This is a genomic window from Cryobacterium zhongshanensis (genome assembly GCF_022760445.1).
GTDB classification, from domain to species: domain Bacteria; phylum Actinomycetota; class Actinomycetes; order Actinomycetales; family Microbacteriaceae; genus Cryobacterium; species Cryobacterium algoricola.
Map to the genome: position 1 here is coordinate 545447 of NZ_JALGAR010000001.1, position 56624 is coordinate 602070.

Annotated in this window: 53 protein-coding genes (2 of these 53 running past the window's edge); 17 read left to right on the forward strand and 36 right to left on the reverse strand. The window is 66.5% G+C overall.

The features are described from left to right. From MQH31_RS02630 to MQH31_RS02645, 4 genes are all read right to left on the reverse strand, one after another. Positions 1-848, reverse strand: the 5' portion of a protein-coding gene (locus tag MQH31_RS02630) for a fructose bisphosphate aldolase (protein WP_243010800.1). Its footprint begins 37 nt before the window's first position; the window shows 848 of its 885 coding nt (coding positions 1-848); its start codon is at positions 846-848; the stop codon falls past the left edge of the window. 114 nt (positions 849-962) lie between these two features. Continuing rightward, the gene (locus MQH31_RS02635) at positions 963-1364 is read right to left on the reverse strand and encodes a cupin domain-containing protein (protein ID WP_134535356.1); all 402 of its coding nucleotides are present in this window, start codon (positions 1362-1364) and stop codon (positions 963-965) included. 57 nt (positions 1365-1421) lie between these two features. Then, positions 1422-2462 (reverse strand): zinc-binding dehydrogenase, encoded by a 1041-nt coding sequence (locus MQH31_RS02640; RefSeq protein ID WP_243010801.1) that lies wholly within the window; start codon positions 2460-2462, stop codon positions 1422-1424. A gap of 63 nt (positions 2463-2525) precedes the next feature. Further along, positions 2526-3725: an MFS transporter gene (locus MQH31_RS02645; protein ID WP_243010802.1), complete on the reverse strand. Its 1200-nt coding sequence runs from the start codon at positions 3723-3725 to the stop codon at positions 2526-2528. A gap of 181 nt (positions 3726-3906) precedes the next feature. Here MQH31_RS02645 and MQH31_RS02650 point away from each other — a divergent pair, with 181 nt between their 5' ends. Next, entirely contained in the window at positions 3907-4782 is an 876-nt protein-coding gene (locus MQH31_RS02650) for a helix-turn-helix transcriptional regulator (protein ID WP_243010803.1), read from the forward strand. 232 nt (positions 4783-5014) lie between these two features. Further along, a complete protein-coding gene (locus MQH31_RS02655; RefSeq protein ID WP_198415922.1) occupies positions 5015-5581 on the forward strand; it encodes a DoxX family protein in 567 nt (188 codons plus the stop codon). An 81-nt stretch (positions 5582-5662) separates the two neighbouring features. Here the strand turns inward: MQH31_RS02655 and MQH31_RS02660 are convergent, their stop codons facing one another. Further along, positions 5663-6571, reverse strand: coding sequence for an SDR family oxidoreductase (locus MQH31_RS02660; protein WP_243010804.1), 909 nt, complete (start codon positions 6569-6571; stop codon positions 5663-5665). Between the two features lie 157 nt (positions 6572-6728). On the opposite strand from MQH31_RS02660, the gene MQH31_RS02665 reads away from it, so the two are divergent. The 3 genes from MQH31_RS02665 (at position 6729) to MQH31_RS02675 (ending at position 8469) form a co-directional block, all read left to right on the forward strand. Further along, on the forward strand, positions 6729-7307 hold the full coding sequence (locus tag MQH31_RS02665; RefSeq protein WP_134535360.1) for a TetR family transcriptional regulator: 579 nt from the start codon (positions 6729-6731) through the stop codon (positions 7305-7307). Positions 7308-7327: 20 nt separating this feature from the next. Continuing rightward, positions 7328-7930, forward strand: coding sequence for an SOUL family heme-binding protein (locus MQH31_RS02670; protein ID WP_243010805.1), 603 nt, complete (start codon positions 7328-7330; stop codon positions 7928-7930). A gap of 128 nt (positions 7931-8058) precedes the next feature. After that, on the forward strand, positions 8059-8469 hold the full coding sequence (locus MQH31_RS02675) for a hypothetical protein (RefSeq protein WP_243010806.1): 411 nt from the start codon (positions 8059-8061) through the stop codon (positions 8467-8469). Positions 8470-8501: 32 nt separating this feature from the next. On the opposite strand, the gene MQH31_RS02680 is transcribed toward MQH31_RS02675, so the two are convergent. From MQH31_RS02680 to MQH31_RS02710, 7 genes are all read right to left on the reverse strand, one after another. Next, positions 8502-10736: an MMPL family transporter gene (locus MQH31_RS02680; protein ID WP_243010807.1), complete on the reverse strand. Its 2235-nt coding sequence runs from the start codon at positions 10734-10736 to the stop codon at positions 8502-8504. Positions 10737-10918: 182 nt separating this feature from the next. Next, entirely contained in the window at positions 10919-11566 is a 648-nt protein-coding gene (locus MQH31_RS02685) for a response regulator transcription factor (RefSeq protein WP_243010808.1), read from the reverse strand. Positions 11567-11574: 8 nt separating this feature from the next. Further along, positions 11575-12798: a sensor histidine kinase gene (locus tag MQH31_RS02690; protein ID WP_243011654.1), complete on the reverse strand. Its 1224-nt coding sequence runs from the start codon at positions 12796-12798 to the stop codon at positions 11575-11577. A gap of 117 nt (positions 12799-12915) precedes the next feature. Further along, positions 12916-13827 (reverse strand): carbohydrate ABC transporter permease, encoded by a 912-nt coding sequence (locus MQH31_RS02695; RefSeq protein WP_243010809.1) that lies wholly within the window; start codon positions 13825-13827, stop codon positions 12916-12918. After that, positions 13824-14771 (reverse strand): carbohydrate ABC transporter permease, encoded by a 948-nt coding sequence (locus tag MQH31_RS02700; RefSeq protein ID WP_243010810.1) that lies wholly within the window; start codon positions 14769-14771, stop codon positions 13824-13826. The genes MQH31_RS02695 and MQH31_RS02700 overlap by 4 nt, the downstream gene beginning before the upstream one ends. Before the next feature lie 2 nt (positions 14772-14773). Next, positions 14774-16090, reverse strand: a complete 1317-nt coding sequence (locus tag MQH31_RS02705; protein ID WP_243010811.1) for an ABC transporter substrate-binding protein — start codon at positions 16088-16090, stop codon at positions 14774-14776. Positions 16091-16116: 26 nt separating this feature from the next. Further along, on the reverse strand, positions 16117-18246 hold the full coding sequence (locus MQH31_RS02710) for an alpha-galactosidase (protein ID WP_243010812.1): 2130 nt from the start codon (positions 18244-18246) through the stop codon (positions 16117-16119). 252 nt (positions 18247-18498) lie between these two features. Here MQH31_RS02710 and MQH31_RS02715 point away from each other — a divergent pair, with 252 nt between their 5' ends. Beyond that, on the forward strand, positions 18499-19569 hold the full coding sequence (locus MQH31_RS02715; RefSeq protein WP_243010813.1) for an ROK family transcriptional regulator: 1071 nt from the start codon (positions 18499-18501) through the stop codon (positions 19567-19569). A 126-nt stretch (positions 19570-19695) separates the two neighbouring features. On the opposite strand, the gene MQH31_RS02720 is transcribed toward MQH31_RS02715, so the two are convergent. Together MQH31_RS02720 and MQH31_RS02725 are read right to left on the reverse strand one after the other, a co-directional pair. Beyond that, positions 19696-21381 (reverse strand): MDR family MFS transporter, encoded by a 1686-nt coding sequence (locus tag MQH31_RS02720; RefSeq protein ID WP_243010814.1) that lies wholly within the window; start codon positions 21379-21381, stop codon positions 19696-19698. Further along, positions 21378-22022, reverse strand: coding sequence for a TetR/AcrR family transcriptional regulator (locus tag MQH31_RS02725; protein ID WP_134535371.1), 645 nt, complete (start codon positions 22020-22022; stop codon positions 21378-21380). Before MQH31_RS02725 ends, MQH31_RS02720 begins: the two co-directional genes overlap by 4 nt. 244 nt (positions 22023-22266) lie before the next feature. Here MQH31_RS02725 and MQH31_RS02730 point away from each other — a divergent pair, with 244 nt between their 5' ends. Next, entirely contained in the window at positions 22267-22848 is a 582-nt protein-coding gene (locus MQH31_RS02730; protein ID WP_243010815.1) for a TetR/AcrR family transcriptional regulator, read from the forward strand. A gap of 17 nt (positions 22849-22865) precedes the next feature. On the opposite strand, the gene MQH31_RS02735 is transcribed toward MQH31_RS02730, so the two are convergent. Both MQH31_RS02735 and MQH31_RS02740 read right to left on the reverse strand, forming a co-directional pair. Further along, entirely contained in the window at positions 22866-23963 is a 1098-nt protein-coding gene (locus MQH31_RS02735; protein WP_243010816.1) for a type I restriction endonuclease, read from the reverse strand. A gap of 109 nt (positions 23964-24072) precedes the next feature. Continuing rightward, positions 24073-24657 (reverse strand): YdeI/OmpD-associated family protein, encoded by a 585-nt coding sequence (locus MQH31_RS02740; protein WP_243010817.1) that lies wholly within the window; start codon positions 24655-24657, stop codon positions 24073-24075. A gap of 48 nt (positions 24658-24705) precedes the next feature. Between MQH31_RS02740 and MQH31_RS02745 the strand changes: the two genes are divergently transcribed. From MQH31_RS02745 to MQH31_RS02755, 3 genes are all read left to right on the forward strand, one after another. Next, complete coding sequence (locus tag MQH31_RS02745) at positions 24706-25065, forward strand: VOC family protein (protein WP_243010818.1); 360 nt, start codon at positions 24706-24708, stop codon at positions 25063-25065. A gap of 203 nt (positions 25066-25268) precedes the next feature. Next, positions 25269-25589: a nucleotide pyrophosphohydrolase gene (locus MQH31_RS02750; RefSeq protein ID WP_243010819.1), complete on the forward strand. Its 321-nt coding sequence runs from the start codon at positions 25269-25271 to the stop codon at positions 25587-25589. Continuing rightward, positions 25576-27375: a DUF2075 domain-containing protein gene (locus tag MQH31_RS02755; RefSeq protein ID WP_243010820.1), complete on the forward strand. Its 1800-nt coding sequence runs from the start codon at positions 25576-25578 to the stop codon at positions 27373-27375. The genes MQH31_RS02750 and MQH31_RS02755 overlap by 14 nt, the downstream gene beginning before the upstream one ends. 14 nt (positions 27376-27389) lie before the next feature. Here the strand turns inward: MQH31_RS02755 and MQH31_RS02760 are convergent, their stop codons facing one another. After that, positions 27390-28889, reverse strand: a complete 1500-nt coding sequence (locus MQH31_RS02760) for an HNH endonuclease signature motif containing protein (RefSeq protein ID WP_243010821.1) — start codon at positions 28887-28889, stop codon at positions 27390-27392. Positions 28890-29115: 226 nt separating this feature from the next. On the opposite strand from MQH31_RS02760, the gene MQH31_RS02765 reads away from it, so the two are divergent. Further along, positions 29116-30324: a trans-sulfuration enzyme family protein gene (locus tag MQH31_RS02765; RefSeq protein ID WP_243010822.1), complete on the forward strand. Its 1209-nt coding sequence runs from the start codon at positions 29116-29118 to the stop codon at positions 30322-30324. A 41-nt stretch (positions 30325-30365) separates the two neighbouring features. Here the strand turns inward: MQH31_RS02765 and MQH31_RS02770 are convergent, their stop codons facing one another. Continuing rightward, positions 30366-31247, reverse strand: coding sequence for an NYN domain-containing protein (locus MQH31_RS02770; RefSeq protein ID WP_243010823.1), 882 nt, complete (start codon positions 31245-31247; stop codon positions 30366-30368). 24 nt (positions 31248-31271) lie between these two features. Next, positions 31272-31733: a MarR family winged helix-turn-helix transcriptional regulator gene (locus MQH31_RS02775; protein WP_134535378.1), complete on the reverse strand. Its 462-nt coding sequence runs from the start codon at positions 31731-31733 to the stop codon at positions 31272-31274. A 69-nt stretch (positions 31734-31802) separates the two neighbouring features. Here MQH31_RS02775 and MQH31_RS02780 point away from each other — a divergent pair, with 69 nt between their 5' ends. Next, positions 31803-32174 (forward strand): VOC family protein, encoded by a 372-nt coding sequence (locus MQH31_RS02780; protein ID WP_243010824.1) that lies wholly within the window; start codon positions 31803-31805, stop codon positions 32172-32174. 47 nt (positions 32175-32221) lie between these two features. Here MQH31_RS02780 and MQH31_RS02785 read toward each other — a convergent pair whose 3' ends face one another. From MQH31_RS02785 to MQH31_RS02795, 3 genes are all read right to left on the reverse strand, one after another. Beyond that, a complete protein-coding gene (locus MQH31_RS02785; RefSeq protein ID WP_243010825.1) occupies positions 32222-32500 on the reverse strand; it encodes a YciI family protein in 279 nt (92 codons plus the stop codon). A gap of 44 nt (positions 32501-32544) precedes the next feature. Then, positions 32545-33717 (reverse strand): GDSL-type esterase/lipase family protein, encoded by a 1173-nt coding sequence (locus MQH31_RS02790; protein ID WP_243010826.1) that lies wholly within the window; start codon positions 33715-33717, stop codon positions 32545-32547. Positions 33718-33788: 71 nt separating this feature from the next. Further along, positions 33789-34361 (reverse strand): TetR/AcrR family transcriptional regulator, encoded by a 573-nt coding sequence (locus MQH31_RS02795; RefSeq protein ID WP_243010827.1) that lies wholly within the window; start codon positions 34359-34361, stop codon positions 33789-33791. 88 nt (positions 34362-34449) lie between these two features. Between MQH31_RS02795 and MQH31_RS02800 the strand changes: the two genes are divergently transcribed. Genes MQH31_RS02800 through MQH31_RS02810 form a run of 3 tightly spaced genes read left to right on the forward strand, consistent with a single transcriptional unit; the run spans position 34450 to position 37768 of the window. Further along, positions 34450-35433, forward strand: a complete 984-nt coding sequence (locus MQH31_RS02800; RefSeq protein WP_243010828.1) for an alpha/beta hydrolase — start codon at positions 34450-34452, stop codon at positions 35431-35433. 56 nt (positions 35434-35489) lie between these two features. Next, positions 35490-36122, forward strand: a complete 633-nt coding sequence (locus MQH31_RS02805; protein WP_243010829.1) for a TetR/AcrR family transcriptional regulator — start codon at positions 35490-35492, stop codon at positions 36120-36122. Then, entirely contained in the window at positions 36119-37768 is a 1650-nt protein-coding gene (locus MQH31_RS02810; protein WP_243010830.1) for an MDR family MFS transporter, read from the forward strand. Before MQH31_RS02805 ends, MQH31_RS02810 begins: the two co-directional genes overlap by 4 nt. A 94-nt stretch (positions 37769-37862) precedes the next feature. On the opposite strand, the gene MQH31_RS02815 is transcribed toward MQH31_RS02810, so the two are convergent. The 5 genes from MQH31_RS02815 to MQH31_RS02835 all read right to left on the reverse strand — a co-directional run bounded on the left by MQH31_RS02815 (position 37863) and on the right by MQH31_RS02835 (position 43413). Next, a complete protein-coding gene (locus MQH31_RS02815; protein WP_243010831.1) occupies positions 37863-38819 on the reverse strand; it encodes a DMT family transporter in 957 nt (318 codons plus the stop codon). A gap of 100 nt (positions 38820-38919) precedes the next feature. Next, entirely contained in the window at positions 38920-39885 is a 966-nt protein-coding gene (locus MQH31_RS02820) for an N-acetylglucosamine kinase (RefSeq protein ID WP_134535386.1), read from the reverse strand. A gap of 5 nt (positions 39886-39890) precedes the next feature. Then, a complete protein-coding gene (locus MQH31_RS02825) occupies positions 39891-41093 on the reverse strand; it encodes an SIS domain-containing protein (protein ID WP_243010832.1) in 1203 nt (400 codons plus the stop codon). Beyond that, positions 41086-42420 (reverse strand): D-tagatose-bisphosphate aldolase, class II, non-catalytic subunit, encoded by a 1335-nt coding sequence (locus MQH31_RS02830; protein ID WP_243010833.1) that lies wholly within the window; start codon positions 42418-42420, stop codon positions 41086-41088. Before MQH31_RS02830 ends, MQH31_RS02825 begins: the two co-directional genes overlap by 8 nt. A gap of 81 nt (positions 42421-42501) precedes the next feature. Then, positions 42502-43413, reverse strand: coding sequence for a class II fructose-bisphosphate aldolase (locus MQH31_RS02835; RefSeq protein ID WP_243010834.1), 912 nt, complete (start codon positions 43411-43413; stop codon positions 42502-42504). Between the two features lie 178 nt (positions 43414-43591). Between MQH31_RS02835 and MQH31_RS02840 the strand changes: the two genes are divergently transcribed. Both MQH31_RS02840 and MQH31_RS02845 read left to right on the forward strand, forming a co-directional pair. Continuing rightward, positions 43592-44419, forward strand: a complete 828-nt coding sequence (locus tag MQH31_RS02840; RefSeq protein WP_134535390.1) for a DeoR/GlpR family DNA-binding transcription regulator — start codon at positions 43592-43594, stop codon at positions 44417-44419. 200 nt (positions 44420-44619) lie between these two features. After that, positions 44620-46344, forward strand: coding sequence for an HNH endonuclease signature motif containing protein (locus MQH31_RS02845; RefSeq protein ID WP_243010835.1), 1725 nt, complete (start codon positions 44620-44622; stop codon positions 46342-46344). A gap of 155 nt (positions 46345-46499) precedes the next feature. Here MQH31_RS02845 and MQH31_RS02850 read toward each other — a convergent pair whose 3' ends face one another. The 9 genes from MQH31_RS02850 to MQH31_RS02890 form a co-directional block, all read right to left on the reverse strand. Beyond that, positions 46500-47117: a HutD/Ves family protein gene (locus MQH31_RS02850; protein ID WP_243010836.1), complete on the reverse strand. Its 618-nt coding sequence runs from the start codon at positions 47115-47117 to the stop codon at positions 46500-46502. A 4-nt stretch (positions 47118-47121) separates the two neighbouring features. Continuing rightward, entirely contained in the window at positions 47122-48315 is a 1194-nt protein-coding gene (hutI, locus tag MQH31_RS02855; protein ID WP_243010837.1) for an imidazolonepropionase, read from the reverse strand. Further along, positions 48312-49694, reverse strand: coding sequence for a formimidoylglutamate deiminase (locus MQH31_RS02860; RefSeq protein WP_243010838.1), 1383 nt, complete (start codon positions 49692-49694; stop codon positions 48312-48314). Before MQH31_RS02860 ends, hutI begins: the two co-directional genes overlap by 4 nt. Further along, positions 49691-50908, reverse strand: coding sequence for an allantoate amidohydrolase (locus MQH31_RS02865; protein WP_243010839.1), 1218 nt, complete (start codon positions 50906-50908; stop codon positions 49691-49693). The genes MQH31_RS02860 and MQH31_RS02865 overlap by 4 nt, the downstream gene beginning before the upstream one ends. Next, entirely contained in the window at positions 50905-52572 is a 1668-nt protein-coding gene (gene hutU, locus MQH31_RS02870) for a urocanate hydratase (protein ID WP_243010840.1), read from the reverse strand. The genes MQH31_RS02865 and hutU overlap by 4 nt, the downstream gene beginning before the upstream one ends. A gap of 71 nt (positions 52573-52643) precedes the next feature. Continuing rightward, positions 52644-53327, reverse strand: coding sequence for an IclR family transcriptional regulator (locus MQH31_RS02875; protein WP_243010841.1), 684 nt, complete (start codon positions 53325-53327; stop codon positions 52644-52646). Between the two features lie 99 nt (positions 53328-53426). Beyond that, positions 53427-54626 (reverse strand): MFS transporter, encoded by a 1200-nt coding sequence (locus MQH31_RS02880; RefSeq protein ID WP_134535398.1) that lies wholly within the window; start codon positions 54624-54626, stop codon positions 53427-53429. After that, positions 54617-55921 (reverse strand): aminotransferase class III-fold pyridoxal phosphate-dependent enzyme, encoded by a 1305-nt coding sequence (locus MQH31_RS02885; protein ID WP_243010842.1) that lies wholly within the window; start codon positions 55919-55921, stop codon positions 54617-54619. The genes MQH31_RS02880 and MQH31_RS02885 overlap by 10 nt, the downstream gene beginning before the upstream one ends. 6 nt (positions 55922-55927) lie before the next feature. After that, positions 55928-56624: the 3' portion of a hypothetical protein gene (locus MQH31_RS02890; RefSeq protein WP_243010843.1), read on the reverse strand. Its footprint extends 77 nt past the window's final position; 697 of the gene's 774 nt are visible here — the last part of the coding sequence; the start codon falls outside the window, past its right edge — the gene reads right to left on this strand; the stop codon is at positions 55928-55930.

Below are 56624 nucleotides of genomic sequence, written 5' to 3' on the forward strand. Positions count from 1 at the left end.
GTGGCCAGCACGGCGTTGAAGGCTGCGTCCGATTGCTGGACAGCGAGACCCTCGAGGAGTGCTCGGCTGAAACTGGCGCTCAAACCGTGGTTCTCGGCCAGCAATCGGCAGGCCTCACTCTGGCTGTAGCCACCGGAGAGTGCTACTACCCGCAAGACCGACGGATGTGCGATCAGGTCGGTGTAGAAGTCGGGCACCGTTGGGATCGACAGCTTGAGGATCACCGGTTGGTCGGTGGGGAGCCCGTCGAGGGCTGCCAGAACGTCGGCCTTGAGGACGTTTTCGGCCTCGGCCTTGTCGGGGGCGTGTATGTCGATTTCGGGTTCCAGGATCGGCACCAGGCCGTGGGCGAGAATCTGCCTTCCGACGGCAAATTGTTGGTCGACGATCGCCTGGATTCCGGCAAGGTTGGCTGCCTTGATTACGGAACGCATCTTCGTGCCGAACATCGTGCGTTCAACGGCACGGGTGAGGAGGGGTTCCAGCTTGGTGAGGGGTCTCATCAACTGGACGCCGTCCTCCTCAGCGGCCAGGCCCTGGTCGACCTTGACGATCGGCACGATACCTCGGGCCGTGAGGTAATCACCCGTCAACTGGCCGTCAACGGTGCGGTCCATGGTTTGCTCGAAGAGGATCGCCGCGAGGATACGGTCGGAGGTGAAGCATTCAGTCGTCATTACGCGGGCACGCATCTGGTGCATCAGGTCGAACATTCGCTCATCGGAACCGTACGAGGCCGGGTCGATGCCATAGAGCTTCAGAGCACCACCCGTGCTGCCGCCGCTTTGGTCGAGTGCTGCGACGAAGCCGACTCCGGTGTTCATCCGTGCTGCTTGTTCGGTATTCAAAGCCCCTCCAAAGGTCGTGGACTCGACTCAAGTTTAGCGAGCAGCGGCCTTTCTCATCCGCGGACGGCTGGGCGCTCGCAACGGATGCGCCCAGCCTCCCTGCGCTGACGGCCGTCAGCTGCCGTTGTACTCGTCATCGGTGATGTGCTCCAGCCACGTCGTGGTTGTGGCCGGGTCGTCGCCCGACTGGACCATGGCGATGTGCTCCATGAAGACGCCGGGGGCTGCCGCGTGCCAGTGCTGTTCGCCCGGCGGGGTGTAGAGCGTCTGGCCGGGGTGGACCTCGATGATCGAGCCGTCTCGCCCTCCGAAACGAGCGACGCCCTGCGTGACGCGGACGTACTGGCCCAGTTCGTGGGAGTGCCAGGCGGTGCGGGCTCCGGGAGCGAAGCGCACCGTCACGACGACCATCCGCTGGTCGGGCTCGTGGGGCAGTGCGATCGGGTCGAGCCAGACGTCACCGGCGAACTGGGCGGGCGGGTTGAGCGTGGTCGGTACTGCAGGTTCGATGATCACGATGATGTTCCTTTCAGGGGTGGTGGAGGGTGCGGGGGAGCGGCAGGGGCCTGCTGCTCAAAGGGCGATCATGACCTTGAGGGCTTCGCGGTCGTCCATGGCGCGGTACGCCTCGGGGACGGCGTCAAGGGTGACGGTACGGTCGAAGACCTTTCCGGGGTTGACGGTGCCGTCCAGGATCGCCGGCATCAGCTGTTCGATATAGGCGCGCACGGGAGCCGGGCCGCCGGTCAGGGTGATGTTGCCGCCGAAGAGGCTGCCGAACCCGATCGGGGCGTCCTCATACTGGGGGACGCCGACGCGGCTGATGACTCCGCCAGGCCGAACGATGCGATAGGCCTGTTCGTAGGCGGGCAAATGTCCGACCGCTTCGAGCACCTTCCGGACGCCGTGACCGCCGGTGAGTTCCCGCACCTTCTCGATGCCTTCGTCGCCGCGTTCTGCGACGACGTCGGTTGCGCCGAATTTCCGTCCGAGATCGGTGCGCGCCCTGTGGCGCCCCATCAGGATGATGCGCTCGGCGCCGAGCTGCCTGGCGGAGAGAACTGCCATCAGGCCGACCGCTCCATCGCCGATCACCGCGACGGTGTCTCCGGCCGTGACGCCGGCGCGGGTGGCCGCATGCCACCCGGTGCCGTAGACGTCGGAGAGGGTCAGCAGAGAGGTGAGCAGCGGGGACGTCTCGTCGATGCCGGGGACTTTCACGAGGGTCCCATCGGCGAAGGGAACCCGGATGCCTTCGGCCTGGGCGCCGCCCATACCGGGCATGTCCCAGAAACCGCCGTGGATGCAGGAGGTGTAGAGGCCTTCGCGGCAGAACTCGCACGTTCCGTCGGAGAAGGCGAAGGGAGAGATGACGAGGTCGCCGGGCACGAGGGTGCGGACGTCGGATCCGATTTCTTCGACGACGCCGATGAATTCGTGCCCCATCGACACACCGCCCGGGGTGCTCGGCATGCCGTGGTACGGGTGCAGGTCGGAACCGCACACGCAGGCCCGAACGATTCGGACGACGGCGTCGGTCCGGTCTTTCAGGATGGGGTCGGGGGCGTCGACGAGACGAACGTCGCCGGCACCGAACATGTAGATCGCTTTCATTGTTATCTCCAGATGTGTTGCGGTCGAATGGTCGAATGGGTGAGAAATCGTGGGAAATGGTTGCTAGAGGCGGACGGGAAAAGCGGTGCGCCGCCCGTAGACGGTGAGCAGGAGCGCAGCGAGGCCGAACACGATCATCACGACGGTGAGGACGAGGCCGTCGAAGACTGTCAGCAGGGCGGCGCCGAGGATGCCGGCGGTGAAGATGGCGAGATTGAACGCCACCGGCAGGAACGAATTGGCGATATCCGAGTCGTCGCCTCCCGTTGTGGTGAGAGCGGCTTGAACCTGGGCGGATACCCCGCCGAACGCGATTCCCCACAGAACGGATGCGACGACGATCGCCGCGGTCGAGGTGTGCCCGACGAGGAGCACAACACCGGCCACGATGAACAGCGCCGCGCTGCCGTGTAGGAGCGGTCTCGGATAGCGGTCCAGCAGGGCCCCGGTGATGACGATGCCGCCGATCGAGGCGACTCCGAAGATGAAAAGCTGAACGTCGACGGTGAGACTGCTGCCGGTGGACCTCAGATACGGGGAGATATAGGTGTAGATCGTGTTGTGCGCCAGCATCCACGTGAAGATGACGGCCAGAATGATGGCGATCCCGGGGATCCGGAGCACCCGGACCAGGGGCAGTCGCGAGCGTCCCTTCTGCCCGCGGGCGTCGGGCGCGATCGCGGCGATGAGTGCACCGGCGATGACGGCCACTGCGGTGAGGCCGGCAAATGCCCACCGCCAGTCGAATGTCGTTCCGAGCCAGGATCCGAGGGGTGTGCCGAGGGCGAATCCGACCGGTGCCCCGCCGGAGACGATCGCCAGGGACAGCCCGGCGCGGGACGGCGGGCTGATCTTTCGACCGTAGGCTGCGAGCATCCCCCAGATGATTCCCGAGAATGCCCCCGCAACGAACCGAGACAGCAGGGAAAGAGTCACGTCGCTGGAGAGCGCGGTGACGCTGTTCGCGAGGATGAGACCGACAATCGCGCCGAGGAGCAGGGGCTTTCGACGCATCCCCCTGGTCAGGGTGATGGCCGGGATCGTGATGATGACCGTGCCGAGCGCGTACGCACTGACAAACAGCCCGACGGTGCCTTCGCTCGTCCCCATGCCGGTGGCAATGATCGGAAGCAGGCCGGCCGGCATGGTTTCCATCGCAACCAGCACGAAGCCGATGACGGCCAGGGCAATCAGGGTTGCCAATGGCAGGCGCTTCACCGTCTCGACGGCGGTCGGTGGTGACACCGTGATGGTGGTAGTCAAGAATCTCCTCACCGTGGGCGGCTGCTACCCGAAGGAGCATGAGACCCATGCTGTGCCCGTCCGGAGTCCCGGGTCGGGCATGCCCCAGTCAACGCGCCGTGCGCCCCGGAAGGGAGTCTCTGTCGAGGGGTGTACCAGCAGGGCACCCCAGGCGCAGCGCCGGAGACGTAGTCTCGTCGGCATGGACAATCAAGCCGAGGTACGCGAATTCCTCATGTCGCGCCGCGCGAAGATCGCTCCGGAACAGGTGGGGCTGCCCACCGGAGTCAACCGGCGCGTGGCGGGATTGCGTCGCACCGAGGTGGCAACGCTCGCCGGCGTCAGCGTCGAGTACTACGCCAAACTCGAACGTGGCGCGATCGGAGGGGCATCCTCCTCAGTGCTCGACGCCCTGGCCCGTGCGCTCAACCTCGACGACACCGAACGGACCCACCTGTTCGACCTCGCCCGCGCGGCAGACGGTGTCCCGCTGTCGGGACGTCCACGAAGGCGCGCCACGAAGAACGCCGTGAGCCGGCCCAGCCTTCACTGGGTACTCGGCACGATCACCGACGGCGTCGCGTTCGTGCGCGACCAGCACCAGGACCTTCTCGCGACAAACGAATTGGGACGTGCCTTCTACTCGCCACTGATCGGTGACGGTGGGCTCACACCGAATCTGGCCCGGTTCCAATTCCTCGACCCCGCATCCCGCGACTTCTACCCGGACTGGGACCTCTTCGCCGGAATGTGTGTCGCGATCATGCGAGCAGAGGCCGGCCGCGATCCCAACGACAAAGTGCTCCAGGACCTCGTCGGCGAGCTGTCCACCCGCAGCGACACCTTCCGCCGGCTCTGGGGAGCCCACGATGTGCGCACCCACGGCTCCGGCACCAAACGCTTCAACCACCCCGTCGTCGGCGAACTCGCCCTTGCCTATGAAGAGCTCATTATTACCGCCGACCCGGGATTCGTTCTCATGATCTACACCGCGGAACCCGGGTCACCCAGCGCGGAGCGGCTGCGGCTCCTGGCCAGTTGGGCGGCCACGCGAATCGGAGCTGCTGAACCCCGGTGAGGGATTCGCTTTCGGGGAGGCGTCGGTGCAATCGTGGATGTGGGGTGGATCTGGGTTGGCCGGGACGAGTCCCACCGCTTGCGCGGACGAGGACTTTGTCGGCTTTGACCAGTGAATTATGTCGAAGTTGACAGAAGTCCTAGGCTGATGATATGGGCGCGGTTGCCTTCATATCTGTGGTGGCACATCTGCCGTGCCCGATCAGTAGACCTCAGGGTCGAAGGGAAGCGCCATGACAACATTCACGGTCGGTTCAGACCAGGCGAACGCTCTAGCCAAAACGGCTACCTGGGAGACCGACATCGTGCGGTCCAAACCGGCGCGCATCACGCTCGCCGTATTGCGGATCGTGATCGGCTGGTACTTCCTCTGGGCGTTTATCGACAAGATATTCGGTTTCGGATTCCTGACCGCCGCGGGAAAAGGCATGATCGATGGCGGAGCACCCGCCCAGGGCTTCCTGACACACACGGTCGGGCCGTTCGCGGGGATCTTCACTGCGATCGCCGCACCGTGGGTCGACTACGTATTCATGTTCGGTCTTCTGGCCATCGGCCTCGCCCTGATCAGCGGGTGCGGCCTCAAGATCACCGCGGTCGCGGCTGTGCTGTTGCTCGGGCTCATGTATCTGGCGGAGTTTCCCCTCGGCGCGGATGCCGGGGTGTACACCAACCCGTTAGTCGACGATCACTGGTTCCAGGCCCTGGCCATTCTCGTGTTCTGGTTCACGAGGGCCGGCGACACGTTCGGTCTGGGTCGCTGGTGGGGCAGCAAGGTCGGCGATAGCTGGCTTCGCTGAAACAGGATTAGGGCGGATGCGACGGCGGCTTGAACGCCGTCGTCGCATCCGTCACCGATGAGGCACCGACGGACGAAGGGGTTACCGGCTGGGCTGGCTCGAGCCGTAGAAGCCGGACTGGATATCGGCGACAAGACCGGCGTGCGTCGGTGTCCAGCCGAGAAGGTCCTGCGTCCTGGCGCTCGAGGTGGGGACGTCCAGGCCGAAGAACATACCGATCCAGCCGAAGTGCGCGGCGGCATCTTCCGGGGGAATCGACACCAGTGGGAGGCCTCGAGCGTCGCCGATTGCGGCGGCAATCTCGAGCGACGAGATGCCCTCTTCGCCGACGGCGTGCACGCGGGATCCGGCAGGCGCCTTCGCGAGTGCGAGTGCCACCATCCTCGCGGCATCCCGACGATTCACGGCGGGCCAGCGGCTGGAACCGTCACCGACATAGCCGGAGACACCCTTTTCGCCGGCGACCCCTGAGATCACCTGCATGAATCCGTGGTCGCCCTCACCGTGGACTGTCGGGGCGAAACGGAGGGCGACGGAGCGGATTCCGCGGTCGGCGTAGGAAAGCGCGAGCGCCTCGGCGCCCCCGCGCGGCGCCTCGGGTCCGCTGAAGGGAACCGCGTCGTCCTCGCTTGCGAGCCTGCCGGGCGCGATCCCCGCAACACCCGACGCGAACAGGAACGGGCGATCCGAGTCGGCGAGGGTGTCCCCGAACATCTCGATCGTGGCCCGCTCGGTCGCGCCCGCACCTGCCATGTCGGAAAAGTCGTGTTTGTATGCCAGATGGATGACGCCATCCGCTGCCGCGGCCGCCTCGCGCATGCTGTCGAGATCGTCGAGACTCCCGCGATGGGGAGTGATGCCGGCGGCCTGCAGCTTCGCGAACGACTCGTCGTTTCGCGCCAGGCCGACGACCTCGTGTCCGGCAGCGATCAGTTCCTGGGATACGGCAGAGCCGATCCAGCCGGAAGCGCCGGTGATGAAAATACGCATGAGTGACTTCTCCTTCGAGACGAGCGCCCGGTCGGTTGCCAGGCATCGGGTAGTGCTGTGGAGTGCTGACATTCACGGGCAATGTCAGTGACAGACATGAGGCTAGCACAGCATGTCAGTGACAGACATCATGGGGGAGGATCGTAGACTTCTTCTCATGGGACGCTGGCTACCGGATGCGCATGGTCGGCTCGCGCGCGCCGCGCTCGAGCTCTACTCGGAGCGCGGCTTCGAGCAGACGACGGCCCTCGAGATCGCGGAACGAGCGGGGGTGACCGAGCGCACGTTCTTCCGGTACTTCGCCGACAAACGGGAGGTGCTCTTCCAGGGGTCCCAGGAGCTCCAGCGCATCATCCTCGAGGCCATTGCGCAGACGCCCGCAGACGTGCGCCCCGTCGACGCGGTCATTGCGGCCATAGACACAGTCGGCGGACTGGTCTTCGACCGTGCACATTCCGTTCGGCGGGCGACGATCATCGCGGCCAATCCCGCACTCCAGGAGCGAGAACTGCTGAAATTCTCCACCCTGACCGCATCCGTCGCGGGGGCGCTGCGCGAGCGCGGAGTCGCGGAGCCCTCGGCGACTCTTGCCGCCGAGACGGGCGTGACCGTGTTCAAGATCGGTTTTGAGAGGTGGATCACGGGTACGCCTTCCGAGGACTGGGCCGAGTGCATCCGCGATACCGTCCGCCAGCTTCGCGACGTCACCCCGAGCCTCATCGTCAGCCAGGTCTGAACGCGGAGTAGCTTGGGAGCATGACCGAACAACAGCCCTATACGGTCGTGGGAAACTCCGATGGTTTCGAGTTGCGCCGTTACCCGGAGCATCTCGTCGCCGAGGTCATCACGACGGGGTCATTCGAAGATGCCGGCAATCGTGCATTCCGGTACCTGTTCGCCTATATCAGTGGCGAGAATTCCGTTCGCCAGAAGGTCGCAATGACTGCGCCTGTCGTGCAGGCCGGGGTGTCGACGAAGATCGCGATGACCGCCCCCGTCGTCCAGGAGACCCTCGGCGGGAAGCAGGGTGATCGTGAGGTGGAGGGGACGTTCCGCGTTGCCTTCGTGCTCCCCGCAGGCTTCACGATCGAGACGGCTCCGCAACCGACCGGCCGGGAGGTGCGGCTGAGGAGCGTTCCGGGGAGTCTCACCGCGGCGGCGAGGTATCGCGGCCGCTGGGACGAGGCCGGGTACGCGCGCCATCTGGAGATGCTGCGGGAAGCGATACTCGCCGCCGGGTACACGGCCCGGGGAGAGTCCCGTTTCGCCCGTTTCGATCCACCGTTCATGCCCTCGTTCCTGCGTCGTAACGAGGTCCTGCTCGATGTCGAGCCCACCGAGGCAGAAACTCGACCGTGACCTCGTTGTGAGCGGCCAGGGGCGCCCATGAATGGCTTTTAGGATCCACATCACCCACCGAGGCGACGACGGCTTCCGGTGCTTTACTTGATTCGATCTCCGTCAGTGGACCAGTGAATGGGGCAGTCATGAGCAACGCTTTCAGCAAAGAGGAAAAGGCTGCGATGAAGGCCGCGGCTGCCGAGGCGAAGGCCGCACAAGCGGGCGCCGACCTGCAGGCCGCGTGCCTCGCTGCGATCGACGATATGAATGGCACGGACAAGGAGCTGGCCGAGATCCTCCATCGGCTGGTGACGAGCCACACGGCCCTTCAGGCGAAGACCTGGTACGGGATGCCCGCCTACGCAAACGCGGACGGCAAGGTTGTGGTGTTCTTCCAGAGCGCCGCCAAGTTCAAGGTCCGCTACGCGACGATCGGTTTTCAGCCCGATGCTCACCTTGACGAGGGTGACTTCTGGCCGACCTCCTATGCCGTGACCAAGCTGACCGCCGCCGACCAGGAGCGCCTGGTGGCGATGTTGGAGAAGGCGGTCAGCTAGGGCGGCGAGGCCCAATCGCCGGCTCAGTACAGCTATTCGGAGACGAGAAGAGCCTCACGCTTGTCGGCCTCGGACTCGGGGCGCTCGTCGAGTGCATGGCCTTCCATATCGAGGTTCGGGAGCAGGCGATCGAGCCACTTCGGCAGCCACCAGGCGGCCGATCCCAGCAGGGACATCAGTGCGGGCATCAGGATGAGGCGCACGATGAAGGCGTCGGCCATCACCCCGACCACGAGTCCGAAGGCGATGGATGCGGCGATCGGGAAGGTGCTCGTCGCAAAGCCCGCGAAGACGACGGTCATGATCGTCGCCGCGGCCACCAGGACGGGGCCCGAGCGGGAGAATCCTTCGATGATCGCCTGCTTCGGCGACATTCCGGTGTTGTGCATCTCCTGGATCCGGGATACCAGGAACACCTGGTAGTCCATGGCCAGCCCGAAGAGCACGCCGACGAGCAGGATCGGCAGGATGCTCATCATCGGGTCGCCCTGGGGCGCCGGGATCAGGGCATCGAGCCAGTCCCACTGGAAGACGGCGACGCTCGCGCCGAAGGATGCTCCGACGGAGAGCAGGTAACCGAGGGTGGCGATGAGCGGGATGAGCAGCGATCGGAACATGACGATCAACAGCACCAGCGAAATGACGACGATGACGATGAGGTACCGGATCAGCGCGTCCTGCAGGGCCTGGTCCTGGTCGATTCCGATCGCGGTCTCTCCGGTAACCTCGAGGTGGACTCCGGGCACCGAGTCTGCGTCGGTGCGGATCTGCTGGACCAGGTCCTTCGTCTGCTGATCGATAGGGCCTTCTGCGGGGATCACCGTCAGGAGCGCGACGTTTCCGTCGGCGCTGATCGGGCCGGGAACGACCATCTGGACACCGGGAAGGCCGGCGAGTGCGTCCTGGACGGATGTGGTCTGTGCGGTGATGCCGCCGTCGGCTTCGGCGAGCACCACGAGTGGGCTTTGCACCCCGCCGAATTCGTCGATGATGAGGTTGTAAGCCGTCCGTTGCGTCGAGGTCGGGTCGGCGCCGCCGGGGATGCTGAAGGCCGTCTTCATGCTGAGGATGGGTGCGGCGACGATGACGAGCACGACAACGCCGGCGAGGAGCGACCGGACCGGGTGGGCGACGACAAACGTTCCCCAGCTCCGGAGGAAGCCTGTCCGAGTCGATGAGTGCGCGTCCGGCGAGCCATCGGTGTGCGTCTCGACGGCGTTCGTGCGGCGGGTGCGTTCCTTCTTCGGCAGCACCCGGCGTCCGAGGGTGCGCATCAGGACCGGGAGGAGGGTCAGGGCCATCAGGACGGAGACGAGGATGGCGAAGGCTGCGGCGATACCCATTTCCGTGATGAAGCTGATGTTCGCGACGAGGAGGCCGACCAGGGCGATGATGACGGTGAGGCCGGCGAACACGACCGAGCTTCCGGCCGTTCCCGTTGTTCGGGCGACGGAGTCTTCGACGTTCCTGCCGGTGCGGAGCTCGGCGCGGAACCGGGTCAGGATGAACAGGCTGTAGTCGATCCCGACGGCGAGGCCGAGCATCGGCGCGAGGATGATGGTCGTGTCGCCGATCGGGGTGAGCGCCCCATAGGCGAGAACGCCCACCAGGCCGACGCCGACGCCGAAGACGGCGATCAGGAGGTTCGCCCCGGCCGCGAGGAGCGACCCGAAGGTGAGGATCAGTACGAGGAAGGCGACGATCACTCCGACGCCCTCACCGATGCCCGCCGGCGGGGCGCCGAGCGGGACCAGGTTTCCACCGATCTCGACCCGGAGGCCGTCAGGGGCATCCGCTTGCACGGTGAGGGCGGCCTGGTAGGAGGCTTTCTGCTGGTCGGCGGAGAGGTCGCCGAAGCTCAGCGTCGCAACAGCGGTGCTTCCGTCCTGGGAGATGTACGGCTTCTGCGCGTCGAACGGATCGCTGACGAAGGCGATGTCCGGGATGCCCGCTGCGTCGGTCAGTACACCGGCGATCTGAGCGGTGACGGCCGCATCCGTGACGGCGGCGCCCGTGTCGGACTGGAAGACGAGCTGCAGCGAGGCGGGAGTGCTGGTGCCCAGGTCGGGGAATTCCTGGCTCATCCGCTCCAGTGCCTGGGAGGACTGTGTGCTCGGGATGGACGAGGAGGCGGTTCCGGGGGATCCCTGGCCGCTTGCGATGACCAGCGTGCCGATGAGGACGGTGACGATCAGCAGCCAAGCGCCGATCACCACCAGCCGGTGTCGGGCGCTGAAACGCCCGATGAGGGAAAGAAACGTGGCCATGATGCTCCTAGGGCTGGGGAACGAAGGGGTCCGCGCATGCGCCATGGGCCGGTTGAGGACGGCGGATGCTGCCATTCGGCAGGGACAGTTCCTATCGTTCCCGCGGGGCGGTTCGGCCGCCTCGTCCAGGCGCATCGGCCGGTCTACTGCGTGCGCAGTAGACGGATGCGCGAGCGAACCGGTTACGCGGAGAGCCCGGCGCGGTAGGCGAAGGTCACGAGCTGGGCGCGGTCGCGGGCGCCGAGCTTCATCATCGCCCGGTTGGCATGCGTCTTCACCGTGTATGGCGAGACGAACATGTCCTCTGCGATCTGGGCATTGTCGCGTCCGGTCGCGATAGCGATGACGACGTCACGTTCCCGGGGAGTGAGCACGGAGAAGCGGTCGACCATGGCCGCGTCGACAGCCGGGCCATGTTCCTCGGCGACGTGATGGATGAGAGCCGCGGTCGCGGCGGCGGACAGCGCGCCACCACCGGAGGCGACGTCGACGATCCCGGCCACCAGCTCGGTCGGTCCGATTCCCTTGCTGAGGAAGCCGTTCGCTCCGGCGCGAAGGGCCGCAAAGACGTTCTCGTCGTTTTCGAACGTGGTCAGGATGATGATGCGGAGGTCGTCAGGCGGATAGTCGAGGCGCAGGCGCCGGGTGGCTTCGACGCCGTCGATTCCGGGCATCCGGATGTCCATCAGGATCACATCGACGGACAGCCCGACGATCTGCTGGAGGGCGTCGAAACCGTCGGCGGCATCCGCCACGACGTCGATGCCCGGCTCCGGGGCGAGAATGGCCCGCAGTCCGACCCGGATCATTTCCTGGTCGTCGACGATCATGACCCGAATCATCGGATCCTGCCCCCGTCGACGCGGAGGGTCGCGGTGACCTGGAAGTGGTCGTCACGGTCGTCGACAACGAGCTTCCCGCCGGCGGATGCGGCGCGTTCCCGCATTCCGACGAGACCGTAACCGCGGCGCGGGGCCAGGTCTGCCCCCGTCCGTGTCCGCGCAGGTGAGGCGATCTTCGCGGTGCGCACGGTCTTCGGATTGGAGACCGTGATCGTCAGGACGGAGGCGGCCACGGTCGTGCTCAGCGTGACCGGTCCCGAACCGTGGCGCTGGGAATTCGTCAGGGCCTCCTGCACGATCCGGAATGCGGCGGTGCTCACTTCGGGATCGAGCGCGGCGGGTGCCTGGGCGAGGTCAGCCCGGACATCGACCCCGGTGTTCCGGCAGGATTCGATGAGATCGGGTATCCCGGAGAAGTCCGGCGTCGGCCGCAAGCCGGCGCCCGAGTCGCGGGCCTCGATGGTGTCGGAGCGCAGCACGTGCAAAATGCGCTGGGTCTCGAGCAGGACGGATTGGACACTCGTGCGCGCCGAATGCAGGGATTCGCGGGCGACGGCGGCGTCGCTCGGCAGGTTCACTTCGGCGACGCCCAGGTGGATTCCGAGCACGGCCACCTCGTGCCCGATCACGTCGTGCAGGTCGCGGGCGATCCGGAGGCGTTCCTCGGTGACGCGGCCGTTCGCCTCGGTGTCCCGTGCGGCTAGGGCGTCGAGGGTGCGCTGTTGCAGTTCGTTGCGATAGCGGTCGTGGCTGCGCACCGCGCTACCGGCCGCGGCGGCCATGAAGCCGAAGGCGAACGCGGTCAGCGCGGCCGGGCTGCCGAAACCGATTCCGTTGTACATCACGGCGGCGAAATACAGGCTGGGCCCGACGAGCAGGCCGACCCAGATGCCCGGAAGTGCGCGGAGGGTGACGGAGAAGGCGGTGAACACGGCAAGGTTCCAGGTGATCAGCGGATCCCAGCCGACCGCGGCCGCGAACAGCGGAGTCAGGGTGACGATCACGATGCCGGTCCAGGGATACCGTCGGGAGACGAGGACGCCGAGGAGCGAGAGGGTCAGGGGCAGATAGCCGAAGAGGCTCGTTCCGTCGATCAGGGGAACACTGAATTCGGTCGCCGCAGCGACGAGGGTGACCGCGACCGCGGCCAGGTCGAGCGTTCGCGGATTGCGGTACCAGCGGGGTCGATAGGCGGCGAGTTCTCTGGGGGAGGCCGACATCGTCACCTCTCGATCCTCTCATTCCGGGACGCGCGACGGCCGGTGTGGATCTACTGCGTTCGCAGTAGATCCACACCGGCCGCAGGCCACGCCGGGATACCGGCGGATCCTGGCTACTTACTTGACCGAACCGCGGGTGACCCCGCTCACGACCCACTTCTGGGCGATCACATATACGACCAAGAGCGGTGCGAGGGCCATCAGATACGAGGCGAAGGCCACGGGGTAGTTCGTGTTGAACTGGCCCTGGAAGATGAACTGCGCCAGTGGAAGTGTCTGCGCCGAGGGGTCGGACAGCACCACCAGCGGCAACAGGAAGTCGTTCCATGCCCAGACGCAGGTGAGGATGCCGACGGTCGCGTTCATGGGGGAGAGCAACGGGAAGATCACCTTCCAGAACACGGTCCAGGTGCTCGCACCGTCGAGGCGGGCGGCCTCCTCCAGCTCGACCGGAATGGAGTCGATGTACGCGACGAAGATGAAGATGTTGAACGAGAGCCCATACACCGTGTACAGCAGGATCAGGCCGACGGGGGTGTCGATTCCGAGAACCGCGGTCTCCTTGACCACCGGGAGCATGATGATCGGGAACGGCACGAAGATCGCGGCGAGGAAGTAGAAGTACAGTCCCTTGAAGAATTTCTTGTGCATGTTGCGGGCGATCGCGTAGGCCACGAGCGAATTGGTGAGCAAGGTGAGGAACACCGCGCCCACCGTGATCAAGGCGGTGTTGAGCAGGGCGCGGGGAAAGTTCGTGAGCTCGTAGGCATCCGCGAAGTTCTCCCAGCGGATGCTGGTGGGCAGTTCGAACCCGGTGCCGCCGAGCTGGTCCGGCGTCTTGAGTGCAGTGACGACGGTGAAGTACAGCGGGATCAGTACGGTGAGGGAGCACACCGCGATGAGTGCGGTCAGCCACCAGTTAGTGCCGCCGTTTCCGCCGTCGAGGCGTCGGCGGTTGCGGGGCTTCGCGGAGCCCGGATCGGGCACGTTCGACGATGGCGCGGTCGGGGTGATCAGGGTGTCGGTCATGAGAAGCTCGCCTCCCGGCGCTGCAGGAAGCGCAGCTGGACGAATGAAACAATGATGATGACGAAGAGGTAGATGACGGCGTTGGCCATCTGGTACCCGTACTCTCCGCCCTGGAAGCCGCCACGGAAGATGACCAGGGCGATGGATTCTGTGGACGTGCCCGGACCTCCGGCGGTGAGCGCGACGATCTGGTCGAAGACCTGCAGGAACGACTTGAACGACAGCACCATGTTGATGGTGAAGTAGGCGCCGATGAGCGGGAACGTGATCGATCGGAACCGGCGCCACCCGGAAGCGCCGTCGATGGACGCCGCTTCGTAGAGGTCCGCGGAGATGGTCTGCAGGCCTGCCAGATAGAGGATGACATTGAACGCCGCTGCCTGCCACACCGTTGTGATCACGATGCCGACCCAGGCGAAGTCGGGGCTGGCCAGCACGTTCGTGGCCAGGTCCGGCATCCCGAGCGCCGTGAAGATCGCAGGGAAGGAATTCGCGAAGAGGTAGTTGAAGACATACCCGATGATCAGGATGGCCAGCACGTAGGGGATGAAGAAGACCCCGCGGAAGGCCGCCTGGAATTTGATCTTCGAGTTCAGGCCGAGGGCGATGGCCAGGGCGATCACGTTGACCAGAACGGTGGACACGATCGCGAACCCGAAGGTGAACCCGTAGGAATTGAGCACGCGGTCGTCCTGGAACAGGTTGACGTAGTTGGACAGGCCGACGAAATCCCAGGTGCCATAGCCGGCGTAGTTGGTCAGGCTGAAGAACATTCCGGAGAGCACCGGGACGGTGTGCAGGCCGAAGAAGATCACAACGGCCGGCACCACCATCCAGTAGAAGGTGCGCGGGGTGCGGGCGAATGACGACCGGGCGGATGCCGGCGCCGATACTGCGGGTTCCGGCCGGTGTTTCCTGGTCCGGACCGATGTTGGTGACGTCATTGTCATTTCCCCTGTCTCTGAGTGGTCGTGCGAGCGGCGACCTTGCTCCATTCGGAGTCCAGATCGCTCAGGAAGGTTCCGGCATCGCCGCTGATCACCAGCGACTGCAGGAGGTTCACGAGCGGCACCGCTGCGGGAATCTGATGGTCGATGAAGCCGACGATCTTTCCGGCGGTGAAATAGGGTTCGAGTCCCGCCAGGGCGGTGTCCGTATTCGGCGTGGCGTTCGCCAACGGCGAGAACGTGCTCTGTGCCTCGGAGTATCCGGTCACGACCGCGGGTGACATGAGGTAGTCGACGAACTTCTGCGCCTCGGCAGGATGCGCGGTGTTCCGGCCGATGGCGATGCCGACGTCGACGCCGGACACCACGACGCGGGCGTCGGGATCATCGGTGACCGGGTAGGGGAATGACCCGATGCTCGCCTGAGGGTTATTGGCCCGGATGGCGGGAATCGCGTACGAGCCCTGCAGGTACATCGCGGACTCGCCGTTCGCGAAGGCCTTGTTGCCGGCGTTGTAGTCGCGACTGGCAAAATTGTCCTGGCAATACCTGAACAAGTCGACTTCCTTCTGGGCCGCGGTGGCGAAGTCCTTCCGGAACGAGACCGTGCCCGAGGAGACGTTCGCGCCTTCGCCGCGGAGGGCATCGAAGAATCCATCGGGCATCAGCGTTCCGCCGAGGTTGACGAACGCGGGTGACGCTGTCCACGCGTCTTTGAGCGTGCAGAAGAAGGGCGAGACACCGTTGGCCTTGAACTTTTCGGCCGCCGCAACCAGCTCGGTCCACGTGGCGGGTACGGTGACGCCGTTCTGGGCGAAGATGGTCGGGTTGTACAGGATGCCGGAGGCGTTGCTGGCGAAGGGGAGTGCGTTCACTTCCTTCGCGCCGTCGGCTGCGCAGGTTCCGAGGGCCTGGACGATGTTCTGCACGGCGGGATTGACCGTCGCGGCGACGGGAGCGCCGGCCAGGTCGGCGAAGATGCACGCCCGGGCGAGCTCGCCGTAGTTGCCGTTGGCATTGAGCGTGAGCACGTCGGGCACTTTGTCCTTGACGAGCAGGGTGCGGATGGCCGTGTCCGGGTCAGGCACCGAGTTCTGGATGACCCGGATTCCCGGGTTCTCCGCCTCGAAGTCGGCGATGATGGACGCGAATTCCGTGACGGCTTCCGGCTTGAACTGGAAAAAGTTCAGGGTGACGATGCCGGCATCTGGTGCGGAACATCCGGAGAGTCCGACGAGCGTCGCGGCTGCGACCACCACGACGGTTGCCCTGATCCGTCTGCTTGGCCGTAGCCCGGTGCGGTTGGTGATTCTCATTGCGCCTCCTTGCGCTTGGTTCCGCCTCAGGCGGAAGTGATCTCGATGATGACGAGGTGTTCCGGAAAGAGGACCGGTCCTTGCACGCCGATGGTGCGCAGGGCCCGTCCCGTGAGGGTCAGTGGCTGGTGGGACCAGGACAGGGGTGACTGACCCGCGTCCGGGCCGGTCGAAGATTCGGCGAGCATCCTGACCTGATAGCGGGACTCGTCGTCGAGGCCAGCGAAGCGGAGCTGGCCGACCGGGTAGAAGGAGCTCGTGCGCACCTGGGTGAAGACGTAAAGCGCGGTGCGCCGATCTGTGGACACCACTCCCCGGAGGTCGACGGCGGGATCCGGGTGGTCGACGTGCACTGCTGTGCCGGTGTGGAACAGCTGGCGATGAGACTTATACAGGTCGATCCAGACGGCCAGCTCCGCGGACTCCGATTCGGTGAGCGTGGTGATGTCCCACTCGATGCCGAGGTGGCCGAAGAGGGCGACTCCGGCCCGGAGCGAGAGCTCGTGACGGCGACCCGTGGAGTGGGAGACCGGACCGCCGATGTGGGCGCCCATCAATTCGTAGGGCACCAGGAGGCCGGTGTACTTCTGGTTCGTCAGCCGTTCGATCGGGTCGATGCAGTCGCTCGTCCAGATGCGGTCGGTGTGGTCGAGAATGCCGAGGTCGACGCGGGCTCCGCCTGAGGCGCAGCTTTCGATTTCCAACCCGGGATGGCGCGTCTTCAGCTCGTCCAGCAGGCGGTAGAGGGCGAGGACGTTCTCGTGCACCGCGGCCCGGCCGGTGCGGGTGCTTCCCGCGTCGACGAGGTCCCGGTTGTGATCCCATTTCAGGTACCGGATCGGGTATTCGGACAGGAGGGCGTCGAGACGCTCGAGAATGTATCCATAGGCATCCGGGTGGGACAGGTCGAGGACCTGTTGCTGACGCCCCTCGACCGGGAAGCGGCCTCCGGGCTGCAAAATCCACTCGGGGTGCGCTCGCGCGAGTTCGGAATCGGGATTGACCATCTCCGGCTCCACCCACAGCCCGAACTGCATGCCGAGTCCGGTCACCCGTTCGATGAGCGGGGAGAGTCCATCGGGCCATACTCCGTCGTCGACGTACCAGTCACCCAGTCCGCTCGTGTCGTCGCGACGGCCGCGGAACCAGCCATCGTCGAGGACGTACCGTTCCACGCCGACCCGGGCGGCGGCATCCGCGAGCCCGAGCAGGCGATCGAGGTCGTGGTCGAAGTAAACGGCCTCCCACGTGTTGAGAGTGACCGGACGCGCGGTGGCCGGGTGCGTGGGGCGGGCACGGAGCCGGGTGTGGATGCGCGCGCTCAGTTCGTTGAGGCCGTGGCCCCAGGAGGCGATGACCGTGGGCGTGGTGTAGCTCTGTCCTGGCTTCAGCTGAATTTCGCCGGGAGCGAGGAGCTCGCCGGCCTGGAGGAAGACCGACCCGGTGACGAGTTTTTCGGCGGCGAGCCGATGGTTGCCGCTCCACGCGAGATGGACCGCGTGAACAAGCCCGGCTTCGAAGCCGAAGCCGGGGGCTCCTGCGCTCAGCAGCAGGGTCGCATCGGCACCCGGCCTCCCCTTTCGACTTTCACGTTCGTACCGCCCGATGGTGAACGAGTGCCGTTGCGGAGTGCGTTCCCGCAGGTGCCGACCGCTCGTGTCGAGGATTTCCGCTGCCGTGCCCGGCAATGGCACGGTGACGCAGAGGTCCTCGAGCTGGTAGTCATCCAGGCCGGCATTGGTCAGCGTGAGCGTCTGACTCAGCACGCCCGCTGAGTCGATACCCAGTTCGAGACGCATCGTCAGGCCGGCATCGGCGTCGATCGCCAGCAGGACAAGCGTGGACGGGCCGCTTTCCACCCCCGTCACACCGAAGTCCGGCGAGAACGCGCGGCCCTGCCGGCTGCCGCGAAGACCGGGGGTTCCCTGCCAGCCCTCAGACTCTTGCGGCAGTACCGTAAGGCGGGCGGGCTGATCGAGACCGCCGGAAACGCGTTGCGCGAGGGAAGCCACGACGATCGCCTGGACCTCGTTCTCGGAGAGGTCGCCCTGATCCTCGCCCCAGTGCACAACGGCAGGGAACCCGCCTCCGTCGAAATCGAGGATGACGCTCGTGCCGCCATTGCGGAGGTGAAGGACAGTGCTGTCGCGGTGCATGTGTTATTTCTATAGTGGAAATAACGCACTGTCAAGATCGAGTTTCAGACACGACGTGCCCAAGGAAGTCGGGGTCATTCGAGATCGGATCTCTAATTGGGGCCATTTCAAAGAGAAAATGCCGATCATTATGATTCATAATGGAAATAACAAGCCGATTGAGACGGCTGCGTATTCTGAGCGGAGGGTGCGGTGACGGCTGCGCATCGGGGTGACGCCCTCACCGGTCCCGCGCGGGACCTGGCACGGGAAGTGCTTATTCATGGCCCCATCACCCGGAGCGAACTCGGCCGCAGACTCGGGCTCTCGCCGGCCACGCTCACCCGCCTCAGCAAGCCGTTGTTGGATGAGGGGCTCCTGGTTGATGCTCCCGAAACGATCGAACGGTCGATCGGTCGTCCCGTGCGGCCTCTCGATGTGAGTGTCGACTCCCAGCGTTTCATCGGCGTCAAGCTCACCGCCGGAGAGGTCTTCGCCGTGACCACCGATCTCCGGGCGAACCTCGGAGCCGAATGCGTGATCGAGCTCACCGGCCATGAGCCGGTCCAGGTCGTTGCGGACATTGTGCGGGCCACGGTGGAGCTCGGTGGCATGGACGGCGTGACGGCCATTGGCGTGACAGTCGGAGGCCAGGTGGGCCGTTCGCGTTGGGTGGAGCGGGCGCCCTTCCTCGGTTGGAAGGGTGTCGACCTGGGCGGAATGCTCCACGCCGCGCTGGGCGTTCCGGTGGTCGTCGAGAACGACGTCGTTGCGCTTACGGCGGCCGAGCACTGGTTCGGGATCGCCAAGGGGATGGAGAATTTCGCCGTACTGACCATCGGCGCGGGGGTCGGTTATGGGCTCGTCATTCATGACCGACCCGTCGTCAACAGCGACACCGGTCTTGGCTTAGGCGGGCACTTTCCCCTCGACCCGACCGGCCCGCTGTGCGCAGAGGGACATCGGGGGTGCTCGACGGCCATGCTGTCGATCCCGAGCATGACGGCGAGCGCGCGTGTCGGGCTTTCCCGCGACGTTGGGTACGACGAACTCCTCGACCTGGCGGATGCCGGTGATCCTGTTGCCGCGCAGGTCGTCGGGTCAGCGGCCCGGGCGCTCGGGCGCCTGATCGCCGCATCCGCCAACCTCGCCATGGTTCAGACAATCGTGTTGTCCGGCGAAGGAGTCGGCCTCGCCGATCGGCAGCTACCTCGCATCCTCGAGGCCGTGCGTGCCGACCGCGACCCGGATGCTGCACCCGTGCGTATCCTCGTCGACCGCTCCGGCTTCACCGCGTGGGCGCGGGGAGCGGCGGCCGTCGCGATCCAGGCATCCTTCGTCTGAATCGGACCGCGGCGGTGGTGCGACGCAGCGCTCGCGCTCTCGCCGTTCCCGACGCGGGGGAGCCCCTCGCCCAGCCTGAGAAGCGCGTGGTGCGAAGGGCCGACAACCCCGGATTGGGAACGGCTGCTAAATGCGGGTCGCCTGTGCGGAGCCGTCGCTCGGGTCGATGACCCGGATCAGCCCGGTGCGTACCGAGAGGACCGGCTCCGCGGTGGGGTTGGCACCCACGGAGAGTGACTCGTCGAGCATCTCCTTGTTCAGCGACTGCTCGCCCTCGCCCTCATCAATGTGGGTGGCGAGCGGCTTCTCGACCACGAACATCAGCAGCACGGCTGCGACCAGCACGAGCGGCACCATGAACAGGAAGATCGGGGCGAGCGCGTCGTTGTACGCGTTGACGATGACCGTGCGGGCGGCGTCGGGCAGGGCGGCGACGAGCGCCGGGGTGAGCGAGTTGGTTCCGGTGCTCCCCGTGCCACCGGCCGGCAGGTTCGCCGAGAGGATGTCGGTCAACCGGGAGACGAACAGGCTGCCCACGATCGCGGCGCCCAGGGACGAGCCGATCTGGCGGAAGAAGTTGTTCGAGCTCGTTGCCGTTCCCACGATGGCCCGCGGGAACGAGTTCTGCACGACCAGGGTGAGGATCTGCATCGAGAGGCCGAGACCGAAGCCCATCACGGCGAGGAAGGCGCACATGATCCAGATGGCGGTGGTCGCCGTGAGGGTGGAGAGCAGGAACAGGCCGAGGGCCGTGATGAACATGCCGACGATCGGGATGACCTTGTACTTGCCGGTTCGGGACACGATCTGGCCGGAACCGATCGAGGAGATGAGCAGGGCGCCCATCATCGGGATCATGAGCAGGCCGGCATCCGTTGCACCGACCCCGGTGACCATCTGCAGGTACGTCGGCATGTAGGCCAGCGCCCCGAACATGGCGACACCGGTGATGAGGCCGGCCGCGGTGGTGAGGTTGAAGTTGCGGTTCCTGAACAGCTTCAGCGGGATGACGGGCTCTGCTGCCCGGCTCTCGATGAACACGAAGAGACCGGAAAGCACGACCGTGGCCACGATCAGGCCGAGGATGACGGGCGAATCCCAGTCGTAGGTGTTGCCGCCCCAGGTCGTGAAGAGCACCAGGCTGGTCGCGGCGAGGGCGAGGACGATCATGCCCGGGTAATCGATGCGGGGCTTGGAGTATTCGCGCTGGGGCAGCTTCAGGAAGAAGACGGCGGAGGCGATGGCGATCAGTCCGAGCGGGAGGTTCATCCAGAACGCCCAGCGCCAGCCGGGACCGTCGGTGAAGTAGCCGCCGAGCAGCGGGCCGGCGACGCTCGAGACGGCGAAGACGGCGCCCATGATTCCGGAGTACTTGCCACGCTGGCGGGCGGGAACGACGTCGGCGATGATGGCCAGCGCGAGGATCATCAGCCCGCCGCCACCGAGGCCCTGAACGGCGCGGCCGGCGATGAGCGTGCCCATGGAATCGGCGAGGCCGCCCATGACGCTGCCCACCAGGAAGATCGAGATAGCGCCGATGAACAGCCACTTGCGACCGACGAGGTCACCGAGCTTGCCGTAGACGGGCATCACGATGGTCGAGGCGAGGATGTATGCGGTGGTGACCCAGAGCATGTGCTCGACACCATTGAGCTCGCCGACGATGGTCGGCAGCGCGGTGCTGAAGATGGTCTGGTCGAGCGACGACAGGAGCATCGCGACCATGAGGCCGGCGAAGACGAGCAGCACGCTGCGGGTCGACGGAACACCTGCTTCTTCGACTTGCCTGGGGCGGGTGAGGACGGTCGTCATCTGAGTTTCTCCATTACAGTTCCGAGCGTCGCGATGGCGCGCTCGTACGTTTCTCGGGGGGCAGCGGATGCCGGTGGTCCGGTGGCCGGATCGGGATCGCTCGCCCATTTCTTCATGGTGATTCGCACGGTGGCGAGGGAGACGCCGAGGATGATGCGAGCCGCTTCGAGGTGCTCGGCCTCGGTCTGCTCTGCGAAGCGCGCGTCCTTCGCCAGCCAGCCCGCGACGATCGCACTGAGGCGGTCTTCGAGTTCGGCGACGCGCACCATCTGGCGGGTCATCAAGTGCGGGTATTTCCGGATGACGTCGCGCTTCAGGTCGGACTTGATCCCGCCGCCTGTGGCTTCGAACAGCGCGGTGATCAGGTCGAACAGGGCGAGGAAAAGGTCCCCGTCGCATCCGCGCACTTTGTCGAGCTCGGCCGAGACGGCGACCTCGTCGATGCCCAGGACCGCATCTTCCTTGGTCGGGAAGTAGTTGAAGAACGTCCTGGTGGACACGCCGGCGCGGTCGCTGATCGCTTCGATGGTCGCGGCGTCGAGCCCGCGTTCGAGGGCGAGTTCCGCCGCGGCGACGTGGATGACTTCGGACGTCCGCGCACGCTTGCGCTCGCGGAGCCCGAGGCCGGAAGAATTGTTCATGAATGCATTATTGCACGGTGCGCAATGCTGCGTAGTTGCATTATTGCGTGCAACGCAAAAAGTCACAGGATTCTCGCAGGTGTCGACCGGGGCCGGGGCTGCCCGCGATCCGTTGTCCGGTCCTGGCGGCCGGTGTGTGGCCCGGGTAGCGCCCAGACTCACTGACGCTACTGTCAGTGTCCGCACCCGCGAGCGCAGACCTCGTAGTCTGGAGAGTCACGAGGCGCCGAGCGAGAGGACGGGTATGCCCAGGATCAAAGCCCCGACCGTTGCCGAGCATCGCGTTCGACAACGTGAAGCCCTCCTCAACGCGGCGAAGGAACTCCTGATCGAGGGAGGAGTCAGTGCCGTCACGCCCGCAGCCGTCGGCGCTGCAGCCGGTTTGTCGCGTCCCAGCGTCTATGAGTACTTTTCCTCCGGTGCGGACATCTTGACCGCCGTGATCGAGGATGCCTTCCCGCGGGGCAATGCCGAGCTCCAGTCGGCTCTGGACTCGGTCACGTCTCCGGCGGAACGGCTCAACGTCTATGTGCGGGTGACGTTGCGGCTGGCGGCAGAGGGCGTGCATCGTCCGGCGGCCGCGCTCGCCGCGGCCCAGCTGCCTGCAGAATGCCTGGCGCGTCTTTCGGAGTTGCACCGCGAGCAGGCGGCGCCGTTCCTCGAGGCACTGCGCGATCTCGAGGTGCCGGAGCTCACCATCACCGCCCGTCTGCTCAGGGGTGTGCTCGAGGCGGCCATGGCCGCGATCGAATCGGGCGCCTCATTGCCCGTGGTCACCGAGCGAACCCTGGTGTTCGTCCGGTCCGCGGTGGCACGCGCTGAGTAGACGACCGTGCCTTGGGTCTAGTCCTTGTAGCTCTGCACTGAGCCTCTGATGGCGTCTGCGTAAAGGTAGATTTCGTCGAGTGTGTCGATCGGGTGTCGAGTCTCGGTCTTTTCGGAGTCGAAAACTCCGAGGTACTTCTGCTTTTTGCCGTTGAAATGGAGACGGGCAATTGGCTTGCGGTTGTTGTCATCGAGGAGAACGGCGAAGTACGACTTGGAGTCCCGGTGCATCACGCGTTGTGGCTTGACCTCGCTGCAGGCGATCGCCTTGACGATCTGATACCCCTCGAGTTCCTCCAGAGTGGTCTCGATTTCTGTGTCGCGTTCGAGATCGATCGCAACGACGTCCTGGCTCGTGATCGCCGCGGCCTGCGAGTCCGCCAAAGCCGGCGAGAAACTCGATGACCCGAGAGCGGTCTTGAGGCGATCGTTGACCTGGTCGTTAAGGAACTGCTTTGTAGCCTTAGTGACGAGTGAGGTGAACTGCTCGCGGACCTTCTGAGTGAAGGCGCCTTCGTAGACGCGGGTAGTGAAGAACCGGATCCATTCGTCCTGCGGTTCCTTGAACTGCGCAGCGATCGTTCGCTTGATTTGCCCGATGTACTTCAACTCTTCGGCGGCATTGATGATGGAGTCGAGGTCGAAGACGTCCTTCGTGAGCTTACGGAGCTCAGGGATCAGCGTCTCGTCGATGTCAAGCAGGTCCAGAACGAGGAACGGCTTCTCATCCATCCGGTTTGGAGCGTCGAGATCCGTATAGAACTGGTACGTCTCGCCATTCGTGAGCACAGCAATTCGGGCGTTCGTGACGGCGAAATAGCGGAAGAGCTGCGAGGCGTGTTCGATCTTGAGAGCTTCGTTGGACTTCTTGCACTCGATGAGGATCTGAACTTCGCCGTCGCGCATGATGGCGTAGTCGACCTTCTCGCCTTTCTTGACACCCACGTCTGCGGTGAATTCCGGGACCACTTCGAGGGGGTTGAATACGTCATAGCCAAGGATCGTGGAGATGAACGGCATGATGAAAGCGTTCTTGGTGGCTTCCTCAGTTTGAATAGCGTCCCGCTGGTTGCGTACCTTCAGGGCCAGAGCGGCGAGCAATTCCGAAAATTCCATATATTTCCCCCAAGAACGATGATCTCTTCTCCGACCCTAGTGTCGCCTCCAGCGACGCGCGGCCGGATGTCGGCTCGGCGGGAGTTGTCCCCCCGAATTGGGGCCTGACCTAAAGTTTCTGGGGGTAGATCATCTCTCCGCGTTCGAGCATGGCGACGTACTTCGCGATATTCGCGGCGCGGGTGGCGGGTCGTTTCACACCGCTGATGCGGAACAGGATGGCAAAGCGGTTCTGCGACGAGAGTCGCGAGAACAGTTCCGCGGCCACTGGGCTCGCATCGAGGGCGGCCTGAAGGTCTTCCGGGACGGGACTGTCCTTCTGGCGGTACGCGGCTTCCCACCGTCCGTCGGTCTGGGCGCGCTCGATCTCCGCGAATCCAGCCGGTCGCATCCGCCCGGTCTCGATGAGCCGGGCCACGACGTCGCGATTACGTTGCGACCACATGCTGCGGGCCCGACGCGGGGTGAAGGCGCGCAGAAAATAGTCATCGTCGTGGGTACCGGCCTGGCCATCGATCCAGCCGAAGCACAGGGCCACCTCGAGGGCCTCGTCATAGCTGATGCCCGGTGCGGATGAGTTCTTCTTCACGAGTTGCAGGCGGATGCCGTCGTGGTCGACGTTCTCCTCGAGCCAGGTCTCCCAATCCTGCACCGTGGTGAACAGCATGATGGGCTTGCCCGCGTTGTGCGCCATGGCTCCCATCGTAGAGAGACGAGCGACGCCGCTGAATATGATCGAGGGGTGATCGGACACATTGATGAGGTCGTCATCGACTGCAGGGACCCCGAGGCGCTCGCGACGTTCTGGGCGAGCGTGCTCGGCGGCGAGCCACGGGGGCGTGACGCGGCCTGGTGGTACATCCTGCCTCCCGGCTGGACGCAACTGTCGTTCCAGAAGGTACCCGAGACTAAGACGGTGAAGAACCGGGTGCACCTGGACGTGCGCGTGGACGACATTGCGGCGGCCGCAGACCTGGCCGAACGGCTCGGAGCGCGCCGCATCGGTGAGGCGCATCACGACACCGCCGGATCGTTCCAGGTGCTCCAGGACCCCGAGGGTAACGAGTGGTGTGTGGTCAGCCCGGCCGCCGCGCATGAGTGAGTGGGAGTTCGACGGGGACGGCCCGCTCTGTCCCGTGTGCGGCATCGAGATGCTCGCCGACGGCGTGGACACGGCCGAGGGTCTCGAATCCTGCCATCGGTGTCCGCGGTGCAAGCTCGTTGTTGTCGTCTAGCCGGAGTGACGGGCCAGTGCCTTCCGCGGTGAGAGCGAAAACGGTTCGCGGTGGCTGATACGTTGACGATATGAAGGAATTTTCCGTCGGCGAGGAGATCGCGGCATTCGTTGCCGAGCGCGACTGGGCGCAATTCCATACTCCGGAGAATCTCGCGAAGAGCATCTCTATCGAGGCAGCCGAGCTGCTGGAGTGCTTTCAGTGGGATGCCGAGGCGAGCCCAGAGCGCGTTCGGGAAGAACTGGCCGACGTGCTCACCTACTGCCTCCTCCTCGCTGAGCGGATCGGCGCCGACCCGAACCAGATCATCGTCGACAAACTCGCAGTGACGCGAGAGAAGTATCCGGTCGACAAAGCGCGGGGGCGAAGCACGAAGTATGACGCCTTTTGAGATTGAACGGCTTGAGTTCACTCCGGAAGCAGTGAAGACCTGGGCGCCCCACGACCATCGCAACACCAACTGGCCTGTTGTCTATGTTCTGGATGACGCCGAGAGCGGCCGACACCGGGCGCGGGGCGGCGCATTCAACGAGGTCTACGTCGGAGAGTCCCGCAACGCGGCCGCACGCATGCGCCAACACTTCGACTCGCCACGAAAGCAGAACCTGAAGTCGATCCGCGTCATCGTCGACGAGACATTCAACAAATCCGTCTGCCTCGACCTCGAGTCCTACCTGATCCGTCTGCTCGCGGGAGATGGCCTCTACCGGGTCCTGAACGGCAATGACGGCATCACCCAATCTGACTACTACGACCGTGACCGCTACCAGGAAACCTTCCGCGAGGTCTTCGAACAGCTCCGGAGCGACGGGGTCTTCACTCGAAGCATCCCCGAGATCGAAAACAGCGACCTCTTCAAGCTCTCGCCGTTCAAGGCGCTCAGCCAGGACCAGGCGATCGCTGTCGAGGACATTCTCGAGGGACTCTTCCACGACCTGGACTCCGGCAGTTCGAGCACGTCCGTGATCCAGGGCGATCCGGGCACTGGCAAAACCGTGGTCGCGATCTACCTGATCAAACTGCTCATGGACATTGCGACGACGGGTCCCGCTGAGGATCTCGACCGGGATTCGCTCTTCTCGGAGTTCTTCACCGAGGGATTCCGGGAGCTGCTCACCGACATCCGGATCGGCTTTGTCATTCCCCAGCAGTCGCTCCGCACGTCGATCAAGAAGGTGTTTGTGAAGACACCCGGCCTGAGTCCGGACATGGTGCTGACTCCCTTCGACGTGGGACTCGCGGACGAGGACTTCGACCTGCTGATCGTCGATGAGGCGCACCGGCTGAACCAGCGCGCCAATCAGCCCTCGGGTGTCCAGAACCAGAATTTCAAGCTCATCACCGGGAGGCTTTTCGGTAGCGATGACACCACGAAGACCCAGCTGGACTGGATTCGGGCGAAGAGCACGCACCAGATCTTCCTCCTGGACGCGGCGCAAAGCGTTCGGCCGGCGGACGTGCCGCCGGAACTGCTCGACGCACTCGTTCGCGGTGCCAAGGAATCGAAGCGTCACTATCCGTTGCTCTCACAGATGCGGGTGCAGTCGGGCTCGGACTACGTCGGTTACGTCCGACGGATGCTCGGCACCGCGCCGACTACATCCGGCGCATCCGCCCAGGGAGAGGCCGAACCGCCGATCCGTGAGGATTTCGACGGCTACGACCTGCGGATGTTCGACAGCATTTCCGCCATGCACGAGGAGATCAGGCGTAAGGATGCCTCGGTCGGGTTGTCGCGACTCGTCGCCGGGTACGCGTGGGAGTGGAAGACCAAGAACGACAAAGCCGCGTTCGACATCGAGATCGAGGGGTACGGGCTGCGCTGGAACAGCACCCAGACCGACTGGATCGCATCGTCGAACGCTCTCGAAGAAGTCGGCTCGATCCACACCGTGCAGGGGTATGACCTCAACTACGCGGGGGTCATCATCGGTGAGGACCTTCGCTACGACCCGATCGAAGGCAGGCTGTTCGTCGATCGCGCCTCGTACTTCGACAAGAAGGGGAAGGAGAACAACTCCCAGCTGGGTCGGATCTACAGTGACGACGATCTACTGCGGTTCATCAGCAACATCTACGCGGTCCTGCTCACCCGTGGCATCCGGGGCACTTACGTCTACGTCTGTGACCCCGACCTCCGCGTGTACCTGCAGCAGTTCTTGCCGAGCAACACCTAGCTGTACCTAGTGTCCTAGAACGGGCTGGGGTTGTCGGGGTCGTTGGGTTCGGGGTTGAGGTTCCAGACGTCGACGATCGGGGCCGGTGGTTTCGGTGCGGGTTTGGGATGTTTGGGTGGTCTCATGTCGGCGGAGGGTTCCACGATGTAGCGGTACCCGGCCGGGGAGGTCCACTCGATACGACCGTCACCGAGGTGCCGTGGTGTCCACCGGGTGTAGCTCTTCACCGCGTGGTGATACGGACACAGGTGGGCGAGGTTCATCGCGTCGGTTTCGCCGCCGTGTTGCCATTCGACGCTGTGGTCCACGTCGGAGCGTTTCGCGGAGCGGCGGCAGCCGGGGAAGGTGCAGGTTTCATCCCGCACCTCGAGCCACTTCTTCAAGGCGGCCGGGACTTTGTAGGTGTCGCGTCCCATGGAGAGCACGACCCCGGTTTCCGGGTGGGTGAGTAGCCGGGTGAAGCTCGGCGCCCCCGCCGCGAGCCGCCTCGCGGTGTCGGGGTCGATCGGCCCGTACCCGGCGAGGTACCCGGGTTCCTCGCTTTTCCCGAGGAGGGTCAGCACGGGGACGGTCACATTGACCTGAGCGGCCACCCCTGTGCCGGTCCCGTCCGGGGTAACCCCACCGATCAGGACGTCGGTGAGCACGTCCGCCGCGAGCTGGGTCAGCGTGCGTTCCTCGTCCGGGCGTTGCAAGGTCAGGGCGGTATCGAGGGTGCGGTGGTAGGCGGCCTGGATCTTCTCCGCGTCGCCGGTCACGTAGAGGGACGCCATGCTGTCGTTGAGGGCCTGGAACGCTACGTGTCGGTCCTCGACGCTTTTCTGGTGTCGGGCGGTGATGGTTTCCGGGTGGGTGCGTTCCCGGACCCTCCGGGCCCGGTCGGCGAGCTTAGCCACGGTCAGGACTTCCGCGTCGGGCACGAGGACGTCTTCGAACACGGCGCGGGCCAGGGCGGCCGAAACGGGGTCATCCCCCATACGGATGCCCCACGCCTGATCCATGATCACTTGCGCGTGCCGGTAACTGATCGCCCCGGAGGACAATGCTTCCCGGGTTGCGGGGAGTTCTTCGGCCAGGGTGCGGCTGGCTTCGATCAGGGTCTCCGTCGTGCGCCGCGGGAGCCGGAGCAGGGCGCCGACCTCGCAGGTGAACTCTTCCTTCGTGGCCTCCTCCGGCGACCACGGCGGGCGCCGCCCACCGGCCTGCACCGCGGCCTCCGCCCGGGCCCGGCCGACGTCAATGAGCACCCGCTGCGCGGTGTAGATCGCATCAGCCCGTTTCGCGGCGGCCCGGTTCATCTCCCGGTCCGCCTCCTTGATCGCGTCGTAGACCTCGGCGAGGGACTGTTCCACGAGGTTCAGCTGCGGGGCGTTGAGGTAGCTATCGGGAGGGACGTCAGGAGGGGTCCCGGGTGGGGGTTCCGCAGTGCTGTCGACACTGCTGTCCACGGGACTGTCCACACTGCTGTCCATGTGGCTGTCCAGGTGAGATTCTGAGGGTTCTTCAGCTGTCATGCCGGTCACTCTACGGACCACCACCGACATTCCACCGGCATCCGCACGCCCACAGCTGGCCTGTGGAAAACCCGGTCAGAAGCACATTGTTGAGGACAAGAGAAAGCGGAGGATGATCACCTTTCGTGGTCAGGCTCGGTGCCGGTCGGCCAGATCCCAGGCGAGTTCAGCAGAGTCCAACGACACGAAGGCACCGTGGTTCGGGGCGTTCCCGTAGCGTGGGGCCATGGTGAACTCTCGTCCCGACAAGCACGATCCGCTGACCCTGAAGGACTCGACTCTGGCCGTGCACGCCGGCAACACGATCGATGCCGGGACCGGGGCGATTCGCACCCCGATCGTGATGGCCAACTCGTATGCGTTGCCGGAAGACCCGTCCGCAGTGAGCTGGTCCGGCACGGACGTGCCGCTCTACACCCGCAATTCCGGCGTGAACCAACTGGGCCTGCAGGCGAAGCTCGCGGCCCTGGACGGCGGCGAGGACGCCGTCGTCCTGGCGTCGGGAGTTGCGGCACTGCACGCGGTGTTCTTCACCTATCTGCGCTCCGGAGATCACGTCGTGGTCGCCGATGTCAGCTACGAGGCAACGTGGCGGTTGTTCACAGAACTGCTTCCCGACAAGTACGGGATCGAGGCCACGTTCGTCGACATCAGTGATCTGGCCGCGGTCGCTGCGGCGATTCGGCCCAATACGCGAATCGTGCACACCGAGGCGATCGCGAACCCGACGACACGGGTTGCCGACATCGAGGCCCTGGCGACGATCGCCCACCAGGGCGGGGCCCTGCTCGTTGTGGACTCCACCTTCACACCGCCCCCGTTCTACCGCCCGCTCGCCGACGGCGCCGACCTGGTCGTGCACTCCCTGACGAAGTACATCAATGGACACGGCGACGCGATGGGCGGCGCGGTCATCGGCTCCCGGAAGCTGATCCAGCTGATCAAAGCGGATGCGATGGTCGACGTCGGCGGGGTGATCTCGCCGTTCAATGCGTGGCTGATCACTCGCGGGTCGGTGACGCTGCCGCTGAGGCTCCGGCAGCATCTCGAATCGGCCCAGCTGGTCGCCGAGTTCCTCGACTCCGACCCGCGGATCGCGTTCGTCGCCTTCCCCGGGCTCGAGAGCCATCCGCAGCATGAACTCGCCACGCGGCAGTTCGCCGGACGAGGCTATGGTGCGATGCTGGCGTTCGCCGTCGCCGGCGATCCGGAGACGCAGAATCGATTCGTCGCCCAGCTTCGGGTCATCACCTCAGCCGTGTCGCTCGGCCATGACGAGTCCCTGATCGTTCATGTCGGCTCGAGCGGGCCGCGGGTGGCGGCGTACCCTGCGCCATTCCGCGAGTTCGGGCACCTTCGATTCTCGGTCGGACTCGAGGATCCGCTCGACCTGATCGCCGACCTGCGCGCGGCCCTCGACGCGACGTTCGCGTAGGGCGCCGCAGTCGCAGTCGCAGTCGCAGCCGCGCCCGACCGTCAGGCCCGGTTGCGCAACCGGGCGCGGCGCGCCTGGCCGTCTTCCTGCAACTCCGCGATGGAGCGCTGGGCCTTGAGGAAGTCGGTGAACGACTTGAACCCGATCTTCTTCTCATCGAAGCCGGGGTCGAGCCGCTTCATCTGTTGTTTGAGGGCGGATGCTGCCATCCAGCCGTCGACGTCGTCGTTCGCCCGTCCACGAAGTGCGCGCATGAGGAGCTTGCGGGCCTCCTTCGCCAGGTCCGGTGCGGGCGGCTCGACGGCCACCGTCCGAGTGGAGTGCGGGACGTCTTCGACGATGTCCTCGACGAGATCCTCGGCAAGCTCCTCCCCGAGGTCCTCAACGAGGTCGTGATAGTAGGAGAACTCGTCGCAGGCGTTCTTGAACGCCGCACTGGTCGAACCCTGCACACCGATTCCGATCACCGTGCGGCCCAGGCGGCGTGCGCTCTGGGCGAGCGGGATGTAGTCCGAGTCTCCGGCGACGATCACGACGTGCGAGATGTCCTGCAGCCGGAAGAGGTCCTCGACGACGTCGATGGCGAGGCGGATGTCCGCGCCGTTCTTGGTTCCGGAGGTGTTGAAGAGCTGCACGAGGTCGACCGCGCGGTCGACGAGCTGCTTCTGGTACCGCGTGTTCGCGGGTGCCGCCCAGTCCGCATAGGCGCGGCTGATCGCGACGGCCCCGAACGACGAGGCGAAGTCGAGCACCGCGCCGATATTGACGGTGGCTTCCTGCAGCCGTTCCGCGGTCTTGCCCGTTGCGGTGCGGGCCTTCTCCTTGATGAAGGCGCCACGACCATGCACGTTGTCGTATTGGGAAATGATGATGTTGTCGAAATCGATGTAGACGGCGACACGTGTCTCGGACAGTTCAGCCATGGTCCAACGCTACCGCGCGGCGTCTCAACCGGTGGGAGCGCCGTCGCCGGTGAGGGCATCCCGGCAGGCGATCAGCCGTGCGATGAGTTCCGTATGTTCCGTGGTCGAGAGGGGCGACAGCATCCGTTTTTCGACCCGGGCGACCGCGGCGCTCGCATTCTCCAGCGCGGCCTGGCCCGCCGGGGTGAGGTGCGTCGGCCGCGCCCGCCCGCGTTCGGCGACGTCGGGGCGGGCGACCAGGCCGCGATCCTGGAGGCCGCGCAGGACCTCGTTCATCGACTGGCGGGTGACGAACGCGCCCCGGGCGAGGCCCGCGTTCGATTGCTCCGGCTCATGGCCGAGCAACTCGAGCACCGAGTACTGCGACACGGTCAGGCCCTGCGGGCGCAGAACCGCGTCCATCGAGGCATGCAGTGCCGTCGCCGCCTGCTTGAGCAGGTAACCCACCGACTCGGCGAGATCGCCGACTCTCTCCACTTGACTCATGTCAGCATCCTGACACACAATGGGTATGTAAGGATCCTGACACGCGGGATTCGACGAGGAGAAGAAACCATGACTGTCACCGGACCCGATTTTCTAGCCCTGCAGGTTGGAGACCTCGAACGGTCGGCGAACTTCTACGAGACGCTGCTCGGGTTGCGCCGCGCGCCGGTGAGCCCGCCCCACGCCGTCGTCTTCGCGACCGAGCCGATCGCATTCGCCGTTCGGGAACCGATGCCGGGGTTCGACCCCACTGCGGTGCGGCCGTGGGCCGGCGCCGGGGTCGCGCTCTGGCTGCATGCCGACGACGCGCAGGCCGTGCACGACGTCCTCGTCGAGGCGGGAGTTCCGATCGTCAGCGCCCCGGCCCCCGGCCCGTTCGGCCTGACGTTCTCGTTCAGCGACCCGGACGGCTACGTCGTCACGATCCACGACCAGGCGTAACGCGCCCGGCACGGTCCGGGCTACTCGGCCCGGACCGGCCTGCGCAGTCAGACCGCGCGGAATTCCAGCGGGTCCCAATCGAGGATTCGCGATGCACCGACGAGGCCCTCCAGGACGAAGGGATCATCGGCCCGGAATCGTTCGGCGGCCGCACGCGATCGGAAGATCGCCATCGAGCCGTCCTTTGCTGGATCCGCGAAGGTACCGATCATGACGACCTCGCCCCCGAGCGCGAACTCGTCAAGATACGCGCGATGTCGCGGGTAGACCTCACGGACGCGACTGAAGTTCTCTGCATTCACTTCGTAGAAGCTCACGGCGTACATGGCTGGAGTGTATTCCGACACCCGTTCCGGCCGATAGGCGCTGCTCAGGCGGCGAAGGCCCCCTCGGGGCCGAAGGCGAGGCGGGCGAAACGCTCGCCGATGCGACGGTGCGTCGCGGCGTCCGGGTGCAGCCGGTCCGGCAGCGGGAATTCGGCGAAGTCCGCCTCGCCGTAGAGGTCGAGTCCGTCGAGGTAGTGCAGGTTCGGATCCGTCGCAACGCGCTGCAGTGCGATGCGTGCCAGCTCCGCCCTGATCACGGTGAGCGTGAGCTTCCCGGCGGATGTCTCGGCCGGGTCCCCGGTGGCGACGAACTGCAGGCGACCCCCGGCCAGCGCGGTGAGGTCGAACGCGCCGGGTCCCGGAGTGTCCTCGTGGATGGGGCAGAGGATGGGGGAGATCAACAGCAGCGGTGTCGTGGGGTGGCCGTCGCGGATGGTGTCGAGGAAGCCGTTCACGGCCGGGGCGAAGGCGCGCAGGCGCATCAGGTCCAGATTGACCAGGTTGATGCCGATCTTGACGCTGATCAGGTCGGCGGGGGTGTCGCGCATGGTGCGGGCGACGAAAGGATCGAGGAGTGCGCTGCCACCGAAGCCGAGGTTGACCAGGTCGACAGCGCCGCTGGCTGCCGCGAGCGCCGGCCAGGTTTCGGTGGGGTTCTCCGCGTTGGAGCCGTGGCTGATCGAGCTGCCATGGTGCAGCCAGACCCGGTTGCCTGTCGCGGGTGCGGGCTCGATGGGCGCGTTGGAGCGGAGCGCGACGAGTTCGGTTCGTTCGTTGTGCGGGAGCCAGATCTCGATGTTGGTGAGGTGGTCCGGGAGGCTGGTGAACCGGAGGGTGCTGACCGGGCCGAGATGGTTCGTGGTGGCGCCTGTGGACATGTCGACGGTGACCGTGATGCCGGTCGTCGCGCTGGCCCGGCCGGACAGTCGGCCGTCGACGAGCAGTTCGTACACACCGACCGGTCGTGGTGGGCCGCCCAGGTAGACGAGCTTCGTGGGCAGTACGTCGAGCTCGAGTTCGGTGGCACCGGTGCGGAAGGCCAGTCGGACCCCGGAGGGCTGCGACTCCGCGCCGGACAGTTGCGCGTCCGCGTGCGCTCGCGCCCAGGCCGGCAGGCGGTGGGGGAGCAGACCGTGACCGGTCCGTTCCAAATCGAGGGCGCCGCGGAGGAGGTCGGCGGTGATCGGGGTGCTGATCCAGTTGTGCTGGGTGGACATCTGTGAGCCTTCTGGTCGGGGAATGCCGGTGTGGGGAGGTGGTGCGGGTGCCGGACGGCAGGTGCGTGGCGTTATTCGGGCGCCGGCCAGGCACGCAGCAGGGCGTCGAGGGCGTCCAGCGTGCGGGTCCAGGACTCCTGGGAATCGGGGGAGCTGTTGCCGAAGCCGCCCTCGAGCTCGAGAGTCGCGAAGCCGTGGAAGACGCTGCCGAGCAGCCGGACGGAGTGCGTCTGGTCCGGTTCCGTGAGGTCGTAGCCGCGCAGGATGGCGCGGGTCATCGCGGAGTGGCGGACGCCGGCGCTCGCGATCGCGGTCTCCCTGTCGAGCCGGAAGTGCATGGCGGCGTAACGGCCGGGATGTTCGCGGGCGTAGTCGCGGTAGACGTTGCCGAGCGCGACCAGGGCGTCCTTGCCCGCCCGGCCGGCCACGGCATCCGCTGCCCGGTCGGCGAGCTCCTGCAGCGCGAGCAGGGCGATCCTGGTCTTGAGATCGTGGGAGTTGGTGACGTGCGAATAGAGGCTCGCGACCTTGACGTCGAAAAGCCTGGCCAGCGCCGAGAGCGTGACTTGGTCGAATCCGACCTCGTCGGCGAGTTCGGCGCCCGCCTGGGTGAGGCGCTCCGCGGTCAGTCCTGCGCGTGCCATTGCATTACTCCTTGTGACTAATGTCATTAGATTTCTACCTAATACTATTAGGTAACTTCCCGTGGAGCGCCAGGGGGATAATTTCTCCATGAGCGATGCGAGCGGCATTCGGCCAGCGAACGGGGCCGCGGCCACCCGAGCCGACGCGGTCTTCTTCTGGATCACCCGCGTCGTGGCCACGCTCGGCGTGGTCGTCACGGTCTGGGCAGCGGCATCGACGGGACCGATGCTCATCCACGGCCACCCGGCATACCTGATCCTGCTCGTGCTCGCCTTCGCGGTCAGCCTGGCGATCGCCGTGCGCTCCTGGCTCGTGCGAGTGGTGCGCCACCGCCGGTGGAAGGGAATTCGCGGCGTCCTCGTCGTGCTCTCGCTCGGGGTGATCGCACTGGCCTGGTGGCTCGTGCCGTCGACGGCCGTCGAGCCGGCCCTGTCCGCGATGGACTCGGACACCAGCGTGACCGTGACCGAGACCGCCGACCAGATCGTGCTGCAACCGACGGGAGCTGCGAGCGACGTCGGGGTGTTCTTCCAGCCCGGCGCGCGCGTCGACGCTCGCGCCTACGCAGCCGTCCTGCGCCCGCTCGCCGAAGCCGGCCACGTCGTCGTCATCCCCAAGCAGCCCTTCGGGATTGCGTTCCTCTCGACGGGAGCATTCGGTTCGGCGCGCGCCGGGCATCCGCCGGTAACCCGCTGGGTCATCGGCGGCCACTCGCTCGGCGGGACGGTCGCGGCGATGGACGCCCAGTCCTTCGCAGGCGCTTCGACCGACCCGGTCGTCGGGCTGATGTTCTTCGCGTCATACCCGGCGAACGACCTGAGCGGGCTCGATGCCCGGGTGCTGTCGATCTCCGGCACGAACGACGGCCTGGCGACTCCGGAGAAGGTCACCGCGTCGAAGGCGTCGCTGCCGGCGGATGCGCGATTCCTGGCGATCGAGGGTGGCGTGCACGCGTTCTTCGGCGACTACGGTCCACAGTCCGGCGACGGCGAGCCGTCCACCTCCCAGGATGCTGCGCGCGCCGAAATCTCTGCGGCGAGCGTCGCCTTCGTGGACTCTTTCGACCGGTAGGACGCGCGCGCGGTCACATATTGCACTCAGAGCCATATAGTGCAATACTGCACTTTATGATTGATAGTGCAACAACGCCGGGGCGCTCCGACCGCATGGCGGCGACGGCCCTGCGACTCACCGCCGTCTCCCGCCGACTCACGGCCGAGCGCGGCCTCAACGGTTTCACGATCGAGGAGCTCTGCGCCGAGGTCGGGATCTCCCGGCGCACCTTCTTCAACTACTTCCCCTCCAAGGACGAAGCCGTCATCGGCATGGACGAGACCGATGAGGCACGTCGCCTCGCCGAGCACTTCACCGCCCGGGGCTCCCGAGGGTGGCCGGCCGTGCTCGACGACCTCGTCGAGTTCGCCATCGAACAGATGGCGCTGACGGGGCTCGGTGTGGCCGAGCACACCGATTTCTTCGCCGCGATCGAGCGCGAGCCGCGACTGCTTTCCCGGGTGATCGGGCTCGGCCGCGAGCGCGAGCAGGTGCTGGCGCTCCTGGTCGCGAACCGGGAGGGCGTCGACGACGACGACCCGAGGGCCCGTGCCGCGGTTGCGATCTTTTCCACCCTGTTCCGCACCGCCGTCGAGCGCATTCTTCGTCCGGGGGCGACCGAGGAATTCGGCGCGGCGCTTCACATTTCACTCGTCGCTGTCCGAGAAGTGGCCGCTACGTCAAACCTTCGAAAGGACCGTCCATGACCGCAATCGCCGAGGCGCCGTTCCTCCTGACCAAGCGACGAATCTGGATCATCTTCGCCGCGCTCATCTCCGGCATGCTCCTCTCGAGCCTGGACCAGACGATCGTGTCGACCGCCATGCCGACGATCGTCGGCCAGCTCGGCGGCGTCGAGAACCAGGTCTGGGTGACCACCGCCTACCTGCTCGCCACCACCATCGTGATGCCGATCTACGGCAAGTTCGGTGACGTCCTCGGGCGGCGCCGGCTGTTCCTCGTCGCGATCGCCCTCTTCACGATCGCGTCGCTCGGCTGCGCCTTCGCCGGTGACTTCTGGCAGCTCGTCATCTTCCGGGCGATCCAGGGGCTCGGCGGCGGCGGGCTGATGGTCCTCTCCCAGGCGATCATCGCCGACATCGTGCCCGCCTCGGAGCGCGGCAAGTACCTCGGACCGCTCGGTGCGATCTTCGGCCTGTCCGCGGTCGGCGGCCCGCTGCTCGGCGGCCTCTTCGTCGACCACCTCACCTGGCAGTGGGCGTTCTACATCAACATCCCCGTCGGCGTGATCGCGTTCGTCATCGCGTGGTTCACCCTCAGACTCCCGAACAAGAAGGCCACGGCGCCCATCGACATCCTCGGCGTCCTCACCCTTTCGGCGGCCACGACCTGCCTCATCTTCTTCACCGACTTCGGCGGCAACAAGGCCCACGGCTGGGGCGCGACCGAAACCTGGCTCTTCGGCGCCGGCCTCGTGATCGCGGTGCTGCTCTTCATCCTGGTCGAGGCGCGGGCGAAAGACCCGATCATCCCGTTGTCGCTCTTCCGCAACCCGATCTTCGTGAACGCGACCGCGATCGGCCTCACGCTCGGCCTCGGAATGTTCGCGGCGATCGGCTTCATCCCGACCTTCCTGCAGATGTCCTCCGGCACATCCGCCGCCGTCTCCGGCCTGCTGATGGTGCCCATGATGGTCGGCCTGATCGGCACCTCGATCGGGTCCGGGATCGCGATCACCCGCACCGGCAAGTACAAGATGTTCCCGATCCTCGGCACGATCATCACCGGGGCAGCGATGGTCGCGATGACCACCCTCAGCGCGTCCACCCCGATCTGGCTGATCTGCGTGTTCCTCTTCGTCTTCGGCGCCGGGCTCGGCCTGATCATGCAGGTCGTCGTGCTCGTCGTGCAGAACTCCGTGGACGCGTCGATGATCGGTACCGCGACGAGCACGAACAACTACTTCCGGGAGGTCGGCGCCTCGCTCGGCGTCGCGGTGTTCGGCACGATCTTCACCACCCGGCTTACCGACAACCTCACCCACGTCTTTGCCTCGGCCGGTGCCACCGCAGCGGATGCCTCGAACGCCACGGCGACGCTGGACCCGCAGACGCTCAACCAGCTGCCGCAGGCGTTGCGGGACGGGATCGTCGCGGCGTACGCGGATGCCCTCGCTCCGGTGTTCTGGTACCTGCTGCCGTTCATCGCCCTCGCCTTCCTTCTCTCGCTCTTCCTCAAGCAGATTCCGCTCTCGGATGTCGCCGGGCTGATCGCCCGTGGAGAGGCCATCGGCGGGGACGAAGCTGAAGCGCTCGAAGCGGTCCAGCGCGGCGGCGAAGTGCCGTCAGTTCACAGCGGTGCGGGTCCTATCGAGGTGAAGTCGCGTGAGTGAGTGACGTGATCACGACGAAGGCCCGCTCGTACGCTTCTCGATGTTCAAAAAGCGTGCGAACGGGCCGGCGCGGGGCTGGCAGTGACTGTGCCGGCTAGCCCGCTGTGTCTGCTGGCTCGTGGGTCTTTGCCTGCGTTCTGTTCTCATCGCCGGGAAGGGCGGCCGGCAACGCCTCCCCACGTCGTTCGTCGCTGTAGACCATGAGGGTCGAACCGACGAGCGCCAGGACGATCGCGATCGTTCCGAAAATTGTCGGAAGCGTCTGATAAACGACGAGCGACACCACGATCGTGAGAACGGGGGCAAGGGCGTTGGTCGTTGGCGCAACGATGGACGCCTTGCCTCGGCTCAGGGCCATGACGAGGAACAACGCACCGACCGCATTGAGGAGCTGGGTGGCGGCGGTCAACGCGGGCGCCTGCCAGGGGACGTCGAGCGGGAGGCCGCCCATCGACATGATCGCAAACGGGGTGAGGATCAGGCCGCTGATGGCCATCCAGGCGAAGGTCGTCGCGTCGTTCACTCCGATGGTCGCTGCCTTCCGCATGAAGAAGGCCTGCACGCCCCACGCAATGCAGACGAAGATTGCGATGACGAGCCAGGGACCGGATGTGGCATCCCCTGAGCCGCCTGCGACGCTGAAGAGCACGATGGCGGCCAACGCCGCGACCAAGCCGATGACGGCGACCTTGGGCAGGCGTTCCCGGAGGAACGCAACGGCCATAAGCACGGTGATGGCCGGCGAAATGGAGATGATCGGGAAGATCAGGTATGCGGGACCGGACGACAGCGCGTTGAACAGGAGCAGTTGGCCGCCGGCCCCGGTGAGGCCGATGAGGAGACCGTACATGGCGGCCTTCGGGCGGCGGTCGAACTTCTGGCCGCGCAGCGCGAAGGCTGCAGGGATGATCATCACGACAGCCCAGATCACGTAGACCATTTCATCCGGGTACCCGTAGAGGGTGATGGGGAGGGACGAGAATGCGCCCCAGACTCCCCAGAACAGCACCAATAGTGCTGCGTAAAATATCCAACTCTGCGTTTTCTTCACAATGATCTCCTCGTTGACATCTGTTACTTGCTTGGACTTACTCAGGGGGACGTGCGTTGTGGTGCGTGGTGCGTGGTGCGTGGTGCAGGTACGGGTGCGGTTAGTGGAACCGGAGACGCGCCAGCGCGGCTTCGGACAGCGGGGTGCCCGCCTTCTTCGCGGCGTAGAGCGCTGCGCCGACGGCGGGGCCGAACAGCGGAGTGCGCAACGCGTATTTCGGCGGCAGTGCCGAAAGTGCCTCTTCGAATCCGCTGCGCACGGCGGCGGCCGTGAACATGCCTCCCGAGTAGGACACGGGGACAACGTCGTCGTCGCCGAAACCGAGCTCGGTGCGCGTCGTGTCGACGATCCTGGCCAGCTCGGCGCAGGCATCCGTGAGGATCTGGGCGGCGATGAGGTCACCCTGGGCGGCGGCTTCGACGACGGTCTTGGAGAGGTCGGCGATCGCCCCTCGTTGTCCCTTCCACTGATTCACGACGACGTCTATCAGATCGAGATCGCTGTTCACGTCGGCACGGGCCTTGACGACGTCGTAGAGCGGGCCGCGGGGGAGCCGGCCGTCGCTCATCCGGGTGAAGGCGTTGAGGCCGCGGATCGCGATCCAGTACGCGGAGCCTTCATCGCCGAAGAGCTCGCTCCAGCCGCCGACCCGGTGGCCGTGACCCGCGCGTTCTCCGTAGGTCATGGAGCCGGTTCCGCTGATCACGTTGATCCCGTCGACGGCACCGAGGGATCCGGCCCAGCCGCACACCATGTCGTTGTCGCAGGTGTAGCGACCGTGCCCGAGTACCGCACGGGGCGCGGCGTTCAGCCGTTCGATATCGGAGCTGACCTCGCCGTATCCCGGGAGCCCGAAGAAGGCCTGGTCGATGTCCTTCGTCTCGATTCCGGCTTGGGCGGCGATCGTGCCGATGCCCTGGGTGAGGATTCGCCCGACGAGCTCGATGCCCTCGCTGAAGTAGTAGCAACTCGGTGTCTGTGTTTCCGCGACGAGGTGTCCGGAGTCGTTGAGGAGGACGAAGGCGGTTTTTGAGCCGCCACCGTCAACCCCGAGGAATAGTGACATGGCTTTCAGCTCGCGTTCGTGAGAGTGCCCGCTGAAGCGGGCAGCGGGTGGATGTGCACGCCCTTGACGACGCGGTTGACGGTTCCGCCGGGGAACGGGTTGTCGGGGGTGGCGCCGAGCGTGAGCGAGAACGAAAGCCCCAGAAGCTGTGCGATGACGATGTAGCCGACGGCCAGGAACGCGTCGTCGAGGCCCGCGAGGTCCGAAAGGATCCACGAATGGCCGTCGGCCGCCGGCAGCGGCAGGGAGGAGATCGCGACGACGCGTTCGGGAGTGAGCGCTGCGCGCAGTTCGGCGATGATGTCGAGGTCGTACTCGCGGGTGTAGGGGTCGGAAGAAACGTAGACCAGGGCGAGAGTGGTCTCGTCGAGGACGGCCTTGGGGCCGTGGCGGAAGCCGAGGGAGGAGTCGTAGTAGGTGACGATCGCACCGGCCGTCAGTTCGAGCACTTTGAGGGCCGATTCGCGGGCAAGGCCGGTCAGCGGCCCGCTCCCGATATAGACGATGCGTTCGTAGCCCGCCTCGGCCAGTGCCCGGATCTCGGGCTGGCGGCAGTCGATGATCTGCGTTGCGGCCGCGGACAGGGCGGCAACGGCGTCGTCGTTCGCGCCGCCGAGGATCAGGAGGCTCGACAGGAGCATCGACGTGAAGCTCGACGTCATTGCGAAGCCTTCGTCGTTGGAGCGACGCGGCATCAGCACGACCTTCGAGTGCGCGCGTCCCTGATGATCCGTGAAGAGGTTCCCGTCTTCATTGCAGGTCAGGATCAGGTGGCTGACGTCGGTGAGCACCTGATCGGCGAGGACCGTTGCGGCGCTGCTCTCCGGGCTGTTGCCCGATCGGGCGAAGGAGACGAGCAGGGTGGGCACGTCTTCGGCGAAGCTCTCCCTGGGATTCGAGACGATGTCCGTTGTGGCCACGGCGTCAATGCGGCGGCCGAGCAGTCGCGACAGTGCCGGTGCCGCGATGTCGCCGACGAAAGCGGATGTCCCTGCTCCCGTGAGAACGATGCGCAGGTCGGATTGGGAGAGGAGGGGTGCGAGGAAGGTATCAATGTCGGTGCGCTGGGCGGCGATGTTGGCCGAAGCCTCGCGCCAGACATCCGGTTGCTGGGCGATCTCGCGGACGGTGGCTTCAGACCCTGGACCTGCGGCCTGGCCGGTGGCCGTCGATGCGGCTGGGATGGATGTGGCGGTGGGGTTAGACAAGGAGTGCTCCCTGGATGGTGGTGGTTGTGGTGGCACGGTCGCGGACCGTCGGGAAACAGGCATAGGCGTACGGGCGCAGGGCGTCGCGGATCTTGTCCACGACGAGCGCGCGCGGTTCGGGAGAAAGGCTCCCTGCCCGAACCCTCGCGTATTGCTCGGGGAGGAACTGGCTGATGAGCGGGAGCGGGATCTGCAGGGCGGCGAGGTTGTCATAGAGACGGTTCTCGGCCGCCTCGATCTCCGGGTCTGGCCAGTAGTAGCGCAGCCGGTCGCTGTAGCTGAACCGGCGGGCAAGGCGCTGCTGCTGGGCCGTGCCCTCGTAGTAGCCCGCCCAATAGTCGGGATGGGCGAGCATGCGCCGTTCGATGACCTCGACGAGGGCGGAGCGATCGGCGACCGGGACGAGTTCGTCTTCGATCTTCGCGAGGGCGAAGAGCCCTTCTCGCATCGCGAACGTCAGCCCGGGTCCGACCTTGAGGATCGCCCAGTGGTCTTCGACGAGTTCGGCGAGCCGGTTCGTCTCCTGGTAGTCGGTGGAGTGGGCCTCGAAAACCAGCCCCGGCTCGTCGTTCAGGACGGTCCGCAACTGCACGGTCCCTTCACGGTGGTAGTCAATGACCTGCAGGTGGTCGAATTCCACGGCGGGCTGCACGACGAGCGCGATGATGCGCGGCCAGATGTCGGCGAGGCCGACCTGCTCGAATGCGGCGCGGTGCCGGTCGAGGGTCGCGTGGGCTGCCCCGGCGGATGTCGCAGTCAAGGCGCCGAGGGTCTCGTGTGCGCCTCCCGGTACCGGGACCTCTGTGCCGATCACGTACAGGATGTCGCTCGGGAGGCCGGCGCGAGTAGCGGCGTCCTCCGCGACTCGCAGCAGCCGTGCTGTGCGGACTGCGGCGAGGTCGTCGCCGACCGGCACGGGATCCCCCACGCAGGACATGCTGCAGTCGAGATGGATCTTTGTGTAGCCGGCTTCGACGTATGCCGTGACGAGGTCTTCGGCATTCGCCATCGCCTCGTCGGCGCTGAGCCTCTGCCAGCGATTGGGACCGAGGTGATCGCCACCGAGGACAAGGCGGTCCCTGGCGAAGCCGATCCTGTCGGCGATCGAGTAGACCAGGTCGCGGAAGTCCGCCGGACGCATGCCGGTATAGCCGCCGAACTGGTCGACCTGATTGGAGGTGGCTTCGATGAGAACGTAGGTGCCATCGGCATCCGCCTGACGGATTGCGGCCTCGAGCACGGTCGGGTGCGCCGAGCATACCGAATAGATTCCGACGGTTTCACCCGCCTTATGCCGACGTACCGTGTTCCAGAGTTGATTAACCATTGTGCTCCTTTGCAGTTCCACGGGCGCCCCCTTGTCCGGGGCGGGCGTGGTTCGATCGATGGGTCTCGTTGACGGATGGGATCAGCGGGCACCCCGCCCGGTGAGCAGGGCGGAATTCGGCAGGCCGGGGCGGGGGTGCACCGGGGCGGCGTCAAGGACGGTGCACAGGTGGGTGACGGTGCGGGAGATGGACTCGCAGCCGTCGCGAATGTACTTGCGCGGATCGGTGACATCGGGATTGGTGGCCAGGAACCGCCGGATTCCGTCAGTGAACGCGATGTTGAGGGCCGTTCCGACGTTGATCTTGCGCATCCCGGCGGCTATGGCCGCGACCAGCGTCGCGTCCCCGACGCCGGATGATCCATGGAGGACGAGGGGGACGGGCACGATGCCGGCAAGCTGGGCGATCAGCGCGAGGTCGAGTTCCGCGACCTGCGAGGTCATGGCGTGAGAACTGCCGACCGCAACGGCAAGCCCGTCAACGGTGGTCTCCGCGACGAACTCGCGCGCCTCATCGGGCTGGGTGCGAGCAAGCGGCGAGTGAGCGCCGTCCTTGCCGCCGATTTCGCCCAGTTCCGCCTCAACCCACAGGCCTCGGGCGTGGGCGCGCCGAGCCAGCTCGCGGGTCTGGCGAACATTCTGGCCGTGGGGAAGGTGTGCGGCGTCGACCATGATCGAACTCACGCCGAGATCGTTGGCCAGATCGATGGCGAGTTCGGTGAGTGCGAGGTCCTGGAAATGGTCGAGATGGATTGAGAGAGGCGCGGACGACTCGGCGGCGACTTTCGCACAGGCCGCGATGATCGGCGAGATCTTGCCATCGTGGAACCGGATCGCGTTCTCGCTGACCTGGAGAATCGCACCGGTACCGGCGCGCTCAACTCCTGCCGCGATGGCTTCGGCGTGTTCGAGGGTGATCACGTTGAAGGCGAGGACGGCGCGGTTGCCTGCGCCGAACTTGCCGATGAGATCGCGGGTCGTGGCGAGCGTCATGACGAGCTCCTCCCGGCAGTGATGCCGTGCGATTCGGGCGATGTCAGGTCGACACCATCCGTGCACTGGACCAACACGATTGCCATGGCTTGATACTGCGACAGAATGCGCGTATCGCGCAATTTTCCTGCTAAAGTGAACACAAATACTGCGCGTTTCGATTTAGCGAAGGCCTCTCATGCTCCAGAACGGCTCGTCCTCATCCACCCCTCGTGCCGTCTCAGGCAAGCGCTCCGAGCGGATGCGCCTTGTCCTGTCGCTCCTGCATGAACGGACCAGCATGTCGCAGTCTGCGCTCGCGGAGGCGCTCGGAATCTCGGCGGCCACCCTGCGCAGGGACCTGGCGGATCTGGACGAACAGGGACTGCTCGTTCGTACGCACGGCGGGGCCCGCGCCTTGGACGCCCGCAGCGAAATCCCTGTTCGCCTCAGGAATACCCAGTTCCGGGAGGCCAAGCAACTGATCGCACGCCGTGCGGTGGACATGATCCCCGCCGGACCCTATGCAGTCGCCCTGAGTGGCGGAACCACGACGGCTGAAGTCGCCAGAGCGCTCAGTAATCGTTCGGGATTGACCATTGTGACGAATTCGCTCACTATTGCGATGGAGTGTGCGGCTCGCCCCAGGCTCAAGGTCATCATGACAGGAGGGGTAGTCCGGCAGAGCTCGTTCGAGGCCGTTGGCTCATTGTCTGAGAACACCTTCAAAGCGATCAATGTCGGCACTGCCATTCTGGGTACCGATGGCATCAGCGTGTCAGGGGGCGTGACGACGCACGACGAAACGGAAGCGCGCACCAATCACGCCATGGTCGCCAACGCTCAGCGCGTGATCGTGGTTGCGGACGGGTCCAAAGTTGGACAGGTCACCCTCGCGAAGATGGCAGACCTGAGCGAGATCGACGACTTCGTGACCGACTCCGACGCCGATCCCGCCGCGCTTCAGCTGATCGCGGACGTCGGGGTCACCGTGCACATTGTCGATCTCAGTGCCGTGCGTCGATAGGGCAGGTCCGGTCCTCCGAAAGGCAGCCTGAGATATTGACCCGAGCCGTGTTGAGCGAGTGAGGCTGCGTCTCGCGGGTTCTTGACGACAGTGACGCTCCCACGAAGCGTGTCGTCATCACATTCGATTCTGTGCAGTTATATTCGTGAATTAAGTGACAAAGACTCGTTTTCTCGTCCGATTCAGGGTAGAATCGGGGTATGGCAGGAGCTTCGGATCCACAGTCACACACCCCGCAGACACCCCGTTCCGGGGCCGCGGGAGACCAGGCCGGCACGGCGGGCCGCGCATCCACCCAGTCGTCGGCTGAGTCGTCGGTCGGATCTTTGGATGGGCAGGTCGAGTCGGCTCATCCGGTTGCGATTGCTGAGGGTTTCGAGGGTGCTGAGGGGCTGGCCGGGGCGGTTGCGTCGGTTCATGCGGATGCCGTCGCCCGGCTCGCCGAAGCGCGTTTGGCTGTCGCGGAGGCCCTGGCGGCGATCCCGGTCGGGTTACTGAGTGATGCGGAAGCGGTCACGGCGCTGAAAGAAGTCGAGGCGATTGGCCGGACGGTGGATGCGGCCCGGGTGAACACCGCCACGGACGTGGATCGGCGGGCGCGGGTGCTCGGCCGGGATGGTCTGGCGTGGAAGATGGGCTGCCGGGGACCGTGGGATGTGCTGACCCGGGTGACGCGGGTCTCGGCCCGGGAGGTGAAGCGGCGCACCAAGCTCGGCGACGCGGTGTTTCCCCGCCGGGCGGGCCTGACGGTGTTGCCGCCGCTGTTCCCCGTGGTCGGGGCCGCCCTGACCGCGGGGGACATCGGTGTCGAAGCAGCCGAGTTGATCACGACGGGGCTGGGGTTGGTCAGTCACCGGGCGGTCCCGGCCGAGGTGGAGGTTGCCGAATGGGCCCTGGTCGCCACGGCCGCCGGATGGATCACCCCGGAGACCGAGATCCTCGCCGGCGCGGGGGTGCCGGCGGCTGCGGATCTGATCCGGGGGATGGTGCTGCAGTGGCAGGCCGTCCTGGACCCGGACGGCGTCCTGCCGCAGGAGGATGTGTTCGAGGCGAAGTCGAACATCGGCTTCGGCCAACTCAAGAACGGCTTGTATCCGGTGAAGGGTGGGGTCACGCCGGAACTGTTCGGAATGATGAACACCCTCTTCGACGCCTTCCTCAGCTTCCACGCCCGGCCCGCGTTCCCCACCGAGGAGGAACAGGCGCTGATGGATTCGGGGCAGATGATCCCCGGCGCCGAAACCGCCGGCGACGACGACAGTGGCGCCGGCACGGGCCCGGAGCTGGACGTGATCGAAGCCGAGCTGCGGGAACGCCGCCAGGACACCCGCACCAGCGGGGAGAAACGTGCCGACATCCTCCGGGCGTTGATCGAACACGCCGCCCGCGACAACGACACGCCCAGCATGGGCGGGTCCGCTCCCACGGTGATGGTGCACGTGAACGCCGCCGACCTCGCGAGCGGGGTCGGGGTGGGGTGGATCGACGGCGTCGAAGCCCCGGTGTCGCTGAAGACGGTGCACCAGCGCATCTGCGACGGCGGCTTCCAAGGGGTGCTGTTCGGGGCCAACAACCAGGTCCTCAAGCTCGGCCCCGAACGGCGCTACTTCAACCGGGCGCAGCGGCGGGCGATCACCGCCCGGGACGGCGGGTGCATCATCCCCGGCCGCAAAGCTCCGGCGCACTGGGCCGAAGTGCACCACGTGAAGCCCTGGGCGAAAGACGGACCGACGAATGTCGACAACGGGGTCCTCCTGTGCTGGTTCCATCACCACACCATCGATACCTCGGGGTGGGAGATCCGCATGGTGAGGGGCTCACCGCAGGTGCGGGCTCCCGGACTGATCGACCCGCAACGACTCTGGCGGCCACCGAACCGGCACCGCGCCCACCAGGTCCTCACCGGACCACCCAACCGCGACTGACCAACCGCGACCACACAGACGTGACCCCCCAGACGCGACTGACTGGCCTGAACGAACCCGGAACAGCGAGGTCCGGCTCCCGTCGATCACCTGCCAGCGATCCGGCCGCCCCACCGCTCGTGCAGACCGCTCGTGCAGAAGGACGCTCTGGTCGTTCAGGGCACTGGGGCAGAGGGACTGCCCGTGAGGGCTACGGTCGCAAGAGCCACGATGGCCCCGCCGCGAAGTGTCCGGGACCGTCCCGGCGTGACCAGCATGGCGTCGCGGAGGGCCAGAGTGAGGACGTTCGACCCCTCGGAGCCAGTGACCGCAGAGGTACCTGATGCGCCGTCGATGTCGACCTCGCCCTCGAGGACGACGACAAGGACGCTCTCATCGGGACCCGGTGCCACCGAGAAGGATCCGGTGAGGCGCTCGACCCGGAGGGAACCCGTCGCGGCGGTGCGGCGCAGCATCAGGTTCAGGTCGTCGGAGCTCTCCGCCGACCCGGTCGACGAGACGAGGCTCTCACCGGCGAAGGCACAGACCTCGTACTGTCCGACGTGCTGCGCACTGCCGTCGATGCTCAGGTCGAGACCGCCGGTGGATAGTGGGACGAGATACCGGTCGACGCCCGCGAACTCAGAGAAGTCGGAGTCGCCGGTGATCGTCGCGATGCTGACCCGCCAGGCGAAGTCGTCCATCGTCGCCGCCGCGGGTGCGACGGCCACCGTGCTGGTCCAACCTCTGCCATTGCGCCAGGCGACCGGCACCCGGTCGATCGCCCGGGACACGGGGTCAGAATGCGGCACGGGCCACACGGGTCACGGCCTGGGGCACACGTTGTCCGAGCAACCAGGTGGCGGCGGTGAGCGGCACCCCCGGGCGGTAGGCGATATGCGAGATCGAGGGCGCGTCAAGCACCTGCAGGTCGGCGCGACCGCCGACGCGGAGCGAGCCGACGGCATCCGCCCCCGAGTCACGCCCGAGGGCCTGGGCTCCGCCGCGGGTGGCCGCGCGCACGGCTTCCTCCACGGTCAGGTGCATCTGCAACACGGCCGTCGCGATGCAGAACTGCATCGAGGTCGTGTACGAGGTTCCGGGATTGCAGTTGGTCGCGATCGCGACGGTGACGCCCGCGTCCAGGAGCGCGCGGGCCGGCGCGAGGGGCTCCCGGGTGGACAGGTCGCAGGCCGGCAGCACGGTCGCCACGGTATCCGACCCCGCCAGAGCATCGAAGTCGGCGGGGCTCAGATAGTTGCAGTGATCGACGCTCGCCGCCCCGAGCTCGACGGCCAGGGCGACACCTCCGCCATGCCCGAGCTGGTTGCCGTGCACCCGCAGGCCCAGCCCCGCCGCACGCCCGGCGAGGAGAACCTCTCGGGACTGCTCGACGTCGAAGGCCCCGCGCTCGCAGAACACGTCGATGAAGCTGACCCACGGCGTGACGGCGGCCAGCATCGGGCCGGTCACGAGGTCGAGGTAGTCACGGGCGCTGATGCCCTCCGGTACCAGGTGCGCGCCGAGGAAGGTCACCACGTCCGCCCCGCGGGAGGCGATCTCCGCAGACCGGCGCTCGGTCTCCACATCGAGGCCGTAGCCGGTCTTGGTCTCGAGGAAGGTGGTGCCCTGGGCCCGCGCCTCGTCTCGCAGAGCCCGGAGATTCGACTCGAGTTGGGCATCCGTCGCGGCCCTCGTCGCGTTCACGGTGGTGGCGATGCCGCCGGCGGCATATTTGGTGCCGGCCATGCGCGCCTCGAATTCGGCCGAACGGTCGCCGGCGAAGACCAGGTGGGAATGCGAGTCGACCCAGCCGGGCAGCACGGCCCGCCCGCCGACGCTCGTGCGCACATCTGCGACGGGCGGATGCTCGGCGTCGCCGATCCAGGCGATCCTGCCGTTCTCGATCACGAGCGCGGCCTTCGCGCGACGGTTTTCGTGGTCGGCGAAGGTGCTCAGCTCGCCGATATCGGTGATCAGTTCGGAGGTCATGCGGGTTCCTTCGGGGTGATGTCAGCGATGGTTTCGTCGAGCCGGCGCAGGGCCGCACCGAGCAGGAGGGCGGGGTCGCCTGCCGGCGTGAGCCCGTCGCTCGCGACGATGCGCCCACCGACGATGACGCGGCGCACGTCGCTCGCGGTGGCCACGAGCGGGAGCTGGTTTGCGCTCGCGCCGACGGTGCGAACCGAGGCGGCGTCGAGTTCGACGAGGTCCAGCCACGCGCCGACCTGCAGGCCGCCGGTGCCGAGCCCGAGTGACGCGTAGCCGCCGCGGGTCAGTGCCTCGGTCAGGTCCGGTGGTGAGAAGCGGCCGCGGCGGCCGGAGGCCAGCCGTTCGCCGGCTTCGAGGCCGCGGGCTTCGAGGAAGGGGTCGACCACGGCGTTCTGGTCGGATCCGAGGGCGAGCCGGGCACCGGCATCCGCCAGCCGGCGAGCGGGGCCGATCCCGTCGCCCAGGTCCGCTTCCGTGGTGGGGCAGAACACGGCCGTCACCCCGGCGTCGCCGAGAAGTTTCACGTCCGCGTCGGTCAGGTGGGTCGCGTGGACCACGCTCAGCCGCGGAGTGAGTGCGCCGAGTTCGTGCAGCAGGCCGGTGGGGGTGAGGCCGTGTTCGGCGAGGCACTCCGCGTTCTCCTGGGGTTGTTCGGAGAGGTGGATGTGCAGGGGCACCGTGGCCGGCAGTCCGGCGAGGATCGTCGCCATCGCCGCCCGGGGCACGGCCCGCACGGAGTGCAGGGCGGCACCGAGCGTGACCGCGGGGCCAGGGCCGGCGACGGTGTGCGAGCCGGCGTCGAGGGAGTCCCGCAGGCTGTCCCAGCGCCGAAGCCAGGCATCCGCCGAGTCGTCGCCGAACCGCAGCTGCAGGTCCGAGAGCGGACGGTTCGTGCCGCCGCGCAGGTAGCAGGTGTCGAGCAGGGTCAGGCGGATCCCGGTGTCGCGCGCGGCGGCCGCGACGGCGAGCTCCATCGCGTGGGGGTCCGGGTACGGCCGACCGTCCGGCCGGTGGTGCACGTAGTGGAATTCGCCGACGGCCGTCCAGCCGCTGATGAGCATTTCGCCGAACACCGCCGACGCGAGCTCGTAGTACAGGTCGGGGTCCAGGGCGGATGCCGCGGCATACATGCTCTCCCGCCAGCGCCAGAAATCGCCGCCGTCCGCCTGCGTGCGTCCGCGCAGGGCGCGATGGAAGGCGTGCGAATGCGCATCGCCCATCCCGGGGAAAACGGTGCCGAGGACCGTGTCGCCTGCGCTCGCCGGAACGCCACGCTCCAGGCGGGCGATCGTCCCGTCCGGGGAAGCGTGCACCCGGACCGCGTCCACGGGCACGCCGTCGATCAGTGCGGTCGCGCACCAGAACGTCCCACGCGTCACAGCAGCTCCCGGAGAACCCGCTCGAGGGCGTCGACACCGGCGAGGCAGTCGTCGAGGGTGGCGAACTCCTCCGGCGAGTGCGAGACGCCGGTCGGGTTCCGCACGAAGATCATCGCGGTGGGCCGGCGACTCGACAGCACGCCGGCATCGTGGCCGGCCCCCGTGGGGAGCGTGGGGGCACCGCCCAGCGATCGCACGAGTCGGTCGCGCAGGGCCGGATCGAAGGCGACGGCCCCGCTCCAGGACTCCTCGGCGACGACCGCGGTGCACCCCTCCGCTGAAGCGGCCTCGGCGACCCGCGCCTCGATCTCCGTGACAAGGTCCCGCGCAGCGGCATCCTCGGCGGCACGCGCGTCGAGCCAGACCGCGACCTGCGAGGAGATCACGTTGGTCCCACCGGGCACGGCCTCGATCCGCCCGATCGTGGCCCGCGAACCGGAGCTCGCGACGGCGGCATCCCGAACGCCGAGCATCGAGCGGGCGGCTGCGAGCATCGGGTCCCGCCGGTCGGCCATGCGCGTGGCACCGGCGTGGTTGCCCTCTCCGGTGAACGTGATGCGCCAGCGCCCGTGCGCGAGGATCGAGGAGGCGACCGCGACCGGGCTGTCCAGGTCGATCAACCCTCGGCCCTGCTCCACGTGCAGCTCGACGAACAGCCCGATGCGCGCGAGCGCGGCCGGGTCCTCGCCGAGGCCGGCCGGGTCGATACCGACAGCGGATGCGGCTGCTGCGAGCGAGATTCCCTCCGGGTCGACGAGAGCGCGGGCCTGATCGGCGTCGAGTGCGCCCGTCATCAGCCGGGAACCGAGGCAGGCGATCCCGAACCGGGAGCCCTCCTCCTCGGCGAAGACCAGAACGGCGCAGGGTCGCGTCGGCCGGAACCCGCTCGCCTGCAGCCGTGCGATCGCGTCGAGGGTGCTGACCACGCCGAGGGGACCGTCGTACGCACCGCCGCCGGGGACGGAATCGAGGTGGCTGCCGACCACGATCGCATCGTCGCCGCGCGGGCCCCACCACGCCCAGGTGTTGCCGTTCCGGTCGATCTCCACGTCGAGCCCGAGTCGCACGGCGCGTGCGGCGAACCAGTCGCGCAGCTCCAGGTCGGCCGGCTGCCACAGGTGCCGGGAGTAGCCACCGCGCCGGGTGTCCCTGCCGATCTCGGCGATCTCATCGAGTCCGGACAGCAGGCCGTGCGCAGTTGCCGGCGCCGTCATTCGGCCTCCCACATCGGCACCCGCAGTCCGCGTTCGCGGGCAACGGCGGCCGCGCGCTCATACCCGGCGTCGACGTGACGCATCACCCCGGTGCCGGGGTCGTTGATCAGCACCCGCTCGATCTTCTGGGCGGCGAGCTCCGTGCCGTCGGCAACCGTGACCTGCCCGGAGTGGATGGACCGGCCCATGCCGACGCCGCCACCCTGGTGGATCGACACCCAGGTCGCGCCCGACGCCGTGTTGAGCAGGGCGTTCAGCAGCGGCCAGTCGGCGATCGCGTCCGAGCCGTCCTTCATGCCCTCGGTCTCGCGGTAGGGGGACGCGACCGAGCCGGAGTCGAGGTGGTCGCGCCCGATCACGATCGGGGCGCTGATCTCGCCGGAGGCCACCATCTCGTTGAACTTGAGCCCGGCGAGGTGCCGTTCCTTGTAGCCGAGCCAGCAGATCCGGGCGGGCAGGCCTTCGAACTGCACCTTCTCCTGGGCTCCGTGGATCCAGCGCGCGAGCTTCGCATCGTTCGGGAACAGCTCGAGGATCGCCCGGTCGGTCGCGGCGATGTCGGCGGGGTCCCCGGAGAGCGCGGCCCAGCGGAACGGTCCCTTGCCCTCGGCGAACAACGGCCGGATATAGGCGGGCACGAAGCCGGGGATCTCGAATGCCCGCTCGCAGCCGCCGAGCACGGCTTCCGCGCGGATCGAGTTGCCGTAGTCGAACACTTCGGCTCCGGCGTCGCGGAACCCGACCATTGCGGTGACGTGCTTGGCCATCGATGCCCGAGCCCGGATCGTGAAGTCCTCGGGGTCGGCGGCGGCGCGGGTGTGCCAGTCGGCGACGCTGATGCCCTCCGGCAGGTAGCTGAGCGGGTCGTGCGCGCTGGTCTGGTCGGTGACGATGTCGATTGCGACGCCGCGTTCGAGCAGCTCGGTGAAGACGGATGCCGCGTTGCCGACGAGTCCGACGGAGAGCGCCCGGCGCTCCGTCTTTGCGGCGAGGACCCGGGTCACGGCGTCGTCGATGTCGTCCGTCATCTCGTCGAGGTAACCGTGGTCGACGCGGCGCTGCAGACGGGCGGGGTCGACGTCGACGATGAGTACGGCTCCGCCGTTCATCGTCACGGCGAGGGGCTGGGCGCCGCCCATGCCGCCTGCCCCGCCGGTGAGGGTGAGGGTCCCGGCGAGAGTGCCGTCGAATCGCTTGTCCGCGATCGCGGCGAAGGTCTCGAACGTGCCCTGCAGGATGCCCTGGGTGCCGATGTAGATCCAGGAACCGGCGGTCATCTGGCCGTACATGGTCAGGCCGGCCTGTTCGAGTTTGCGGAATTCGGGCCACGTCGCCCAGTCCCCGACGAGGTTCGAGTTGGCGATCAGGACCCGTGGAGCCCAGGTGTGGGTGCGGAAGACCCCGACCGGCTTGCCGGACTGCACCAGCAGGGTCTCGTCGTCCTCGAGCTCACGCAGGGTGCGCACGATCGCATCGAACGCTTCCCAGCTGCGGGCGGCCTTCCCGGTTCCGCCGTAGACGACGAGATCGTCGGGGCGCTCGGCGACTTCGGGGTCGAGGTTGTTCATCAGCATGCGCAACGGCGCCTCGGTCTGCCAGCTCTTCGCGGTCAGGGTGTTGCCCCTGGCTGCGCGGACCGGACGGGGGAGATGCTTCTGGGCCACGATTTTCTTCCTTCTGGTTGATGCTGAGTGATGCTGAGTGATGCTGAGTGATGCGGCTGGTGCTGGCGGGATCAGGTCTCATCCGGCAGCGGGTCGGAACCCAGCCGCTCGGAGATCTCGCCGGCGACCCGGACGAGGAGGGCGCCGATGCGATCCAGTTCCGGATCGGTGACGCGGTAGTTCGGGATGACGACCGAGAGCGTGGCCACGATCGTGCCGACGGAGTGGACCGGAACCGCGATGGCCGTCGAGTCGTGATCCGCTCCGCTCCTCACGACAGCGAACCCCTGTGCGCCGACCCGGCCGGCGAATGCCGTGCCCGCCGCCGTCGTCGAGCGGGGAATGACCCGGCCGACCCAGTTGGCCAGCTGGACCGGATGGCTTCCTTGCACGCCGGCCGCGTACAGCATGCTGTCCGAGGTCGACGGAAGCGCGAGGTAGGCGTTTTCGCTGGTGAGTTCGACGATCTCGTGCAGCTTCGGTTCCGCGACGGAGACAATGGTCTCGCGGGACAGTGCCTGGGCGCCGAGGCGGATGGTGATGCTCCCCGGACGGTAGTCGCCGTTGTCATCGCGGGACACGAACCCGGTGGTCTCGAGGGTGCGCAACAGCCGGAGGGCAGTCGAGATCGACAGGTCGCTACCGTGGGCGGCCTCGGTCAGGGAGACGGCACCGTGTTCGCACACGTAGGCGAGCAGGCCGAGCGCGCGCTCGACGGTCCTGGTACCCGTGGATTCCGGAGCGTCCGCGCTCATGTCAGCACCTTTCGAGAGAGTCCGCTCAGACTAGTCCGAACAGATTTCCATCTAGTGACAACATGATTTCATTTTTTATGGTTCCGGGCAAGACCCGGATCAGCCGGGCTGGGTCGCCTCGAGGGGCTCGAGGGGGATGCCTTTCGGCTTCCGGAGGACCCGGGTGGCGGGCAGGACCAGGACGAGGATGACGAGCGGGATGAGGAAGGCGAGGCCGAAACCGGTCTGGTCCGCGACCACGCCGACGATGACGGTGCCGAGAATGGCGCCGGCATAGTTGAAGAGGTTCACCCGCGCGATGATTTCGTCGCTGCGAGACGGGAGCACGTCGCCGGCGGCCCCGAAGGAGAGCGGGACGAGCGCTCCCGCGATCACGCCGGTGAGGGCGAAGCCGATGATCGCGCCTGCCGTGGTCGGGACGAGGGCGATCACGACGAATCCGATTCCACCGAAGGCGATGGCCGAGGTCGCGATCACCGTGCGGGCGGTGCGGCGGGCGAGGTAGTCCACGCCGAGCCGTGAGATCAGCACGACGATCTGGTACGCGGCATAGCCGAGCGGCGCAGCCCACGCCGCCGTGTGCAGGGTGCCGCTGAGATAGACGCTGCTCCAGGTGCTCACCGCGGAGTCGGCGACGAAGGCGGCCAGGATGAGCGCCCCGATCACGAAGACGGGCCAGCGCGGAATGCGGGTGGCATCCCGGGCGTGGCCGGGGGTGCGGGCCGCGTGACCGGTGTCGAGAAGTCGCCAGCCGGCGACGATGACCAGCACGTCCGCGACGCCGACGATCGTGAGGACCGCTCCGGCGCCGGCCGGGGTTTCCACGAGCGCGACCATCAGGAACGCCCCCACGATCGCGGCGAGCGTGTACGCGGCGAAGAAGCGCCCGAGCAGGGGTCGGGGCCTGCCCCTCTGGACGAGGACGCCCTGCATCGCGGTCGAGGCATCCACGGCCCCCAGCCCGACACCGAAGAGGAGCACGGCCCCCACATAGATCGGGGCCGGCTGTGCGGTCGCCATCAGGAAGAACCCGACGGCCTGGGCGGCGAGGCCGCTCAGCAGTGCAGCCTTGCTGTTGCGGCGGATGGCGATCGCGTCGGCGAGAACGGAACCGCCCGCCGCGGCGAGGGACACGCCGAGGAGGAGCAACGCCACCATGGTGGCGTCGAGCGACTGTCGTGCCTGGATGGCGGGGAGGGACGTCACGATCACGGCGTACCCGAGTCCCTGAACGGCATAGGTCGAACCGACCGAGATCAGCTCCGCCCGCGGGGCGGGGTGATGCGGGCTCAGCTCCACAGCGGATGCCGCTTCCGGACGATGGAGAAGGCCTGGCTGGCAATGTCGATCGTCATGTCCACATCCGTTTCGGTCAGGGCGGCGTTGATGAAGTGATTATGGTGCGACGTGATGAATACCCCGCGCTGCACGCATTCGGCGACCCATTCCTGATGGAGCATCAGTGAGTCGTCGTCGGCGAGACGGAGGTAGAACAGGGCTGGTTCCCCCGAGGATACAAGCGTGAAGGCCTCGTTGCGAGCGGCAGTTTTGAGGCCTGTAGTCAACCGGGTGCCGAGCCTGGCGAACTGGGCGGGCGCGTCGATGCGGTGCAGCTTCGTGATCGTCGCGATCGCGGCCGCGAACGGCACCGCGCTCAGCCAATAGCTGCCCGTGTATGTGATGCTGCTGACGGCGTCCTTCAGGAAGTCGCGGCCGCAGAGCGCCGACACGTTGTAGCCGTTCGCGAGGGCCTTGCAGAAGCAGATCAGGTCGGCGCTGAAGCCGTAGTAGTGGTCGGAACCGGCCAGGTCGAGACGGAAGCCGGCCCGGACGTCGTCGACGATGAGCACGACGCCATGCTCGTCGCAGAGTCGGCGAACGGCCTGCCAGTACCCCTCGGCCGGCAACTCGTTGTCCACGAAGTTCCCGTGCATGTACGGCTGGGCGATGAGGCCGGCGATCTGGCCGGCATGCTGCTCGAGGGTCCGGCGCAAGGCCTCGATGTCGTTGAACGGAATGGTCAGGTTGTTGGCGACCTCCTCTTCGAGTACCCCGGGGTAGTCGAGCTTCTGCGACCAGGGCGCGACCCCGTGGTAGTAGCCCTTCACGAAGACGATCTTCTTGCGGCGCGTCGCGGCGCGCGCGGTCATGATCGCGAGGGTGGTGGTGTCGCCGCCGTTCTTGGCGAAAAAGGCCCAGTCGGCGCTCGCGACCGTCTCGACGAGGAGCTCGGCGAGGTCGACCATGATCGTCGACGGGATCGAGACGACGTCCTCGAGCTCGGCCTGCTTGCGGGCGGCGGCGTGCACCTCGGCGTCGCCGTAGCCGAGCACGTTGGGGCCGTAGCCGCACATGTAGTCGATGTACTCGTTGCCGTCGACGTCCCAGAACCGGGTTCCCTCCGCGCGGGAGGAGAAGAGCGGGAAGGAGGCCTGCGGGATGTAGCAGCCTTCCGAGGGGCCCTGGTGGCCGTAGATCCCCGATGGGATCACCTTCGTGGCCCGCGCGAAGGCGGCACGGCTGAGCGGGTACTCGTACGGCGTGATGGGTGTGAGGGGCCCGATGGGCTTGACGGGGGCGAGGGCTTCGGTCATGGCGGGTTACTTTCCGAGGTAGGAGCTGACGCGGTCGAGGATTCGGCTGGTGTTGTCGACGAGCGGGATCATCCCGCGCATCGCCATGCGGCCGTCGCTCATGCAGGCGAGGGCGCTGTAGCGGCCGGTGAGCACCCCGCCCGCGACATCGAGGTCGGCGAAGGTGAGCGCGGCACGCGGCGGGCCGACGGGTTCTCCGTTGAGGCGGATGCTGCTGCCACGGACCGCAAGCCGGTAGCGGAGGCCGTCCCCGACCTCGATGTCCACGTCACCGTCGGGCATCTGCGCGACGCTGAATCGGCCGCTCCGATCAAGGGTGCCGATGATCGTGATCGCCGTCGCAGCGACGTGGAGCGTCAGCAGGGCGTTGATCTCGGTGAAGTCTGCATCGGTGAGGCGGTCGGGGGACGGCTGCAGGTACGTGCCGAGAAGGTTGCTGAGCGGCGTGAACACCCGGAGCAGGAAGCGCAGTCCGGCCGGTCCGGCGGCGGGGATCGGTCCGGCCGTTCCGTCGACGACGGCGTTGAGGTGTGCGGCCGAGCGGAAGAGCAGCAAGGCGCGGGCTGCGCCGGGTGTGCGCCCGGGAGTGATCCCGTCCCGCGCGAAGGTGAGGACCATGCTGAGCCCGTCTGGTCCGCGGAAGCTCACCGCGACCGGGCGCGACAGCCCGGCGAGGAGTGCCTGGGCGTCAGGGGCGAGCTCG

Coding starts and splice junctions, on each gene's coding strand:
- MQH31_RS02690 (WP_243011654.1), bottom strand. CDS start 12,798: ATGTCGGCCTCCCCCAGAGAACTCGCCGCCTATCGACCCCGCTGGTAC.
- MQH31_RS02675 (WP_243010806.1), top strand. CDS start 8,059: ATGAGCAACGCTTTCAGCAAAGAGGAAAAGGCTGCGATGAAGGCCGCG.
- MQH31_RS02795 (WP_243010827.1), bottom strand. CDS start 34,361: ATGGCACGCGCAGGACTGACCGCGGAGCGCCTCACCCAGGCGGGCGCC.
- MQH31_RS02805 (WP_243010829.1), top strand. CDS start 35,490: ATGATTGATAGTGCAACAACGCCGGGGCGCTCCGACCGCATGGCGGCG.
- MQH31_RS02770 (WP_243010823.1), bottom strand. CDS start 31,247: ATGGCTGAACTGTCCGAGACACGTGTCGCCGTCTACATCGATTTCGAC.
- MQH31_RS02835 (WP_243010834.1), bottom strand. CDS start 43,413: ATGACGCTCGCCACGACCCGCGATCTCATCGGCAAGTTCGGCGCAGGC.
- MQH31_RS02865 (WP_243010839.1), bottom strand. CDS start 50,908: ATGACGGCGCCGGCAACTGCGCACGGCCTGCTGTCCGGACTCGATGAG.
- MQH31_RS02750 (WP_243010819.1), top strand. CDS start 25,269: ATGAAGGAATTTTCCGTCGGCGAGGAGATCGCGGCATTCGTTGCCGAG.
- MQH31_RS02845 (WP_243010835.1), top strand. CDS start 44,620: ATGGCAGGAGCTTCGGATCCACAGTCACACACCCCGCAGACACCCCGT.
- MQH31_RS02695 (WP_243010809.1), bottom strand. CDS start 13,827: ATGACCGACACCCTGATCACCCCGACCGCGCCATCGTCGAACGTGCCC.
- MQH31_RS02820 (WP_134535386.1), bottom strand. CDS start 39,885: ATGTCACTATTCCTCGGGGTTGACGGTGGCGGCTCAAAAACCGCCTTC.
- MQH31_RS02720 (WP_243010814.1), bottom strand. CDS start 21,381: ATGACGACCGTCCTCACCCGCCCCAGGCAAGTCGAAGAAGCAGGTGTT.
- MQH31_RS02800 (WP_243010828.1), top strand. CDS start 34,450: ATGAGCGATGCGAGCGGCATTCGGCCAGCGAACGGGGCCGCGGCCACC.
- MQH31_RS02660 (WP_243010804.1), bottom strand. CDS start 6,571: ATGCGTATTTTCATCACCGGCGCTTCCGGCTGGATCGGCTCTGCCGTA.
- MQH31_RS02705 (WP_243010811.1), bottom strand. CDS start 16,090: ATGAGAATCACCAACCGCACCGGGCTACGGCCAAGCAGACGGATCAGG.
- MQH31_RS02740 (WP_243010817.1), bottom strand. CDS start 24,657: ATGGCGCACAACGCGGGCAAGCCCATCATGCTGTTCACCACGGTGCAG.
- MQH31_RS02840 (WP_134535390.1), top strand. CDS start 43,592: ATGCTCCAGAACGGCTCGTCCTCATCCACCCCTCGTGCCGTCTCAGGC.
- MQH31_RS02710 (WP_243010812.1), bottom strand. CDS start 18,246: ATGCACCGCGACAGCACTGTCCTTCACCTCCGCAATGGCGGCACGAGC.
- MQH31_RS02735 (WP_243010816.1), bottom strand. CDS start 23,963: ATGGAATTTTCGGAATTGCTCGCCGCTCTGGCCCTGAAGGTACGCAAC.
- MQH31_RS02730 (WP_243010815.1), top strand. CDS start 22,267: ATGCCCAGGATCAAAGCCCCGACCGTTGCCGAGCATCGCGTTCGACAA.
- MQH31_RS02790 (WP_243010826.1), bottom strand. CDS start 33,717: ATGTCCACCCAGCACAACTGGATCAGCACCCCGATCACCGCCGACCTC.
- MQH31_RS02780 (WP_243010824.1), top strand. CDS start 31,803: ATGACTGTCACCGGACCCGATTTTCTAGCCCTGCAGGTTGGAGACCTC.
- MQH31_RS02760 (WP_243010821.1), bottom strand. CDS start 28,889: ATGACAGCTGAAGAACCCTCAGAATCTCACCTGGACAGCCACATGGAC.
- MQH31_RS02685 (WP_243010808.1), bottom strand. CDS start 11,566: ATGATCGTCGACGACCAGGAAATGATCCGGGTCGGACTGCGGGCCATT.
- MQH31_RS02775 (WP_134535378.1), bottom strand. CDS start 31,733: ATGAGTCAAGTGGAGAGAGTCGGCGATCTCGCCGAGTCGGTGGGTTAC.
- MQH31_RS02655 (WP_198415922.1), top strand. CDS start 5,015: ATGACAACATTCACGGTCGGTTCAGACCAGGCGAACGCTCTAGCCAAA.
- MQH31_RS02725 (WP_134535371.1), bottom strand. CDS start 22,022: ATGAACAATTCTTCCGGCCTCGGGCTCCGCGAGCGCAAGCGTGCGCGG.
- MQH31_RS02755 (WP_243010820.1), top strand. CDS start 25,576: ATGACGCCTTTTGAGATTGAACGGCTTGAGTTCACTCCGGAAGCAGTG.
- MQH31_RS02810 (WP_243010830.1), top strand. CDS start 36,119: ATGACCGCAATCGCCGAGGCGCCGTTCCTCCTGACCAAGCGACGAATC.
- MQH31_RS02765 (WP_243010822.1), top strand. CDS start 29,116: ATGGTGAACTCTCGTCCCGACAAGCACGATCCGCTGACCCTGAAGGAC.
- MQH31_RS02650 (WP_243010803.1), top strand. CDS start 3,907: ATGGACAATCAAGCCGAGGTACGCGAATTCCTCATGTCGCGCCGCGCG.
- MQH31_RS02885 (WP_243010842.1), bottom strand. CDS start 55,921: ATGACCGAAGCCCTCGCCCCCGTCAAGCCCATCGGGCCCCTCACACCC.
- MQH31_RS02875 (WP_243010841.1), bottom strand. CDS start 53,327: ATGAGCGCGGACGCTCCGGAATCCACGGGTACCAGGACCGTCGAGCGC.
- hutI (WP_243010837.1), bottom strand. CDS start 48,315: ATGACCTCCGAACTGATCACCGATATCGGCGAGCTGAGCACCTTCGCC.
- MQH31_RS02665 (WP_134535360.1), top strand. CDS start 6,729: ATGGGACGCTGGCTACCGGATGCGCATGGTCGGCTCGCGCGCGCCGCG.
- MQH31_RS02700 (WP_243010810.1), bottom strand. CDS start 14,771: ATGACGTCACCAACATCGGTCCGGACCAGGAAACACCGGCCGGAACCC.
- MQH31_RS02830 (WP_243010833.1), bottom strand. CDS start 42,420: ATGGTTAATCAACTCTGGAACACGGTACGTCGGCATAAGGCGGGTGAA.
- MQH31_RS02670 (WP_243010805.1), top strand. CDS start 7,328: ATGACCGAACAACAGCCCTATACGGTCGTGGGAAACTCCGATGGTTTC.
- MQH31_RS02680 (WP_243010807.1), bottom strand. CDS start 10,736: ATGGCCACGTTTCTTTCCCTCATCGGGCGTTTCAGCGCCCGACACCGG.
- MQH31_RS02785 (WP_243010825.1), bottom strand. CDS start 32,500: ATGTACGCCGTGAGCTTCTACGAAGTGAATGCAGAGAACTTCAGTCGC.
- MQH31_RS02640 (WP_243010801.1), bottom strand. CDS start 2,462: ATGAAAGCGATCTACATGTTCGGTGCCGGCGACGTTCGTCTCGTCGAC.